The organism is Ketobacter sp. (assembly GCF_003671495.1).
Classification (GTDB): Bacteria; Pseudomonadota; Gammaproteobacteria; order Pseudomonadales; family Ketobacteraceae; genus Ketobacter.
The window spans coordinates 57,672-115,342 of record NZ_RCHN01000019.1 but is presented as its reverse complement, the minus strand read 5'-3'; the positions used below and the strand labels follow the sequence as shown (position 1 = coordinate 115,342).

The window sequence follows — 57,671 nt, the reverse complement described above, 5'->3', positions numbered from 1 at the left end:
GATCTATGGGCCACCAGCCCGCTTCGTCAATTTCTTCGTCTTCGAGGACGATGTCGCCACCGGCATACTCGGCATAGAAGCCAATCATCAATGAATGGGGGAACGGCCAGGGCTGACTCCCCATGTATTCCAGATTACGAACCCTTACCCCTACCTCTTCCTGAATCTCACGATGCACCGCCATTTCCAGGGTTTCCCCGGGCTCAACAAAACCGGCCAGAGTGGAAAACATGTTAGGCGGAAAGCTGCTGGAACGGGCCAACAGCACTTCATGACCTTTGGTCACCAGGGTGATGATGCAAGGGGAAATACGGGGATATTGCGTGTGTCCGCACTCCGGACAGAGCTTGGCTCGATCCCGGTCATGGGGCACTGTGCGTGTACCACAACGCCCACAAAACTGGTGATTACGGTCCCAGTCCAGAACCTGGCGTGCTTTGCCGGCCACCATGAACAGAAACGGGTCCACCATCATGGCCACACGACGCAGGTCATGAAGCATGTAATTGGGGGGCAGCGGCGCTTCCTCTTTCAGGTTCACAGCGAAACAATGGTTGTTTTGCAGCGACCCCAGATAATGGGGCTCCTCATGGGCGATACCCAGCAGGGAAAACTTGTCGATCTGCGGCACCATCAGCCCATACTGATCCTGAACCATCAGCAGCTTGCCCTGATAGAACGCAAACCATATATGGTCCCCCTGCAATTCTTCTGGCGCTATTACCCCGGGTACGAATTCCATCATTACCTACCGTCTAAGCTGCTTTGACCGGAAAGCCCAACTCCTGCATGCTTTCCTCTGCCACTTCCATTATCCCCTCACCAATGGGCTTGTCGTCTTCCATGCCTTCCAGGTAGTAATCCACACTGGTGATCGCATCCGCCAGCGTTTCCATCAACCCGGCGGTGGGCGTTTCGCTGCGATCTTTGATCAGTTTGTTTTCGATAAACGCTTCGCAGGCTTCCACGACGGCTGCCGCGCGACGCAACTGCAGGAAGATCAGTCCACCCCACACGGATTTCAAAGTGACCGGCACATTATTGAGGTGCATGCCATCCCAGTTGGAATCCATAAACGAGGTAATGGCGCGTTTGGCCAGGGACAACCCGGCACGGGCTTCGCCCACCACCACGCGGCGGGCGTCATCCAGCTGGGTTACCGAGATGCCGTCATTGATGGCTTCTTCGGCCTTGCTACTGTACAGGTTGCTGTCCGGTCCCCGGCGGGGTGAGAGCGTGGCGATGCTGTTCTCCACATACAACAACGCATCGGCGACCTTGTTGAATTCATCTGAGTCCGCATCGATGTCTTGGGGCGTCCAACTTCGCACGATATCGGATTTTTCCTTGAATACACCGGCCGCCTTGCTCAATCCCAGCATGATCAGCGTGTTGGACACCTTACGCATGGAGTCTGCGATCGGCTCAAAGCCTTCATCATCACCGGATGCACCACGTGCGCCCAAATCCAGGGCGTCCTTGATATGGTTGAGTTCTTCCGCCAAGGCCTCTGCCACTGAGCGGATGACCGTGCCACCAGGACCCCGCAGAATTTCACGCTCATGGCGCAGGCTGGCATCAGTCAGGCCACCGGTCTCCAGCTTGAACAGTTGGGTGACCTCCCGCAGGTGATCGCCCACCGGACCGGCCAGGGAGGCAATATACACGCACTCCTGCACAGTCGCCTTGGAAGGTTCCTTGTTAAGGGCACTTTCACCCATGTTCACCACGTTCTTGATCTGGCGGTCCACCATACCCAGCAGGGATTTGCGTGCCACATTCAGCTCCACAGCCTCCTGGGCAATGGCCTCCAGAACGGCTTCAGTGAGCCACCACAGTTTGCTGATGGGGGCATTCCCACAGAGCGCATCAATGCGGGAAACCGCCCGGGACATCATTTTGGCATTGGCGGAAACGCTCTCATTGCGCAGAATACCCAGCAACCCCACCTGATACATGTGACGCAGGCGACGTCCGGAATTTTGCAGCTGCTCCATGTCCACCTGATGACTGCCTTCTTTGGGCGGACGTGCGGGGTTTTCACCCAAATCAAAAAACACGCTCTCGGTGATCAGGGAGCGGTTCAAAAAGAAACGCACTTCGTTAATGGTGGGGATCAGCAGCACAGGCAACGCCTGCTTTTTGACCTCAACATATTCCAGGTAATGAATCAGCACCATGATGGCGTTGCTGATCGCAGCCAGCTCACGCTCATTGTTTTTATCATGGTGGGCAAGAATTTTATGACCCAGCAGCTCCAGTTCTTCGGACAGCATGGCCGCGCCAGGTAGATTGATCAGCTTGAACACCCCTTTGATCAGGGCGAACTGCTCTATGGCTGCTTTCAACCGGGATTCGTTCTCCGGTTCCTCAACGAATTGCTCCAGATTGGATTCTGCAATTGCCAGAGATTCGTCGATCTGCTCTTTGACCAGATTAAGAGAGGCAGAACCTTCAATTGTTAGCATGCTGACACCGTTCTTGTTCTATGGAAGCGGACTTCTCGTGGTTGTCTTTTGGTCAAGCCAATGAATTGCCCAACCTAACCTAAGAATGTTTATGCAGGGCGTCTTCTCATTATAGATTCTTTTTCTCGTTTTACTTCAATGAGATAACTCTTGCCCTGGCCGCAGGTTATGGAAACTCATTAGTCATTGGTTTAGGAACCAGCCATAACCCATTGTTTAACTGTATCTTTTAAATCAAAATTCGACAACTTAAACTATTGAACCACTGCACAGAACCGACATTTTGTCAGTGCTTTAACCAAATACAGTTCCCCCCGCTGGACTTGTCGATGCCCTGCAGGCGCTCCTCATGCAGTACGACTTCCTCAGGGGTGGCTGCCAAGACCTTGAGCCGAGGGCGCTCAGCCCCCAAACGGCGGATGGCGGCCCCGGTGACACCGCCCTCCTCCTCATCGCCGCTGGTCAGGCTCAGGTTGGTCTGGCCACCGGTCATGCCCAGATACACATCCGCCAGGATCTCAGCATCCAGCAATGCGCCATGAAGCTCTCGATGGGAATTGTCGATCTCGTAGCGTTTACACAGGGCATCCAGGCTGTTGCGCTGACCGGGGTGCATCTTTCTGGCCAGTAGCAGCGTATCCAGCACTGAACAGTGGTCTTCGGTTTTCCCCATTCCGGGGCCCAACAGACTGAACTCGTGATTGATGAAGCCCACGTCGAATGCCGCGTTATGGATCACCAGCTGGGCACCTTTGATGTATTCCAGGAACTCATCGGCAATATCACGGAACCGGGGTTTGTCCGCCAGGAACTCATTGGTAATACCGTGCACCTCAATGGCACCGTCATCAATTTCACGGTCCGGCTGCAGATAACGGTGAAAGTTATTGCCGGTGAGCCGACGGTTCACCATTTCCACGCACCCGATTTCGATGATCCGGTGCCCTTCTGACGGCTCCAGACCCGTGGTTTCTGTATCCAGTACGATTTGTCGCATGTTTATCTCCCTAACATTTCATCAATGGCCTGATTGGCCAATTGGTCCACGATTTCGTTTTCCCGGTGCCCACTGTGACCTTTAACCCAATGCCATTCCACATCGTGCTGCTCCCGGGCGGCGTCCAGGGCCTGCCACAGGTCCGCATTTTTGACCGGTTGTTTGCTGGCGTTCTTCCAGCCCTTTTTCTTCCAGCCGTGGATCCACTCTGTGATGCCTTTGCGGACATACTGGGAATCGGTGGTCAGGCTTACCTTGCAGGGTCGCTTCAGGCTTTGCAGCGCCATCACCGCTGCGGTCAGCTCCATACGGTTATTGGTGGTCTGGGGTTCCGCCCCTTTCAGGCTTTTTTCATGGCCTTTAAAGCGCAATAACACACCCCAGCCGCCTGGCCCAGGATTCCCCTTACAGGCGCCGTCGGTAAATATTTCTACAAAATCCATTATGACTCCGAACCGCCTCCGGGACTGAAAGGCTTGCGGGTGGAAGGTTTGGCAATACCGGTGATCGGAATGTTCACCAATGAGTCGGCAACCCGTCTGAAGCGGGGTTTTATCGGGGTCAAGGTGGAAACCTGCTTAACCGCCACCAGCACGTAGACGCCTCCCCGCTGTTGCCAGATTCGCTGGCCCAGATAAGCCAGCCAGTTAAAGAAGTTGCGGGTACGCTTGTTCGCGGTGGGCAGACCAAAGGCGGTGCTTTCGTAGCCTTCCACCTGAAAATCCAGCAGTTTGAGCCAGTCAGACAAACGGTAAGGGCTGAGAAAATTACCACTCCAGGGCATGGCAGTGGTGTGCATCAGGAAGAAGCGGGCAATGCCCCACAGACTCCAGGGATTGAAGCCGACGATGACGATGTGGCCGCCGGGGATAATGGCCCGGGACATCTCCCGCAGCGCGCGGTGGGGTGAGCTGTCGAAATCCAGGCTGTGATGGAGGATCGCCACATCAATACTTTCGGTGGCCAGGGAGAGCTCATCCAGGCGGCTGCACACGCAGCGGTACTGGTTCGATTGCTGGGGTTGCTCACTCAGGTAAAGCTTGTTGTGAATGGTGCTGGATTCCGCCAGCCACTGTGGTTCGCCTATCCCGGTCTGCACCAGGTGGTAGCCAAATATAGAAGGCAGAACGCGGCTGAGGATGTCTTTCTCCTGCTTCAGGAGCTCCTGCCCCAACTCTGTTTGAAACCAGGTGCTCAACAGTGGGTGAACAGAAGCGCCATGCACTTGTTGAAAGGGTTTAAACAGTCTGGGTAAACTCATAGTACGCGGGCTATCCCCATCAGGCTCAACACAAAACGTCCATTCAGGTTATCATATTCCATGCTGACTCTACATCCCATACCCGCTTTCACCGACAACTACATTTGGTGTATACACGACAACCAGTCCGCCTACGTAGTGGACCCTGGACAGGCTGAGCCGGTACTCGATTACCTGCAGGACCGCTCACTCACACTAAAAGGAATTCTGATCACCCACCATCACTGGGACCATGTGTCCGGCATCGAGCCCCTGCTGCAGGCCTTCAGCGGAATTCCGGTCTGGGGCCCCGCCAACGAAACCATCCCGGGCAGAACCCACGGCTTGCATCAGGGTGATGCGTTGAGCCTGAATTGGGGGCTGGAGTTTCGAGTACTGGAGGTGCCAGGCCATACTTCGGGTCATATTGCCTTCTATTCCGAACACACCCCTCTTGGGCCGCTGCTGTTCTGTGGCGACACGCTTTTTTCCTCCGGATGTGGACGCCTGTTCGAAGGCACTCCGGAACAGATGCATCACTCGCTCCAGGCGCTGGCCGCCCTGCCTGGCACCACCCAGGTGTGCTGTACCCATGAATACACCACCGCCAACCTGGCATTTGCCAAAGCCGTGGAACCCGGGAACCAGGCAATTCAGGAACGGGCCGAAACGGTGGCCCGGCTTAGAGCTCAAAATTTGCCCAGTTTACCCTCTACCATCCAACTCGAGCGCCAGGTGAATCCGTTTCTTCGGGTCAAGGAACCTGCCGTTTTGGAATCTTTACGTCAGAATTGCGGCGGACTTCCGGCCAACGAGGTGGAGAGCTTTGCTACACTTCGGCAATGGAAAGACAATTTCCAATAAATGAACCAAATTGTTCTAGGTTGATCTCATCCCTACAATGAGGCGCCCCATTGCCGGAATGCCGGTGTTTTTATCCAGGATAGAAGTGTTGAAATTGAAGTCGCTTGTCAGTCACGCTGGTTTGTATACCTTTATCTTTCTGCTGGTATCCGCCTGCAGCCTGAACGGTCCGGAACCCTCAGATGTGGTTACCTACGAGTCCAGCCCCAGCCCGGACCTGACCGATTACCCCTCTGCCGAAAATGAGGCCAGCGAAACTGACCCTGACGGCGACTACAGTGGTCCGGATTATTTCATTCCCGGTGTATTCGACGACGTGGCCGACGGCAGCGGCGCGGCTGCGGCCACCCAGGATCTGCCCACCATGTGGGACGTCTATCGAAAGCACACCCTGCTGGACCTGTCGGCCGACAATAAACGCATCAAAGAGCAACGGGATTGGTACGCCAAACACCAAGCGTATCTGGATCGGGTGACGCGACGGGCTGAGCCCTATCTTTACTACATCATTGAGGAATCCGTGAAGCGCGGCCTGCCCAGCGAGCTGGCTCTGCTGCCGGTGGTGGAAAGCGCCTACGATCCGTTTGCTTATTCCCATGGCCGCGCTGCCGGAATCTGGCAATTCATTCCAGGTACCGGTCGCGCCTTTGGTCTGAAACAAACCTGGTGGTACGAAGGCCGGCGGGACATCGTGGCCGCCACCGACGCAGCCATGAACTACCTGGAGTCCCTTAACCGGCAATTCGACGGCGACTGGATGCTGGCCTTGGCATCTTATAATTCCGGCGCCGGTACCGTGCGCAATGCCATCAAGCGTAACGAGGCTCGGGGCAAGCCCACGGATTTCTGGTCCCTGGACCTGCCCAAGGAAACCCGGGCCTATGTACCCAAACTGATCGCCATTTCCCAGTTGTATGCCCATCCGGAAAAGTACGGCATCACCCTGATCGATTACCCTTATCAGCCCTTCTTTGAAGCGATCGATATTGGTGGGCAACTGGATCTGGCCATGGCGGCGAAGATGGCCGGCATCAACATCGAAGAGCTTTACCGTTTGAATCCGGCCTTTAACCGCTGGGCCACAGACCCCGGCGGCCCGCATCGAATTCTGGTTCCTCTTGATCGGGCTGAGCTGATGCGGTCCGAGTTGGCCAAACTGCCGCCGGAGAAACGGGTGGCCTGGGGGCGCTACACCATAGAAAAAGGGGATTCCATTTTATCCATTTCCCGCAAGCACAACATCACTCCGGAATTGCTGAAACAGATCAACCACCTTTCCAGCAACACCATTCGGGCCGGCAAAACCCTGTTAATACCCCAATCCTCGGAGCCCCTGGATCACTACAGCCTCAGTGCCGAACAGCGACTCGCCACGAAACAGAATCGCAACGTGAGCGGCAAACAGAAAGTGGTGCACAAGGTTAAGAGTGGAGAAACTTTCTGGTCCATCTCCAGACGTTACGGTGTCAGCCACAGGTCACTGGCCAAATGGAACAGCATGGCCCCCACCGATACCTTGTCGGTGGGTAAAACCCTGGTGGTGTGGACCGGGCAGACCCAGCCCAATAGCGAGATGCAGAGCCAGCGGATGCGCAAGATACGCTATCGGGCGCGCTCCGGGGATTCCTACGCCGGTATCGCCAACAAGTTCAATGTTTCGCTGGGCCAATTGAAAAGTTGGAATGACATCGACATCCGCAAATACCTGCAGCCGGGCGACATGCTGACATTGTATGTAGACGTCGCCAACGCGCCCTGATGACAGCATAATCCATCAACTCTGGTTGGCGGTCAGCGCCAGCCCAACCTGTTGCGCCAGCATGGTAAAGCCCGCGTATTGCTGATCGTTCAACGGACGCCTGGAAACCGCCTGATCCCCATAGAAAATACCGATGGGCCGACGGGATACAATGATCGGCGCGACAAAGTATTCGGAATACCCCAACACCTCATCCAGATGGGCGGTATGCAGATAAGCACGACCGGCCATCATTTTTGATCCCATCCAGAACTGTTGCGACTGCCGGATCGCGTTGGAGAACGTGTTTTCCTCCAGCAGGTTGATTTTTAGGCGCTCCTTGAACTCCAGATCCACCTGGCCTTTAAAAAACTTCGGCACCAACACTTTGCGATCTTTGGCTACCAGCGCCATGACGACCCGATCCAGGCCGATGGCGTCGAGCATGCCACCCATCACCAGATTGAACATCTGGTTCACATCCACCCGCTTATCCGCAATGAGGATATTCAGCTGCTGCATAATATCCATCTGCAGCTGAACATCCTGCACCCCTACCTGAACTTGGGTTTCAGTATCCTCGCGATCCAGAACCGGCTGCGGTCGACTGCCACCGGTCAGAGCCATTTCGATCAGATCCTCAATCCCTTCGTCCTCTTCCTGGTGACGGGTCCCAGTCTGAGCCACAGCACTCGTCTCTGGGCCAGACCTGGCTTCTGCGCCGGCGTCTTGGGGTGGCGCTCCCGCCTCTGACTCGGGGGGCATGCCGGATTCCACCTGATTCAGGTTTACAGGTTTCAGGTTCACCGGCTCCTGGACCAGAGCGGGATCCGCCCGGGTATCGGAGTTCGGGATCAAATGCCGCACCTTGGCCGCACCGTAGTGGACCGCCAGATCCTGGGCCATATCGGCCATCTGCTTGGCGTCCTCCATGGCATCCTTAAAGCTGATGTCGCGGAACTTGGCGACGCTCTTAATCACTTTTTTGACCGGGTCCGAATTCCAACCCAGCATGGCCACCTGGCTCAGCTCGTCGCCCAGGATCACCGCCTGCGCCAGTTTACTCGGGTATTTTGGCTTGCTCAGCGCCTCCACCAGAATATCCCCCAGCTCCCACTGTTTGGCCAGCGCTACGGAAATCTGATCAAAGCTGAACCCCAATACCTCCAGGGCCGCATCGTTGGCGGTCATCTCATTCTCCCGCAGCAACAGGTTCAGTTTGCGACTGACCTCATCGTCCCGCGACAGCATCGATAGTTCGGCAAAGTGCAGTAATAATGTGGAAATGAAGATCTCTTCCTGATCCGGCGCTTTCGCAGACCGCAGCATGCTCCGCGCCTGCATGGCGGCATGGAATGAATTGGCGATCTGGCCCATCAGATATTCAGAGGGGTTCTGCTTGAGGATGTTGTCCAGGATCTGCATGGACAACGAAATATCGCGGATGGTGGTAAAGCCGAGCATGACAATCGCCCGGGTAATGGTTTTGATGTTCCCCCCGAGCCCCTTGTAGACCACGCTATTGGAAACCTGCAGCACCCGCGTCGTAAGGCTGGGGTCCTTCAGTATCTGCTCAGTCAGCTGTGAAACCCGGGAGTCGTCGTCCGTGGTGAGCTTGCTTAATTTTTGCACTGTTTCGGCCAGCGCCGGCATGTGCTCCTTCCCCAGGAAATCCACCCAATCATCAACGGAATTCTTTTGATCCACCAACATTCCAACTCGATTTCCAATATCACCCTATAACCTTAAGCATAGTCAGTTTAAACGGGAGTGCTTGTTTTGTTTGAAGTTATGCTTTGAACCGGTTATAAATGTTGGGTGTTCTACTCCAGCCCGAGCAAACCCATAATAAAACCAATAGGTTATCCCTTATATATGCCTGTATATTCAGACGCTTACCGAGTTTGCACTGGCGCTTTCAGCAGGTGTAAAACCCAGTCCAGCGCTCTGTTATCAGGCTGTCTGCTGCTGATGTTGCTGGCGTTGATCAGTCGTCCCAGCCTGGCGGATGTGATGGTCTCCCATGCGCTTGCCCTCTATGATGAGCCGAAATATGCAAAAAATTTCGAGCATTTTGATTACGTTAATCCAAAGGCCCCCAAGGGCGGCAAAATCACACTGCCGGCGCTGGGTTCATTTGACACGTTAAATCCCTACGTACTCAAAGGGATCAGCCCCTCGACCTTCATCTGGCTTTACGGAATTACGGAGCTGAATGAGACCCTGATGGTGGGAACGGGCTTCTATCTGGAATCCGGCGATGAGCCCCAGACCGCCTATTGCCTGGTATGCGAATGGTTGGAATACCCGCCCGATTACAGTTGGGTGATTTTTCAGATCAACCGCGCCGCCCGCTTCCACGACGGAACTCCCATTACCGCCGATGACGTGGTGCACAGCTTCCAGCTGCTGACCAGTAATGAGGCCCACCCCACCTACCTCAACAACATGATCGCCGTGGATTCGGTGGAGGCACTGTCAGACTACCGGGTACGTTTCACCTTTAAAACCACGGGTGAGCGCTCCAATCTGCTGCGGGTGGGTGAGCTGCCGGTCATGTCAAAAAAGCACTGGACCTCTCACACCTTCGGCAGATCTTCCGGAACCCCTCAGCCCTTGAGTGGTCCTTACAAAGTGAAGGACTTTGTATTGGGGAATTATTTAGTGCTGGAACGGGTGCCGGATTTCTGGGCCAAAGATCACCCTGTCTACCAGGGTATGTTCAACTACGATGAGGTGCGCTTTGACTTCTATCGGGATCGCACCGTTGCCTTTGAAGCATTCAAATCCGGTGCCGTGGATCTGTGGATGGAGAATGTATCGAAAAACTGGGCGACCGCCTACGATTTTCCTGGTATCAAAAACGGAACCATCAAAAAGGTCGAACTGCCCCACAGCATCCCCTCCGGCACCCAGGCATTTTTCCTGAACATGAGACGGGATGTATTCAAGGATGTGCGGGTCAGGCAGGCCATCTCACTCATGTTCGATTTTCAGTGGACAAACCGGAATATTTTCAGTGACGCCTACACCCGCAGCCAATCCCACTACCCCAATTCGGTAATGGGCTCCCGCGGCTTACCCTCTGCTGCGGAACTGGCCCTGTTGGAACCCTTTCGCGACCAGTTACCGGCCAAGCTGTTTACCCAGGCATTCACATTCCCGGTGTATGACTCACCGTCAGCGCTGCGCAGCAACATGCGCGTGGCCATGCAGCTACTGAAAGACGCCGGCTGGGTATATCGGGACCAACGCCTGGTACACCCCACAACCGGCAAGCCCCTCAGGTTCGAAATGCTCATCAACAGCCCGTCGTTCCAGCGGGTCCTGCTACCCTACTCCAAAAACCTGGCGAAAATCGGGATCGAAACCGACATCCGCATCGTCGATCGCGCGCAATACAAGGTGCGCCTGGATGACTTCGATTTTGATATGACCGTATTTGTCCTGCCGCAATCGGCCTCACCCGGCCAGGAGCAAAGACTCTATTTTCACAGCAGTCAGGCTGCTGTCAGGGGGTCCAAGAACCTGTCTGGAATCCAGGACCCGGTGGTGGACGCCCTGATCCGGAACATCACTTCCGCCGCCACCCAGGACGATCTGATTGCCGCGGTGCGTGCCCTGGATCGCGTGCTTTTGTGGAACTATTACACGATACCCCACTGGCACCTGAGGTATCATCGCCTTGCCTACAAGAATATTTTCAGCCAACCACCCAACCCTGCCGCGATGTCGCTGGCATTCCAGTCCTGGTGGTTGAGCGATCTGGATAAATAAAGAAACATTAAGGGAAGCTTTGTTGATGCTTGATTTGAAACACCTGTTCATCGCCGCCACCGTCTTTTTGGCCTGCTCCCACGCCACAGCAAGCAACGTGGTCACCAGCCACGGTATCGCCATGCATGGTGATATGAAATACCAGGAAGGCTTCACCCACTTCGAGTACACCAATCCGGAGGCGCCTAAAGGCGGGTCGGTCACCCTGGCGGCCTACGGCACGTTCGATTCTTTTAATCCGGATATCGTAAAAGGGGATGCAGCTGCGTTCATTACCGTTACCTATGACACGCTGATGGTATCCGCCATGGACGAACCCTTCACCGTGTATGGATTGGTAGCAGAAAAAGTGGAATACCCCGAAGACCGCTCCTGGGTGATCTTCCACTTAAACCCCAAGGCCAGATTTCACGACGGACACCCCATCACCGCGGAAGATGTGGTGTTCACCTTCAACACCCTGATTGAGCACGGGCAGCCGTTCTACCGGGCCTATTACGCTGATGTTGTGAATGTGGAGGCGCTAGATGATCAGCGGGTCAAGTTTACCGCCCGGGACAATAAAAATCGCGAGTTGCCGCTGGTCTTGGGGCAGCTCAAGGTGCTGCCCAAGCACTATTGGGAAAACCGGGATTTTTCCGCGGCCAACCTGGAGGTTCCCCTGGGTAGCGGCCCTTACAAGATAACCTCCTTCGATACCGGAAAAAGCATCACATTTGAGCGCGTGAAGGATTACTGGGCGAAAGACCTCCCTGTAATGCGTGGCAGCTACAACTTCGACACGATTAAGGTGGAATACTATCGTGACCAGACGGTGATGCTGGAGGCCTTCAAAGGGGGCTCCTATGACTATCGCGAAGAAAACCAGTCCAAGCGCTGGGCAACCGACTACCATGGCCCCAGGTTCGATAAGGGGGAGATTATCAAGCAGGAAATACCCCACCAGAACCCCACGGGCATGCAGGCGTTCGTCATGAACACCCGCAACGAGTTGTTCCAGGATTCCAGGGTGCGACACGCGCTTAATCTGGCATTCGATTTCGAATGGACCAACAAACAATTGTTCTACGGAGCCTATAACCGCACCCAGAGTTTCTTTTCCAATTCGGACCTCGCCTCTTCAGGGCTACCATCAGAGGCGGAGCTGGCCCTGCTCGAGCCCTTCCGGGAAGACCTCCCGGTTGAAGTCTTCACCCAGGAATACCAGTCCCCCACTACAGATGGCAGTGGCAACAACCGCAAAAACATTCGCAAAGCCATCAGCCTGTTGAAGGAAGCAGGCTGGTCATTCAAGGGAACCGAACTGGTGCACTCCACGACCGGCAAACCCTTCAAGTTCGAAATACTGCTCTACAATAAAGACTTCGAGCGTGTCGTATTGCCCTATATCAAAAACCTCAAGAAACTGGGCATCGAAGCCAGTGCCAGAGTGGTGGATTCAACCAACTACATACGCATTGTGCGTGACTTCGAGTTTGATATGATTATCGGCGGATTCGGTCAATCCAACTCCCCGGGCAATGAACAACGGGACTACTGGTTTTCCAAATTTGCCGATCACAAAGGCAGTCGCAATCTGATCGGAGTTAAAGACCCCGTGGTGGACATACTGATCGAAAAAATCATCAGTGCCCAAAGCCGGGCGGACCTGGTGGCGGCCTGCCGGGCACTGGACCGGGTTTTGCTCTGGAATCACTACGTTGTGCCCCAGTGGTACATCAATAAACACCGGATTGCTTATTGGGACAAGTTCGCACAGCCCGAGATCGCCCCCATCTACGGCGACGTGGGCTTTTTCAACTGGTGGCTGAAACAAGCAGAAGCAAGTGAGCAGTAAACGCCTATGCTGGCATACATAATACGACGTCTATTACTGATCATTCCCACCTTGCTGGGAATACTCACCCTAAATTTCATCATCGTGCAGGCTGCCCCCGGTGGCCCGGTGGAACAGATGATTGCCCAATTGGAGGGCATCGAAGGGGGAGCGGCGTCCCGTATTGGAAGTGGTGCCACATCCGAAGTCCGCACCAGCTCCAGCAGCAATTCCAACTATCGTGGAGCGCAGGGGCTGGATCCCGAGCTGATTGCCAAGATCGAAAAGATGTACGGTTTTGATAAACCGGCCTGGGAACGGTTTGTGGATATGGTCAAGAGTTACTTTACCCTGGATTTTGGGGAAAGTTTCTTTCGGGACAAGAGCGTGGTGGACCTGATTATCGAAAAAATGCCGGTGTCCATTTCCCTTGGTTTATGGTCCACATTGCTGGTCTACCTGATTTCCATTCCACTGGGCATCCGAAAAGCCATCAAGAATGGGGAGAGCTTTGACATCTGGACCAGTACGGTAGTGATCATCGGTAATGCTATCCCCTCTTTCCTGTTCGCCATTTTCCTGATCGTGCTGCTGGCTGGTGGGACCTACCTGAACTGGTTCCCTTTGCGGGGCCTCACCTCCCCTAATTTTGAAGAGCTCTCACTCATGGGTAAGGTTCTGGATTATTTCTGGCACCTTGCCTTACCGATTACCGCGCTGGTGATCGGTAGTTTTGCCACCTTGACCATGCTCACCAAAAACTCGTTTCTGGACGAAATTGGTAAGCAATACGTGGTGACCGCACGGGCCAAAGGCCTGACGGAAAACCAGGTTCTGTATGGCCATGTTTTCCGCAATGCGATGTTGATCATCATCGCTGGCATTCCCGGTGCCCTGGTTTCCATCTTCTTCACTGGCGCTTTCCTGATTGAGGTAATCTTCTCTCTGGACGGTCTGGGCCTGCTGGGTTTTGAATCCATCTTGTCGCGGGATTACCCGGTAATATTCGGTACGCTCTTTATCTTTACCCTCATTTCACTGATAGTGGGGTTGATCAGCGACGTCACGTACACTCTGGTTGATCCCAGAATTGACTTTGAATCCAGGGGGTGACCGTTGTTGAAATTTACCCCCATCAATGAGCGTCGTTTTCAACGTTTCAAAGCCAACAAGCGGGGCTGGTACTCACTGTGGATTTTCCTGCTGGTGTTCTTTGTCAGTCTTTTCGCGGAATTGCTGGCTAACGACAAACCCCTGCTGATCAAGTTCGATGACAAGTTCTATTACCCCATCCTCTATACCTATTCGGAAATAGAGTTCGGTGGTGATCTGCCCACCGAGGCTGATTATCGTGACGAGTTCGTGATCGATCTGATCAACGAAAAAGGTTGGATGATCTATCCCCCGGTTCGCTTCAGTTACGACACCATTAACTACGATCTCAGCACCCCGGCCCCTTCCCCGCCGGATGGCGTTAACCTCCTGGGTACCGATGATCAGGGTCGGGATGTTCTGGCACGGGTCATCTATGGCTTCCGGATTTCGGTGCTGTTCGGGTTGGTACTGACCATATTCAGTTCTGTGGTGGGCATTGCCGCGGGTGCGCTGCAAGGTTATCACGGAGGCAAAGTGGATCTGTTCGGGCAACGCTTTATCGAAATCTGGTCGTCCCTGCCCACCCTTTTCCTGCTGATTATTCTGTCCAGTATCGTCAAACCCAATTTTTGGTGGTTGCTCGGTATCATGCTCCTGTTCAGCTGGATGACCCTGGTGCCCGTGGTTCGTGCCGAGTTTTTGCGTGGCCGTAACCTGGAATACGTCAAGGCAGCCAAAGCCCTGGGGCTTGAGGATTCCAAGATCATGGTTAAACATATTCTGCCAAATGCCATGGTGGCCACCATTACCTTCATGCCATTTATCCTCACAGGATCCATCACCACCCTCACCGCGCTGGACTTTCTCGGCTTTGGTTTACCACCCGGCTCACCCTCGCTGGGAGAACTGGTATCCCAGGGCAAATCCAATCTGCAGGCCCCCTGGTTGGGCATCAGTGCTTTTTTCGTCCTCAGCATCATGCTGACCCTTCTGGTTTTCATCGGAGAGGCCTTCCGTGATGCATTTGATCCAAGGGCCAGTTGATATGAGTGAGACCCCTGCACTGAAAATTGAATCCCTTTCGATCTCGTTTCAACAAGGCTCAAAAGAAACTCATGCGATCAAAGATGTCAGCCTGGAACTGAAACAGGGGGAAATGTTTGCCCTGGTGGGCGAAAGCGGATCGGGCAAATCGGTAACGGCGATGGCCATTACTCAACTTTTGCCACGCTCGATCACCCACTATAACTCCGGGCGCATTCTGTACCAGTCGCAGGACTTGCTGAAACTGTCACAAGAACAAATGAGGACTATACGCGGCAACAAGATCGCGATGATCTTTCAAGAGCCTCTGACCGCGCTCAATCCACTGCACACCGTTCAGAAACAAATTGGCGAGATTCTGAAGATCCATCGTAATTTGACGGGCAAAGCCGCCGTTGCCCGAATTCTGGAACTGCTGACCCTGGTGGGCATCCCCGAGCCGGAGACAAAGCTAAAGTCCTATCCCCATCAACTCTCCGGGGGCCAACGGCAGCGGGTGATGATCGCCATGGCCTTAGCCAACGAACCCGACCTGCTCATCGCAGATGAGCCCACTACGGCCCTGGATGTCACCATTCAGAAGCAGGTGCTTAACCTGCTGAAAGAACTCCAACAGAAACTGAAGATGACGGTACTGTTGATTACCCATGACCTGGGCATTGTAAAACGATACGCTCACCGTGTGGGTGTGATGACCAAGGGCCAACTGGTGGAAGTGAATACCACCGAGCAACTCTTCAATGCCCCACAGCATGAATACACCAAGTCGCTATTGGCAGCAGAGCCCAGTGGCCTACCGGTCCCCCCAAATGACAGTGCCGATCCCATAATGAAAGTTCAGTCCCTGCGGGTCTGGTTCCCCATCAAGCGCGGGGTGTTCAAACATACTGTGGGTCATGTCAAAGCCGTGGACGACATCAGTTTTACCATCAAAAAAGGCCATACACTGGGCATCGTCGGCGAAAGCGGATCAGGTAAGACCACTCTGGTCCAGGCCCTGCTCAAGCTCATCGAGAGTAATGGCAGCATAGAATTCGATGGGCAGGAACTGGAATTGCTGAACTCCCAGCAGGTACGGCCTTTACGTAAAAAAATGCAGATCGTGTTTCAAGATCCATTCAGTAGCCTCTCCCCCAGAATGAGTATTGGCGAAATCGTGGCTGAAGGCCTTAACATTCATCATATCGGCAGTCAGGGTGAACGTGAGGCCAAGGTCATTAAAGCACTGGACGAAGTGGGGCTCGACCCCGAGATGCGCCACCGCTTTCCTCATGAGTTTTCCGGTGGACAACGGCAACGCATTGCTATTGCCAGGGCCCTGATCCTGGAGCCTGAACTCATTGTGCTGGATGAACCAACTTCTGCCCTGGACCGCTCGATTCAATCCCAGCTGATGGATTTACTAAGACACCTCCAACTGAAACATGGCTTTTCCTATTTATTCATCAGCCACGATCTGAAAGTCGTAAAGACCATCGCCCACGATGTACTGGTGCTGAAACAAGGTAAGGCGTTGGAGTGTGGTCCGGCCGATGCAGTCTTCAGTGCACCACAGCACGACTATACGCGGGAGCTGATCAGCTCAGCGTTTGCCCTGTAACGTGAGCGATTGCTGGTTATTCTAGAAAGGGCTCTAACCAGAACGGACGCTAAACAGGGATAATCGAAAGGCGAGTTGAAAAGCGAGTCGAGTTAAAAAATATACCAACCTTAGAAAAAAGCCCCGATCGTTCAGGACCGGGGCTTTTTATGTAGCAACCGAGGGAGTGCGCGCATTAACGCATTTCAATCTCGGCACTATCCCTGAGTGAGGCTACATAATTGTTGAAATCCTGAGAGCCAAATTGCTGTGAGGCTGACGCCTTAGCCTGAACCACCTCAGCCTCAGCCAGATCAAATTCCCCCTCCAACACCTCGGTCAAGACCACGATTTCCTGATTACCACTGGGCAGCGCCACTGTACCAAAACTCGGCTTGTCCGACGCTGGTCTGGGCAATTCAAAGGCCTTGGACAGGATTGCGCGGGAAACCTCGGTGGCGGCCTGGCGTGATACTTCCACATCCTGTGACCACTCCAGACCGAACTCTTCAGCCACAGAGGCCAATGCCTCCCCGGCCTCCAGCTTCTCGATGATCTGAGCTGCTCTTTGCTTCGCCAGCTCTCGCACCTTCTGCTCCGTTAAAGCGGTCTTCACCAGTGTTTCCACTTCCGCCAAGCTTTGATCTCGAGCTGGCTGGTATTCCGCCAAGCGCAATACAGCGACTCTATTGTTGGGTAGCTCTACCACATCACTGTTATGACCTTCCTTCAATACCGCTTCAGAAAACGCAGCGGTGATGAAATCAGGATCTGCCGCCACACCCGCTCCACCTCGTGGAGTAAAGAAGTCGGTCGTCTGGATTGGCTTGTTATAAGATTCTGAGATGAGCTGAAGGTCACCGGACTCGAACGCCTTGCGGCTGATATCATCAACGGCTTCATCCAGCTTCTCACGGGCAAGCTGACGCTTTAGTTCTTGTGCCAGTTGATCCTTGTGTGCCTCAAAAGAGGCCACTTCAGGGGTTTCAATGCCCGTCAGCTTGATGATGTGAAAACCAAACTCTGTCTTCACTATCTCGCTGATATCGCCCTCTTTTGCCAACCCGAAGAGAGCATCTTCAAACGTGGGATCGTACAGGCCCCGTCCGGCATAATCCAGGTCTCCGCCTGCACTGGCGGTCGCGATGTCGTCGGAATAGTCCTGGGCTAACGCTTCGAAGGCTTCACCGGATTGAAGTTTTTGCTGGGCTTCCTGGATTCGAGCCTTGGCTTCATCCTCGTCCCGATCATCGTTCACTTCAACCAGAATATGGGACGCGCGACGCCGCTCCTGGGCAATCAACCCCTTTTTGTATTCGTCGTAAGCGGTGAGCAAATCCGTCTCTTCTACTGTCACATCCGAGGTAAAATCTTCGAGCGCCACACTCACGTAACTGACTTTGACTTTCTCTTCGGTTCTGTATTGTGCTTTGTTCTCATTGAAATAGTTTTCGATCTCTTGTGAAGTCAGTTCAACAGCATCTTTCAGCGGTGCAGCCTGCAGCGTGGCATAGTGGATTTTACGTTTCTGGTCATTGATCTTGACGACGTATTCCAGTTCAGGCGTCGTGATAAAGGCAGTGGCACCAATCCCGGACTGGAGTTGCTCCAGTACCATGCTTTCCTGGACTGCGCTGAACAGGCCCGCCTTGCTGAAATTTGCCTGAACCAGCAACGTCTCCAGTTTATCGTTGGAGAAGCTGCCGGACTCATCCTGAAACTGTGGCAATGAGCGGACATAGGATTTCACCAGGCTACTGGACACCGCCAACCCCTCTTTCTCTGAAGCTTGACGAATCAGCTCTTTCTGGATCAGTCCTTCAACCACCCGCGGGCGCAATAAATCGTCGGTCAGGAAGGAGTCATCAATATTGCCACCCATCTGCTGCTTTAGATTACGGCGCTGATTCTCGATGCCCCGGCTCACTTCGATCTTGGAGATCTCGACACCATTCACAACGAAGGCCACATCCTGACCACTGTTGGAATTGAAGATGCCTTCTATACCGAAAAACGCGAACGGGAGAATGAAAATGATAAGCAGAAGTTTGCCCAGCCATCCTCTGAGCAAGTTACGAAACTGCTGCATGATGTGTGCTCTCCAAAAGAGGGTCCCTGAAAATGAAAAGAGAAGCGTACCATAGATGCGCTTCTCTTCAATCTTACTTTAGGCTTCAGTCACCGAATTCTGTAAACGTCGAGTCTGGCGGAGCGGACGGGGCTCGAACCCGCGACCCCCGGCGTGACAGGCCGGTATTCTAACCAACTGAACTACCGCTCCAGAACTCAGAAAATAATTAAACAATTTAGAATATTTTTTGGCCAAGCCAGGATAATTACGGGCGACCATTGTAAGGTCTATCTAATTATTGTTGTTTACTTCAGTGACGAAACGCGAACAACCATTAATGGGTATTAACCGTTGACCGCATCTTTAAGCGCCTTACCAGGCTTAAAGGTGGGGATTTTGGCAGCTGGGATTTCGATGGGCTGTCCGGTTTGTGGGTTGCGGCCACTGCGGGCAGCTCGGTCTTTAACAGCAAAGGTGCCAAAGCCAACCAGAACCACCTGATCGTTTTGCTGCAGAGCGCCGGTTACGGTATCGATGACAGCGTCCAGTGCGCGACCAGCTTGAGCTTTAGGAATGTCAGCAGAAGCTGCAATGGCGTCGATCAATTCAGATTTATTCACAAGACTCCCCTTTTAAAAGAATTATGTCTGCGGATTTGACCAAGAATCTTGGCTCTATTTAGGTGAAAAACGTTCGGCCTAAGGACCGTGGAGGCCCCGTCTTTCGCGGCGGAGCAACTTTATACCAACTGCCAAAAAGGGCTGTCAAGCGCGCCCCTCTCGCTGCAGATAAATATTTTTTTTCAAGTCATTTTTACGGGATTCTTATCTTATTTTTACGGATGAAGGATGAAATTAATAACCCGTTGCGGGCAGAAAAGCAATCCGGCCCGCATTCAAATCGGGCCGGTTTTTATGCTTAGTGAGTACTTAGTCTATCGCCGTCGTCGTCTTCATTGTCGTCACGTTTTGCCATCTCCACTGGTTCAGGTGCATCAGTTTTGGGGCAAGGTTCCGGCATTGACACCAGCGCCAACTCAAGAACTTCGTCAATCCATTTAACGCAATGGATATCCAAATCTTCCTTTATGTTGTCAGGAATTTCTTTTAAGTCCCGCTCATTTTCCTTTGGAATGATAATCGTGGTGATGCCTCCGCGATGGGCAGCCAGTAATTTCTCTTTCAGCCCACCAATCGGCAAGACCTGCCCCCGCAGAGTGATCTCACCGGTCATCGCAACATCGGACCGTACCGGGATATTAGTCAATACCGACACTAAGGCGGTACACATGCCAATACCCGCACTGGGGCCATCTTTCGGCGTCGCCCCTTCGGGTACGTGGATGTGAATATCATTGCGATCGTGAAACTCCGGGGATATCCCCAGCATGTGAGAACGGCTCCGCACCACCGTAAGAGCCGCCTGGATGGATTCCTGCATCACATCCCCAAGGGAGCCTGTGCGGATCTGGCGACCCTTTCCGGGAACCGCTGCGGCCTCGATGGTGAGGAGTTCTCCACCAACAGAGGTCCAAGCCAGACCGGTAACCTGACCGATTCTGTCTTCATCTTCTTTCTTGCCGTAATTAAACTTGCGCACACCGCTGTAGTCCTCCAGCAACTCCGGGGAGATGGTGATGGGTTCCAATGTGGCACTGAGCACGTTTTCCTTCACATGTTTGCGGCAAACCTTTGCGATCTCCCGTTCCAGTCCACGCACACCGGACTCGCGGGTGTAGTAACGGATAAGATGACGGATTGAGTCGTCACTCATGATCAACTCCTCATCCTTGAGGCCGTTCATTTTTCGTTGTTTGGGAACCAGGTATTGCTGGGCAATATTCAATTTTTCGTCTTCTGTGTAGCCTGGTATGCGAATCACTTCCATCCGGTCCAGCAACGGGGCTGGTATGTTCATGGAGTTTGATGTGCAGATGAACAAAACGTCGGACAAATCATAATCCACTTCCAGATAGTGGTCATTGAACGTATTGTTTTGCTCGGGATCCAGCACCTCCAGCAGAGCGGAGGCCGGGTCGCCCCGCATATCCACACCCATCTTGTCGATTTCATCCAGCAGGAACAGTGGATTCTTCACGCCCACTTTGGAGATTTTCTGTACCAGCTTGCCGGGCATGGAGCCGATGTAGGTGCGGCGGTGACCCCGGATTTCCGCTTCATCCCGCACACCACCCAAGGCCATCCGCACAAACTTACGGTTGGTGGCTTTGGCAATGGACTGACCCAGTGAGGTTTTACCAACCCCGGGTGGCCCCACCAAACACAACACGGGACCCCGAATCTTGTTTACCCGGGCTTGAACGGCCAGATACTCCAGAATGCGTTCCTTGACTTCGTCCAGGCCGTAGTGATCCTGATCAAGAATCTCTTTTGCCTTCTTGAGGTCGTGACGCACCTTGCTTTTCTTCTTCCACGGCAGGTTCACCATCCAATCCAGGTAACTGCGAACCACCGTCGCCTCCGCGGACATGGGAGACATCATTTTCAATTTATTCAACTCGGCGCGGGTTTTCTCCTTCGCCTCTTTCGTCATGCCGGAGGATTCGATTTTCTTTTCGAATTCTTCCAGTTCGTTACCACCCTCTTCCAGGTCACCGAGCTCCTTCTGGATCGCTTTCATCTGCTCGTTGAGGTAGTACTCGCGCTGGCTTTTCTCCATCTGCTTTTTAACGCGACCGCGAATTCGCTTCTCCACCTGCAGCAGGTCAATTTCGCCCTCCATCAGCGCCATAAGGTGATCGATGCGCTCACGAATATCGAAAATCTCAAGAATGCGCTGCTTGTCCTGAATTTTCAGCGCCAGGTGCGCGGCAATCGTATCGGACAGTCGGCCGGGTTCTTCGATGTTGCTCACCGAAGTCAGAATCTCGGATGCCACTTTCTTACTGAGTTTCACATACTGCTCAAACTGTGAAAGCAGTGAGCGGACCAGGACTTCCCCTTCCCGCTCATCAATGTGGGAAAACGGTGTCTCCTTCACTTCTGCTTTCAGGTAACCGTCTTCCAGAGATACATTTTTGGTGAATGCCCGGCTGGCCCCTTCCACCAAAACCTTTACGGTGCCGTCTGGCAGTTTGAGCAACTGCAGAATGGTGGCAACGGTTCCCACCTGATAAAGATCACTCGGTGCCGGGTCATCATCCGAAGCATTGACTTGGGCGACCAGCACTATTTGCTTGTCGCTTTCCATTGACTCCTCCAATGCCTTGATCGATTTCTCACGACCCACGAACAGAGGTATTACCATGTGGGGATACACCACCACATCGCGGAGAGCCAATAACGGGAATTGTTTTGCTTCGCTGGGAAATGCCATTGCCAGTACCTGTTGAAAGAAGGGTGTGACTAGCAGGATTCAATTATCGTGCCGCTCACTGGAATATGTTTCTACAATGGGGCCACCTGGTGAATTAATCAAGGGGCCAGCGCCTCTATTCGAATAAAAAGGGGCCGAAAGGCCCCTTTTTACAACGCATAAATGAGGTTAATCGTCTGGCACCGCTTTTGCCTGATCATTGTTTTCATAGATCATCAACGGCTCAGATTCCCCTTTGATTACTGCACCGTCTATCACGACCTTCACCAGGTTTTTCATGGAGGGCACATCGTACATGGTATCCAATAATACCGACTCGAGAATGGAACGAAGTCCGCGCGCACCGGTCTTGCGCTCCATGGCCTTTTTCGCCACCGCAACCAGGGCATCTTCACGGAAATCCAGATCAACATTATCAAGCTCGAACAACTTGCTGTACTGTTTGGTCAGCGAGTTCTTCGGTTCAGTAAGAATCTGAACCAACGCCTCTTCATCCAACTCTTCCAGTGTTGCAATCACAGGAAGACGACCCACAAACTCAGGGATCAGCCCATAACGAACCAGATCTTCCGGCTCCACCTCTTTCAAAGTTTCACCGACTGTGCGTTTGTCGTCTTTGCTTTTTACTGTTGCGGAGAACCCAATACCGCTCTTCTCAGAGCGATCACTGATCACCTTATCCAGTCCGGCAAACGCACCACCGCAGATGAACAGGATATTGGAGGTATCCACCTGAAGGAATTCCTGCTGAGGATGCTTGCGTCCGCCCTGAGGGGGTACAGAAGCCACCGTGCCCTCGATCAACTTCAACAACGCCTGCTGCACACCTTCGCCGGACACATCACGGGTGATGGACGGGTTATCGGATTTGCGTGAAATTTTATCGATTTCGTCGATGTACACAATGCCCATCTGGGCTTTCTCGACATCATAGTCACATTTCTGCAGCAGTTTCTGGATAATATTCTCTACGTCCTCACCAACATAACCGGCTTCCGTCAGTGTTGTCGCGTCAGCAATGGTGAATGGCACGTTCAGCAGGCGGGCCAGGGTTTCGGCCAACAGGGTCTTACCGCTCCCGGTAGGCCCGATCAGTAGAATATTACTCTTGCCCAACTCCACTTCAGCACTGCTGCCTTTGGCAGATTTGGCAGATCCGGATCGCAGGCGTTTGTAGTGGTTATACACCGCTACAGACAACACTTTCTTCGCCCTTGACTGACCGATGACATAGTCGTCCAGAATGGCTTTGATTTCGGAGGGTGTGGGCAGTTTGTCGGATGTGCTGTCGCTGCTTTCTTCCTGAACCTCTTCACGAATGATGTCGTTGCAGAGATCTACACACTCATCGCAGATAAAAACAGAGGGTCCGGCAATGAGCTTGCGCACTTCGTGTTGGCTTTTGCCACAAAACGAGCAGTAGAGCAGCTTTCCGCTGTCTTCGCCTTTGCCGTCTCTTTCGTCAGTCATTTACTTACCTCATCGAACCTGCATCTTTACCTATAGAAAGATGCAGCGAAAACCCCGTTTTTGCAAGTCCGGGATTCCCGCATATTTCATGTATTATTTAACATAGCAACATAAGTTATTGTTTTTATTATCATCGCTTCTCAAGAACCTGGTCAACCAGACCATATTCTTTTGCATCATAAGCGCTCATGAAGTTATCCCGATCAGTATCCTGTTCAATCTTCTCAATGGGTTGACCGGTATGACTCGCCAGGATTTCGTTAAGGCGCTTTTTCATCTGAATGATCTCGCGGGCGTGAATCTCAATATCCGAGGCCTGGCCCTGGAAGCCACCCAGGGGCTGGTGGATCATGACCCGTGAGTTTGGCAGGCAATAGCGCTTGCCGGATGCGCCGGCGGTCAGCAGCAACGACCCCATGGAACAGGCCTGCCCCACACACATGGTGGACACATCAGGTTTGATGAACTGCATTGTGTCGTAGATGGCCATACCTGCAGTGACCGAACCACCCGGAGAATTGATGTAGAAATGGATGTCCTTGTCTGGATTCTCTGACTCAAGAAACAGGAGTTGCGCCACAATCAGGTTCGCCATGTGGTCTTCCACCTGACCCACCATGAATATCACTCGCTCTTTCAACAAGCGTGAGTAGATGTCGAAGGATCGCTCCCCTCGAGCTGTCTGCTCTATAACCATGGGAACCAGTCCAGTGTTCAGGATGGGATTGCGATCTAACAGTTCTTCATAACGGTGGGACATGTCATGATCCTTACAATTTAAGACAATGGAGGTGGTCTTGTAACAAAGCGCCCAGCACACTAATTAGGTGAGGCCTTTATAAGGGATTTCAATACCTTGGCTCGCTTTTATTTACTATAGCGCCAATATGAATAGGATCACATGCTTTCGGCAAAAAAAAACGCGGCACTGTGGCCGCGTTTTTGTTTTGGCTGTTTTTTACTCAGCTTCTTCCTGAGGCTGTTTAACGGCCTCTTCGTAACTCATTTCCTGATCAGTTACCGTGGCCTGCTCCAGGATCAGGTCCACGACCTGATCTTCCAGCACCATGGCTTCGACCTGCTGCAGCATTTGCTGGTTCTCATAGTACCAGGCAACGACCTGCTCAGGGTTCTCATAGGGTTGTGCCATTTCTTCGATGGTGCTGCGCACGCGGGAGGCGTCCGCCTTGACTTCCTTCTCTTTGATCAGCTCACCCAGCACCAAAGCCAGTTTAACCGCACGGGTAGCCTGGCCTTCAAACAGCTCAGCAGGCAGCATATTCATATCGAAATTCTGACCACCGCCAAATTGCTGCATCATTTGCTGGCGCTGACGGTTGATTTCGGAATCGATCAACGCCTTCGGTACTTCGACGTCGTTGTTTTCCAGCACACCGTCCATTACCGCTTTCTTAACCCGGTTTTTCACCGCGTTTTTCAGCTCGCGTTCCATGTTTTTACGAATCTCGGAGCGGAACTCGTCCAGGCTGGCTTCTTCTTTCTGGGTGAAGTTCTTGATGAACTCCGCATCAACTTCCGGCAGAGTGCGCGCCTGAACCTGATTTACAGTGATTTTGAACTGGACGGGTTGGCCTTTCAGATCTTCAGAGTGATAGTCTTCAGGGAAGGTCACATCAATGACTTTTTCTTCGCCTTTGGACATGCCCACGATACCGTCTTCAAAGCCGGGAATCATACGCCCTGAGCCCAGCACCAGATCCTGGCCCTGCGCCGTACCACCATCGAAAGCAACACCGTCTTTGGTGCCTTCAAAATCAATATTCACCTGGTCGCCCTGCTCTGCAGCACGCTCAACGTCAGCGAAAGTAGCACGCTGTTCGCGCAGGCGCTCAATCATATTATCGATGTCGGCTTCACCGATTTCAGCAATAGGGCGAACCACTGAAATCTTATCCAGGCCCTGCACCTGCACTTCGGGATACACTTCGAAAGTAGCAACGAACTCCAGATCCTTGCCCGGCTCATCGGTGGTACGTTCAATGGACGGGTACCCGGCTGGACTCAGGGACTCTTTAGTGACCGCATCGTAGAAAGAATTGCTGACCACTTCGCCAATGACTTCTTCACGAATGGATTTACCAAAACGGCGACGAACTTCTTTCAAGGGCACTTTGCCGGGGCGAAAACCATCGATGCGAACACGCTTGGCAGCATCTTTGAGTTTTTCATCGACCGCTGTATCAATTTTTTCAGCTGGAACGCCCACGGTCAGTTTACGACCCAGTCCAGAGGTGGTTTCAACGGAAACTTGCATAGTTACGTCACCTTTCGGTTGTGTGCTCTTAAAACAAGAAACCGGCAATATCCCCAGGACATTACCGGTCTCGATTTTGGCCCCTTACGCTGAATTACAGCATTCAGGAATAATGGGGTGGACGATGGGACTTGAACCCACGACGACCGGAATCACAATCCGGGGCTCTACCAACTGAGCTACGCCCACCAGCAAACCGCTGTACAAACCCGGCTACTTTACCGGTTTTGATCGTTCAGATGAAGAGGCTGGCGCGCCCGGCAGGACTCGAACCTGCAACCGCCGGCTTAGAAGGCCGATGCTCTATCCGGTTGAGCTACGAGCGCAATAACCCGAGCACACTGCTAATCATCTGATTTTATTGATCATTCTGGTCGGGGCAGAGGGATTCGAACCCCCGACATCCTGCTCCCAAAGCAGGCGCGCTACCAGACTGCGCTATGCCCCGTTCTCCCACCACACCGGTGAAGAGGGCCGCATGATATACATCCGCCGGGGGCTCGTCAAACACTTTCATAAAATTCAATGAGATCAACCTCTTGATGCCGGATCTTTACCCCAGCACAGGTATAATGAGACAATACCGCGCCTGAGAAAGAGCCCTCGATTTGCACCTAATATTTTGCCTGGAATCTGAACGTAACCTATGACCGCGAACATCATTGATGGCACTGCCATTGCCGCCGGCCTCAAGGCTGAAATCAAACACGCTGTTGCCAAGCGCCTGCAGGATGGCAAACGGGCTCCCGGGCTGGCGGTGATTCTGGTGGGTAATGACGCTGCTTCAGCCGTTTATGTCAATAAAAAACGCCAGTCTTGCGAGGAAGTCGGCTTCCTCTCACGCTCATTTGACCTGCCTGCCGACACCACACAGGAAGCGCTCAACGATCTGGTGGCAACGCTCAACAATGACCCGGAGATTGACGGGATTCTGGTGCAACTGCCCCTCCCTTCTCATCTGGACGACAAGGCAGTCATCAACGCCATTCGCCCCGACAAGGATGTAGATGGCTTTCACCCTTATAATATGGGGCGACTGGTACAACGCATCCCCCTGCTCCGCCCATGCACACCAAAAGGCATCATGCGGCTGATTGAGTCCACCCAGGTGCCGCTTCATGGCCTGGAAGCGGTTATTGTGGGGGCATCCAATATTGTTGGCAGACCGATGACCCTTGAGCTTCTGTTGGCGGGGTGCACGGTCACCACCTGCCACCGCTTCACCAAACACCTTCAGCAACACGTGGCACGGGCCGATTTGCTGGTGGTGGCGGTGGGCAAAGCGGAATTCATCCCGGGAGACTGGATCAAGCCCGGTGCAATCGTTATAGACGTGGGCATTAACCGCTGCGACGATGGCAAACTAAGGGGTGACGTGGAATTTGGCCCCGCTCTGGAACGGGCTGCTTGGATCACCCCGGTTCCCGGTGGAGTTGGTCCACTGACGGTCGCAACCCTATTGGAAAACACGCTGATTGCCGCACAGGATCTGCACCCTTAACGCACTTTTTTCTTTCAACAAACACAAAACCACAGGACAAACCAATGGAAGCAATTCTCGTTATTCTTCACACCAGCATGGGCGACATCAAACTCGAACTGAATAAAGCAAAAGCGCCCGTTACCGTGGAAAACTTTGTGAGTTATGTGAATGATGGCCATTACAACGGCACGGTCTTCCACCGGGTGATCGATGGATTCATGATTCAGGGCGGCGGCTTTGATAAAGACATGCAACAGAAGCCCACCAAGGACCCCATCAAAAACGAAGCCAATAATGGCCTGAAAAACGATGCAGGCACCATCGCCATGGCCCGCACCCAGGACCCGCACTCTGCATCCGCGCAATTCTTTATCAATGTCAAAGACAATGATTTCCTGAACTTCTCTGGTGAAAGCATGCAGGGGTGGGGATACGCGGTATTCGGCAAGGTCGTGGACGGCATGGACGTAGTAGACCAGATCAAAGCGGTAAAAACCGGCCGTCACGGCTTCCACCAGGACGTCCCCATGGAACCTGTCATCATTGAAACCGCTGAAGTGGTATCAGAGTAAGGATGCGGACTCTACTGATTTCAGATTTACACCTTGAAGATCAGCGCCCGGACATTACCCGGGCGTTTTTCCATCTGCTGGATCGCTTCGAGGGCAAACTGGACCAGCTCTTCATACTGGGGGATTTTTTTGAAATCTGGCTAGGGGACGATGCGCTGACCGCCACCGCAACCGAGGTTGCCAAGAGGCTGCACCAGTTTTCTCAGGCAGGGGCTGCAGTGTACATCATGCACGGGAATCGAGACTTCCTGATCGGCGATCAATATGCCGAAGCCTGTGGAGCGCAATTGATCCATGAGCCCTACTTCACCGACATTGCAGGCCACCCCGCTCTGCTGATGCACGGTGACACGCTGTGCACTGATGACGTCCTGTACATGGACTTCCGCAAGATGGTGCGCAACCCCGAATGGCAGGCGGCATTTTTATCCAAACCGCTGGCTGACCGCATTGCCTTTGGAAAACAGGCCCGCTCGCAAAGCCAGGCTGACGCAAAAGACAAAAGCTATGAGATCCTGGATGTCAATCCGGAGGAAGTTGAACGGGTATGCTCCCACTATCAGGTGCCGCTGTTCATTCATGGCCACACCCATCGGCCTGCTCGGCACCAAGTGGAACTGGAAAACTCCCGCTGTGAACGCGTCGTGTTGGGTGACTGGCACACCAAAGGCTGGTATCTGCTGGCGGAGGAAAACAGACTGGACCTCAGGAGTTTTGATTTTCCCGATCAGCTCACCTGAATATGGGGCCGGGCATCCTGCCTGGCGCTATGAGGGGATTCCGCTGTGAAAACGTAATTCTTGATCCACAGACTCAATCAGCTCGCGTTCGATTTCCCGAAAGGTATTGACCCGCTCATCTATTGTGTCTGGTGAATATTCCCGGGCAAGCGCCAGATAGTCTTCGAAGTGGCGACTTTCTGATTTCAGGAGAAACTGATAGTACTTACCGATGTCCTGAGTTTCCGGATTCTCCAGCAGGCGCGGTGCCAATGCCTCGAACCGCTCGCAGGATCGAGCCTCGATAAAGGCGCCGATGATCAAGGTGTCCACCAGTTTCTGCGGCTCGGTTTGACGAATATGCTTGCGCAGCCCCATGGCATACCGGGAAGGCGAGAGATGATCATACTGCACACCGTGCTTTTCCATCAGTTCCAACACCTGCTCAAAGTGCAGTAACTCTTCTCGGGCCAGCTGTGACAGCTTGGCAAGCAAACTGCGCCGATCCACATAACGGAACAACAGATTTAAAGCCGTAGATGCTGCCTTCTTCTCGCAGTGAGCATGGTCAATGAGCAAAACAGGCAGGTTGGCCAGCGCCGCGTCAATCCATTGGGAGGGCGTTCCACATCCCAGAAACGCCCTCACTTCACTCATTTCAGCCATGTTCACCTATCTCTGGAGCAACAAAAAACGGGATTATACGTACACCATAGTGCGAAATCGATTTTTATCCTATTCTATGGCCCAATGATTTTATCGAGGGCCAGCACTCAGGTGGAAAGACAATCTCAGCCCCAGGCGCCGGGCAGTGACGTGGGTGGTAAGCTTCTGGCCGCTGCCATTATCGTATTGGGCAAGCTACCCCTGTGGTTATTGGGCACAATTGGTGACTTCCTCGGTCGGCTGGCTTGGTACGCCGCCCCCGGTGCCAGAAAGGTCACCCTGGTTAACCTGGAAATGTGCTTTCCGGACAAAAGCCCACAGGAAAGACTTGCTCTCGCCAAACAGTCCATCCGGGAAACTACACGCACCGCTCTGGAAATCGCTGCCACCTGGAGCCAGCCTGCAGACAAGCTGCTACCCCTGATCACCCACGCTGAGAACGAAAAGATCCTCGACGATGCCCTTGCCAGCCATAAAGGCATCGTGTTTATCGTGCCCCATTTTGGTAATTGGGAATTGTCCAACTTCTACATGGCGAGAAAGTGTGATTTGCTGGCCATGTATAAAGCGGTGGAATCCCCTGCCCTCGACCAGCTGATATATCGAGCCCGCTCCCAAAACACTGAGATGGTCACCGCCGATAAGCGGGGGGTGGTCGCCCTGTTCAAGGCTCTTCCGAAAGGCAAGGCGACCGGGGTACTCCCGGATCAGGAGCCAACCCTGAAAAGCGGCGTGTGGGTGCCTTTTTTCGGCGTTACCGCACTCACGCCACGCCTGGTGAGCAAGCTCACTAACGACACTGGCTCCGTGGCAATGGGCTTTGGCTGTCAACGCAATCCGGATGGTAAGACTTTCCATGTGTTCTATGAGCCGGTGGATGCGGATTTCTATTCCGATGATATCGAAGTTTCAGCCGCGGCCATGAACCGATGTGTCGAACGCATCATTTTGCGCGACCCGAAACAGTACCAATGGGAGTACAAACGCTTCAAGCGGCGCCCCGATAATCAACCACGACCATACAAATGACTGGCAGGTCGACCGGCACAACGACTGCAACATTCAATAAATCAATAACTTGCATAAAGATTCTGAATGACCGTGGCACGAATAGGTTACTGTAAACCCGTTTGAAGTTTGGTATAATTCGCGCGCTAAATTTTCGAGATCGCTCGCTCGCCTTACATTGGCGGGCACCCGCTGGCTGGCAAAACCGGCCCACCGCAATCGAAGTCACACTGTAGAGAGGTCATACCGTGCTCGAAGCTTATCGCAAACATGTAGAAGAACGCGCCGCCCAAGGCATCCCCCCCAAGCCCTTGGACGAACAACAGGCTGCAGACCTGGTGGAGTTGCTCAAAAACCCACCAGCAGGCGAAGAGGATTTCCTGGTTGAGCTGCTGACCTATCGAATTCCTGCCGGTGTTGACCAGGCTGCATACGTAAAAGCCGGATTCCTGGCTGCTGTTGCCAAGGGTGAAGCCAGCTCCCCGTTAGTGGACAAGCGCAAAGCCACTGAGCTGCTGGGTACCATGCTGGGAGGCTATAACGTTGAGCCGCTGATTGATTTGCTGGACGACGCGGAAGTGGGTGATCTGGCGGTAGCGGCCCTGTCCAAAACACTGCTGGTGTTTGATGCCTTCCACGACGTGGTGGAGAAGGCCAAGAGTAACGAAAACGCCAAGAAAGTACTGCAATCCTGGGCAGATGGTGAGTGGTTTACCAGCAAGCCTGAGTTGCCGGAAAAGATGACCATCACTGTATTCAAAGTGACGGGCGAGACCAACACCGATGATCTGTCCCCTGCCCAGGACGCATGGTCGCGCCCCGATATTCCACTCCATGCCAACGCCATGCTCAAGAATGAGCGCGACGGAATCACGCCTGAGAAGCCCGGCGAGATCGGCCCCATCAGCCAGATTGAAGCGCTGAAAGCCAAGGGCCACACGGTGGCCTATGTGGGTGATGTGGTTGGTACCGGCTCTTCCCGTAAGTCCGCCACCAACTCCGTATTGTGGTTCACTGGTGACGACATCCCCTACGTGCCCAACAAGCGTCAGGGCGGCATCTGTATCGGAAGCAAGATCGCACCTATCTTCTTCAATACCATGGAAGATGCCGGCGCCCTGCCCTTCGAAGCTGACGTCTCCAACCTGAACATGGGTGACGTGGTCGATATCTTCCCGTATGAGGGCAAGATCAAGAAGCACGGCACCGATGAAGTGATTTCTGAGTTTGAACTGAAATCCGACGTACTGTTGGACGAAGTCCGTGCCGGCGGCCGTATCAACCTGATCATCGGTCGTGGCCTTACCAATCGTGCCCGTGAAGCACTCGGCCTGGGCGCCTCCGAGCTGTTCCGCTCACCGGTGGCCGTGGCGGCCTCCAACAAAGGTTTCACCCTGGCCCAGAAAATGGTTGGCAAAGCCTGCGGCGTAGACGGCGTTCGCCCCGGCCAGTATTGCGAACCCAGAATGACCACTGTTGGCTCTCAGGACACCACTGGTCCGATGACCCGAGACGAGCTGAAAGACCTGGCCTGCCTGGGCTTTTCTGCTGACCTCACCATGCAGTCGTTCTGTCACACCGCGGCATATCCCAAGCCCGTGGACGTTGAGATGCAGCACACCCTGCCCGACTTCATCATGAACCGGGGTGGTGTCTCCCTGCGCCCTGGTGACGGTATCATTCACAGCTGGCTGAACCGAATGTTGCTGCCCGATACCGTGGGTACCGGCGGTGACTCTCACACCCGCTTCCCCATTGGTATTTCCTTCCCGGCGGGCTCCGGTCTGGTGGCCTTTGCCGCTGCCACCGGTGTTATGCCCCTGGATATGCCGGAATCGGTACTGGTGAAATTCACCGGCAAGCGTCAGCCGGGCATCACCCTGCGCGACCTGGTACACGCCATCCCGCTTTATGCCATCAAAGCAGGCCTGCTGACGGTGGAGAAAAAGGGCAAGAAAAACATCTTCTCCGGTCGAGTCCTGGAAATCGAAGGCCTGGAGGATCTGACAGTTGAACAGGCATTCGAGCTGTCCGATGCCTCTGCTGAGCGCTCTGCAGCCGGTTGTACCATTACCTTGTCTGAAGATTCTGTGTCTGAATACCTGCGCTCCAACATTACCCTGCTGAAGTGGATGATTGCCAATGGTTATGGTTCCGCCCGTACCCTGGAGCGCCGCATTCAGGGCATGGAAGAGTGGCTGGCCAACCCGAAACTGATGCGCGCGGATGCCGACGCTGAGTACACCGAAGTCATCGAGATCAACATGGATGACATTAAAGAGCCAATCCTGTGCTGCCCCAACGATCCGGACGACGCCAAGACGCTGTCGGACGTGGCGGGCGACAAGATTGACGAAGTGTTCATCGGTTCCTGCATGACCAACATCGGTCACTTCCGTGCGGCGGGTAAACTCCTGGAGAAAGTACCGGGAGGCTCACTGAGCACCCGCCTGTGGCTGGCCCCGCCCACCAAAATGGACGAGCACCAGTTGATGGAAGAAGGCTACTACAACATCTACGGCCGTGCCGGTGCCCGTACCGAGATGCCCGGTTGCTCCCTGTGCATGGGTAACCAGGCACGGGTTGCTCCCAACACAACGGTGGTATCCACCTCCACCCGAAACTTCCCCAACCGTTTGGGTCAAGGTGCCAATGTGTATCTGGGATCTGCTGAACTGGCGTCAGTGGCAGCCGTTTTGGGCAAGCTGCCGACCGCAGAAGAGTACATGGCCTACGCGAAGGATATCGACAGCATGGCAGCGGATATCTACCGCTACCTGAACTTCGATAAGATGACTGAATACCAGGAAGTCGCTGACAAAGTGAAGATCCAGGTAGCACAGGAAGCGTAAATAGAAAAAGCCCCGCATTGCGGGGCTTTTTTTTTAGCCGTTAAAACGAGTGACGAAGCCCGATACTGAAACCGGTACTGTCCACATCAAATGGCTTTGAGCTGTCGCCCAGAAAATCCAGACGGCGCTTGAATAACAACTCTGAGCTCATACTCCACCCCGGATTCAACTGATAGGTGACACCCACTGCACCATAAAAACCAAACCCATTGTCGCTGGCTGAATCAGAGCCGGCCGGTTTGAGATCGTAGAATGCTTCGTCCAATTCGATCTCCATGTTGTAGACTAAGGCCCCCAGTCGAACGTAGCCGGCAAGCTGCTCAGCGAACCAGTGCCGATACTGTATCCCCAGCAGAAAGTCCCAACTGTTTATGCTGAGTTGATACGATCCGGTATTGTCCTCAAGGGTGTCTGTCTGTGAATCAAAAATGCCCGACAGGCCGGCTTCGAGTAACAGCAAATCATTCAGGGTCCAGCGCGCCCCGATTTCTGCTGCCACCGTACCATCAAAATCCGCCCCTTCCACATCGATCCAATCATAGCCTGCACTGAAAAAGCCATGGTCAAATTGAACCCCCTGGCGGGTTTCTGCGACGGTTGAGAGCGACAGAGCCAGTAATGACGCCCCTAATAATGTTCGAAGCATCATGGTTGGAATCTCACGGTTACGGTGTCACTGGTACTGCCAATGGCATACCCGCCACTGATCCCTGCTCCCAGGTCGTTGCTGATTTCCCGGAAAATGGTGAGCGAGACCGTGCAATGGTCCAATTGGAATGTTTCTATCTCGATTTGCTGAGGCCTGATCAGACCAAAGCTGTAGGCTTCGATAATAGAACTGACGATGATCAGGCTCAGTTGATCAATGAAGTTTGTCACGGAATTAATGAAATTGGTGGCGGGAATCAACGCACCCAGATTGAGCGTGTGAGTACCGGTATCGGTGGCGCCCAGTATGGCGGACGTACCCCACTGAACACTACGATCACCCGAGTAACAGGTCTGTACGGTGGACAGTCGAATCTGCTCGGTGGTGGGTGAAGTAGCCCAGGTCAACACGATATCCTGGCTGCGATCGGTGTAGAGTTCGTTACCTATGGGCGCATCCAGCACCAGCGGGTCGGGAAAACTGACACCGGTGCTAAGCCCTACCAGTTCACCCGGACCCGGGTCCACCAACAACTCATCGACCGGATACCAACGGTCCGCTCGCGCTGCTTCCGGGTCGTGCACGATGGTGAAGGTGACACCGGCAGCAGGATCATCCGTTTGCAGTTGTGAACGATAATTGCCACTCAGGTTTTCCAGCGAGCGCAGAATGACGGCGTCGCGGTCGGATTCGGCCTCAATGATGTCACCGCCCACCAAAGGCTGCTTGCGCCCATCTTTGTAGAAGGACGCAGCGACGTTGATCACCTGGGCACCCGCGGGAAGATCCGCCTGGACGGTGGCTGAAAACCCCTCCAGTGCGACCGGTTCCCGGAGTGAATCGCTGCTCCCGCTGTAACAGGCGCTCAAGACGCACCCCAAGGTCACAACCGCGAGGATTCTTCCAAGTATTTCAGGCATTACAGACTCAATCTTTTGAATATAAATTCCGGAATGGATTTGATGACCTGCATGATTCCCCACCAGAACCAGGGCAGGTAAACCACACCTCGGTTCTTGTCGATTGACTTCACTATACCAGCAGCCACCTGATCAGGGGTAGCCCACAGGGGCCCGCCTTTCTCAAAATCCGCTGTCATGGGGGAATCTACAAAGCCGGGCTTGATCGTCGTCACCATTACGCCACGCTTGAATAAGCGATTCCGCAGGCCCTGCAGGAACAAACTCACCATGCCTTTGGCGGAACCATAAACGTAGTTGGATTGACGCCCCCGATCACCGGCCACTGATGAGATCACCGCAATGTGGCCAGACCCCGCAGTCTCAAATTCATTGGCAGCAATGGTACAGAAGGACAATACACTGGTGGCGTTGATATTGATCTCAGTTAACGCGTGGTTGAAGTCAGCCTCACAGCGCTTCTGGTCCGGCAGGGTGCCATGGGCGATGAAGATACCGTCGATGCGGCCCATGGCGGCTTTCGCCTGCTCCCAACAGGCTTGATGTTTGTCGAGTTGAGCAATATCTAGCACGTGGGTAAAAACGGTGTCGGCTCCCCGAACGGTATAGTCCTGCTTTACGCTTTCCAGCTTGTCGGCGTTACGCCCAACCAGGAACAAATTGTAGCCGCGTGTCGACCACAAACGGCATACCGACTCTGCGATGGCGGAAGTAGCGCCAATTACGATCCAGTTTTTCATGTTGATGGTTCCATAACTCGCTGCCAGAAACTTGAATTGATTCCAGGGTCCCTGAAGGATTCCAGTTGATCGGCATTGGGGTAAAAGCGTTTGAAGTGTTGGGGTTTCATATGAGCATCTTTGGCCGGATAGAGCGCCCCCCCGGCCTGTACCACCACCTCGTCCAGCTGATCAAACAGCTGCATGGTTTGCGCGCCCTTGTAGGGGAAGTCCAACGCCAGCGTCGTGCCCGGCCTGGGGAACGAGTTCAACCCGGGAGAGGGCACATCTCCGAACACTTTCAGCACCGCCAGGAACGATCCATAGTTGGCGCGACCAATGCGTCGCAACAGCTCGCAGATGGCCGCTTCACTGTGCTCCATGGGGACAATGCACTGATACTGCAAAAAGCCCTTGGGACCGTACATGCGGTTCCAATTCTGAACATGATCCAGTGGATAGAAAAATGGATCATAGTGGGTTGTCTGGGTGACCCGCTTTTCCCGTTGGCGATGATAGTACAGCCAGTTGAATGCTTTCAGAGAAATGCTGTTGACCAATGAAACGGGAGGATCCACCGGTATAGTCAAAGTATGCTGAGAAGGTGCAGGCTTGGGTTGGGTGACTCTGGCGTGATTGGCACGGGAGAAATGACCCCGCCCCAACTGGTCACCGGACGCCAGGCAATCCACCCAGGCCACCGTGTACTCAAAATCCTGCTCCGATTCCTGGGATAACGCAAAAAAGTCCGCCAGGTTCTGGTACTTGATGTTCTCAACGTTGACCGCTGAGTTGGAGACCCGCTTCAACTTGAACTCGGCCCAGGTAATGAGCCCGGTCAGACCCAAACCACCGATGGTGGCAGCGAACCACTCCGCGTTCTCAGTGGGCGAACACAATCGAACGCTACCATCGGTTCGCAGCAACTCAAATTGGGTCAGGTGCGCGCCAAAGGTGCCCTCTACGTGATGATTCTTGCCATGCACATCGTTGGCAATGGCGCCACCCACGGTGGCGAATTTTGTGCCTGGGGTAACGGCGAGAAACCACCCTTGCGGCTCCACCACGGAGAGAATTTCCGCCAATGTGACACCGGCTTCGCAACGGATGATGCCGGTCTCTCCATCGAATGCTATAAACCGGTTCATAAAACGGGTGGACAGCACCGTGCCCTCATGCAGCATGCAGCTGTCACCGTAGCTGCGAGCGTTACCTTGAGGCAGGAAGACGCCGGGCATATCCAAAGACTGAGGCCTCCAGTGCAGATCCCGGCCTTTTTGCGTTTTGTAGGGGTATCGCCCCCAGGACACGTACGGTTTCGTCATCGCTTTACACCGCCATAAACATGAATCCGGCGATCAGTGCGCCACACACCAGGCTGGCACGGTCTTTCAGGGCAAACACGATGGGGTCGTCTTCCATGTTGCCCCGGTGGGCGATAATCCAGATACGGCTCACCCAATACAACATGACCAGGCAGGCCGGCCACATTAGCACCGGGTCAGAGTACATACTTTTCACATCCGGGCTGTTGATGTAGAGCGCCAGTACCAACACGGACAGATAGCCGCTCGCCCCGCCCAGAGAGGATAGCAACTCCAGGTCTTCCACCTGATAACCGCGACCCAACGCTTTGGACGCGCTTTTGGCTTTCAATTTCATCAGCTCTGTATAACGTTTGATAATCGCGAGACTCAGGAACACAAAGATGGAAAACGACAATAGCCAGAACGACAACAGCACGCTGATGGCGGCCGCTCCGGCCACGATACGAATGGTGTAAAGGGAAGCCAGCGTCACCACATCCACCATCACCAGGCGCTTCAATTTAAAGCTGTAAGCCAGAGTCAGCACATAATACACCGCCAATACAATCTGAAATTGCGTGGGCAAAAACCAGCTCGCCACCACCGCCGTCAACAGAAGCAGAGGTGTCCCCAGAATCCCCACCAACAGGGACAGAGTACCCGCTGCGAAAGGTCGATTGCATTTGGTCGCATGCTGTCGATCGTCAAACAGGTCCAGCAAGTCATTGAGAAAGTACACACTGGAAGCACAAACTGAGAACGCGATGAAACCCAGCACACTCATTAACAGCAGCTTGGGATCCTGCATCTGGTGCGCCGTCAGTAACGGTACAAACACCAGCCCGTTCTTCACCCATTGATGCACACGAAGTGCCTTGATAAAGGTTTTGATGGACGGTGGTTTTTGCACAAAGGACGCTTCAATGGAGCACTGGCGGGAAGCAGAGGCCACCAGATTATCCGAACCAACCACAACCGCGGCCGCACTGTGACTCCAGACGTTCAGGTCAACGGAAGCATTCCCCGCATACACGAAACCACCTTCTCCGTAACGCTTGATCAGGGCCTCGCGCTTATGAGCACCAGACAGGTTGACGGATTCGTTGGTGGCCAACACGTGGTCGAACAGCTGCAGATGGTCGGCGATGGCCGTGGCATAACGCTCGTGGGATGCCGTGGCCAGCACCAGTTCCCTACCCTGTTGCTTTTGCGATTTCAGATAGTCCAGTAGATCGGCACTGTAAGGGAGAAACTGTACCGGAATCTCCACCCGCTGAGCGATTTGTTGTTTGAGGTAGGATTTACCTTTGCAAACCCAAACCAGCACCAGGAACAACAGAAAAGGATTCGCCCGCATCAGCAACATGAACGATTCCAGCAAAAGGTCTGTTTTTATCAAGGTGCCGTCCAGATCGACAACCAGAGGTTTTTTATTAGAATCAGACATGACTTCAACCTAAATCTGTTACTTCTTTCCCAGAGATGGGAACAATTCCATTCAGAGCGAGAATACCGGCGACAATCAGGCCGATAAACACGGCAAACCATAAAGTGGCAATGCGACAAATCAATGTCGCGGCAATGGCGACCGGCTCCGGCACCCCGGACGCGATCAGCAACAACCCCATGACTGCCTCAGTGGAGCCCAGACCGCCCGGTAAGAACGAGATTGCACCCACCAAAACAGCAACGCCATAGATACTCACCGCAGCCACCAGTTGCACATCCTGGCCCAAACACACTAACAAATACCAAAACCCGACCCCTTCAGCCATCCATGCCGTAATACCGATCAGAATACCGCCCAGAAGTTCCTTGTTTTTCAGCAGCACCGCAGAGGAATTCAGCAGATCCAACAGATGCTGGAGCAGCTTGGCGGGTTTGGCTGACAGGGTAGCTGACAGGGCATTCATCTTGGTCAGAATGAACGGGCTGTGCAGTAATGGCAGGCTCCCCAACACCACCATCGCGGTTAATGCGACCACCAGGCCGTATCCCTCAAACAGGAAAGCGGCAGCACTGGCCATCAATACAATGGTCAGAAGGTCCTGAAAGCGCTCGACAAAAAAAGTACTGAGCGTATGGTTAAAGGAAACATCATGTTGCTTCAGATAGAGGGATCGCACCGTCTCGCCGGCCTTACCGGGAGTGGTGGAGAGGGCAAAGCCACTCACGTAGTACGCCAGATGACGACGATGGGGGATGCGGCTGCCGGAAAGCTTGGTGAGGTACCATTCCCAACGCCAATAACGCAATCCGTAGTTCACCAACGACAGCAGCAGGATCACCAACCAGCCCACCGTACCCAGTTCCGCGATGGCGGCACCCGTTTCTTTGAAATCCCCCAGAAACATGGCGCCAAAGTAAAGACCGATCGCCGCTATCAGCGACAGAATAATCGGTTTCTGGAAACGCCCCATAAAAAAGTCCAAAAATATCAGAGTTTTAAGTTTTTTATCGCCTGATTCAATGCGGCTATGCTATCACTTTCCGAAGTCAACTTCTTGTCAGTATCGCGCTTTTCGGAGCGGTTAGAGTACTTGATATTGGAATACAAACAACTGATTTTATTGATTGTGTCCGACTGGTCCGGAAAACGCTGTTGAACCCGGAGGGAAAAGCTCATGACCCCCTCCCCGGTTTCCCGCTGGAGCCCGGCCTGGCTCAGTTTACGTTGAAATCGCAGATACAGTTTGTCCGCCAGATCCAGTTCCAACAATCGTCTCTGGCTGAGAACCATCCACAAGCCCAAACCCAACACCACCACACCACCACAAACACCCAACAGCATGGCAATACGCTGCGGCGTCACCTCGCCCAGAATCCGCTGCAGGAGCTTGTGCTGCACGCCACTGTCGAATGACACTACGTTCTTGAACCACAAATAATCCACGTAATCGATCATTAATCGTAATTCGGACATAAACGGCAGGTTGCGCAGACCCATTTTGGAGAAAGGGGAATCCAGCAGGGAAAGCTCGTCCAGGCTATCCCGCAATGAACCCATTTCAATTCGCTCCGGTGCGATCGCTGCGGTTGGGTCTACCCTCACCCAGCCCTTGCCATTGACCCAGTACTCCGCCCAGGCGTGGGCATCATATTGATGGACGAGCAGGTATTTTCCAATGGGATGAGCTTCGCCGCCCTGATAACCGCCAATCATACGGGCCGGAATGCCTGCGGCCCGCATCATAAACACAAATGCACCGGCGTAATGGGCGCAAAAGCCCTTGCGGGTGCCGAACAGGAAGTCATCCATTGAATCAGAACCCAGCTTCGGCGGCTTTAGGGTGTAGATGAAACGCTCCTCGTTGAACCAGCGCAGAATACTGGCGGTCATGCGCTCGGGATTACGGCCTGTTCTGCGGTACAGGTCTTTCGCCAATGCATAGGTGCGGGCATTTCCCAGCGGTGGCAGGGTCGTGTACACGCCCCACATATCCCGCGGCATACCCTCGGTTTCATATTGATAATCCGGGAACGTTTCCACCTGATAACTGATGGCGGAGTCCACCACATTGATGGCGTAATGCACCAGTCCGTTGGAGGTGCGGTGCTTTACCCCGGACAGCTGTGACCAGGGCATCGCGGGCAGCCAGTTGTTGCCCGTAGGCTCCAACAGCACCCGGTATCTAAGCGCCTCGCCGTTGACGTTCAGCCGATTGGGGCTGAATGGAATGCTTTGGGGGTCTCCCTGTGCGCTCCAGGTTTTGCCATCAAACCGATCAAATATCAGCGCCCGCCAATAGCGATCTCGCGGTGCAGGAATCTCACCTTCGAACTCTATGCGAAACGCCAGCTTTGCGGATTGGCTGAGATCCGCCACATCACCCGGGGTCATGCGATCACTGAGCCCGGTCCGGGCAATGGTGGATTTCATGCCCAGATCCCAAATGGGACCAATCCTGGGAAACAGAAAAAAGAAGACCAATAACAGGGGCACGGCCTGCAGCACGGTGACAAAGGCCGCCCGCATGGGACGCCACAGGGCGATGCTGGTATCCGTCATGTTGAGGGCGATCAGGGCCGCCGTAATCACCACCAGCACGACAAACACGTAGAGCGAAGTAAACAACGACGTGGAAAACAAAAATTCCGTTGCCAACACAAAGAATGACAGGATAATGATGAGGAAGGCGTCACGCCGTGTATACATTTCCAATTGCTTGAACAGGTAGGCACTGATCAACAGCGCTACCCCGGCATCCGGGCCGAAGATGGTACCATGGTAATAGACGACACCCAGAACCCCACCGCACACCATAAACAGGCGGGCCCACTTGGGCGGGAAACGCAGACGCTGGCGGAACACCTGGATGCGCCACACCAGCACAATGCCAAACACCGCCAATAACCAGGGGGGAACCCTCTGCACATGGGGCAAAACTGCCAGGGTTACGCTCACCATCAGCAGAACGAACGCCGTGCGCGGCATGGGGAAAACGGGAGGATGACGGGAATCAGCCATGGCGGTACTCAGCCAGGGCCGTCAGGCAGTTTTCTTCATGCTGCTTGCCGACCCCTGGATTGATGGTGACGCCCGGTAACTCCAGCCCATAAGGCTCATTGGTCTTGGAGAACTGCAGCACCCAGTAGCACAACCCGGACAACCGCCGCTCCACATCACCCACCGCGATCTCGTTCCAGCGAAGCCAGGCCGACTTGGCCTGATAGCCCTGAAACTGTTTGGTATACAATACGTTGCGACGGGCGAAGGCTTTCCAGTCAACGGTCTTGAGGGAGTCCGACGGATTGAATGCCCTGAGCCCGGCAAAATCGTCCTGGCCTTCCATCACCACATGACTGCCCTCCTCTCCGTCACTGCGGGAAGTGGTGTTGAGCTCGCACTCAATCGGGCGGGGATAGACCAGAGCAAACATATCCAGATCCACCCAGGTCCACGCCTGGCACAACCCGAAGGGATAAATGGAATGCAATTTGAACCGTCCCGGCCGATAGCGTCCACGCTGCTGTGTGGGCAGCAAGGTCACCAGCGCCACCTGCTGTTCCTGGATCAGGTTGTAAGCCTTGGATTGGTAACCACACCAACTGCAGAAAATGGAGTGATGTTCTTTTTTCCTGGATTTTTCCAGGTGAATGACGAATTTGGCTTCTGACCCACAAAAAGCCGGCTCTGTATGTCCGGCACTGATCACCATGCCGGACACATTGGAAAACGTCTGCAGGATGCTGACAACGAACAGACTGCCGAGGAAGAAGCTGAAATTCAGGATCATGGAGTTGTCGTAGTTGACACCGGCCACGAACAGCAGAAAGGTGGTGAGGAGATAGCCCATCCCCATCCAGGTGGGAAGAATAAAAATGCGTTTCTGGGTCAGGGTGACCCGGCTCCGGGCCGGGATTCGGCGATCCAACCAGGCATCCCACTGGCCTCTTACCAGCTTGCGCACGCTCTCCACATCAGCGCCCCGGCATCACATCAACCTGCTTCAGCACACTGTCCACCAAGCGCTGCCCCTCATGCCCGGTCACATCCTGCGAACCCGCCAGCCGATGTTCAGCCACCGCTGGCAAAATGGATTGGACGTCTTCCGGAATCACATGATCACGCCCGGCGACAAAGGCGTAGGCCTGGGCACACTGCACCAGCGCCATCCCGGCACGAGGCGACAAACCAAAACTGAAACGGTTGGACTGCCGGGTAAAGGCCAGGATGCGCTGCACATAATCCAGCAAGGCATCGGACACAAAGATCTTGGTGACCCGCTGCTGCAGCTGAGCCAATTCAGCCTGGTTGGTGACCGCCTGCAACTGGTCCATGTCGTGGCGCGGATTAAAACCTTTGAGGAGTTTGCGCTCCACCGTCGGGTCTGGGTAGCCCAGGCTGATACGCATGAGAAACCGGTCCAGTTGCGATTCCGGCAATGGATATGTGCCCATCTGGGTGATCGGATTCTGGGTTGCAATGACGAAGAAAGGCTGTGGTAGCGGGTAGGTTTTACCGTCCACCGTGATTTGCCGCTCCTCCATCGCTTCCAGTAACGCGCCCTGGGTCTTGGGAGTGGCCCGGTTGATTTCATCGGCCAGCAGCACCTGAGTGAATATGGGCCCAGGTCGGAACTCAAATTCCGTGGACGCCTGGTTGAAGATGGACGTTCCCAGGATATCCGCCGGCAACAGGTCGCTGGTGAACTGGATACGCTGATACTCCAGCCCCAGGACTTTGGCCAGCGCGTGGGATAAGGTGGTCTTGCCCATCCCGGGCAGGTCCTCCACCAACAGGTGGCCCTTTGCCAACAGGCAGGACAAAGCCAGTTTGATTTGCTCCTCTTTGCCCAGCAGAACCTTCGCCAACGCATCAATGAGGACGGATACAGATGTGGACACAAATACTCCCAAGATCGTCGTCGGAATGTGACCGACCATAGAAAAAGGCTGCTGAATGAAACCTAATTAATTACATTCTAGCAGCCTTCCGCTGGTTGGCCTGAGATCTTGTTTGCTGTTCTTCTCAAATTAGCCGGGAAAGCCCACGGGCTAAATCTGCTTTAATATCATCGATATGCTCAAGGCCGACCGCCACACGAACCAGGTTCTCTGTGATCCCGGCGCGGGCTTTGGCTTCATCAGAGAGACGGCCGTGAGTGGTGGTTGCCGGGTGGGTTATGGTGGTCTTGGCGTCTCCCAGGTTGCCAGTGATCGACAGGAAGCGGGTGTCATCAATCACTTGCCAGGCCGCTTCCCGCCCGCCTTTGACCCGGAAGGATAAAACCCCACCGAAGGCATCCTGTTGGCTGCGCGCCAGCAGGTGTTGGGGGTGACTGGGCAGGCCGGCATAAAACACCTTCTCCACCGCCGGATGCTGCTCCAGCCAATCCGCAAGACGCAGAGCGTTTGCGGAATGGGCCTGCATCCGCAAACTGAGGGTTTCCAGGCCTTTCAGGAACACCCAGGCATTGAATGGGCTCATGGAAGGGCCGGCACTGCGCAGGAAGCCAAACACTTCTTCCATCAGATCATTGCGACCGCACACAGCGCCCCCGATACAACGGCCCTGCCCATCCAGAAATTTGGTGGCAGAATGCAGCGCGATGTCCGCACCCAACGCCAGGGGGCGTTGTAAGGCTGGTGTACAGAAACAATTATCCACCACCAGAATCGCGCCGTTGCGATGAGCCAGATCCGCCAGCTTCTGGACATCGGCCACCTCGCACAATGGGTTGGATGGGGTTTCCAGGAAGAACAGCTTGGTCTGAGGTGTGATGGCTGCTTCCCACTCAGAGAAGTCCGTTAAGGACACGAACGTGGTGTTCACGCCGAAACGCTTGAAATACTTGTCAAACAGCACGTTGGTGGTGCCAAACACGCTGCGGGAACTGATGATCTCATCACCGGCCTGCAACAACGCCATGACCGTACTCAGAATCGCCGCCATGCCGGAGGCCGTCGCCACACAACGCTCTGCCCCTTCCAACGCCGCCAGGCGCTGCTCAAAGGCGCGGACAGTGGGATTGGTGAAACGCGAATAGATGTTTCCGGGTTCTTCACCCGAGAAACGTGCCGCCGCCTGTGCTGCACTTGTGAAGACATAGCTGGACGTGGTGAAGATGGGCTCGCCGTGAGCCCCCTCATCCGTATGCAGCTGCCCCGTTCGCAAGGCCAGGGTTTCCAGGTGCAAGGGCGCGTTGTCGTCGAATTGATCCATAGTCCTGACTGTCAGTTAGTTCGTGTTATGGAGGTCAATGCTCTCGTCATTGATCAGCAACTGTGCGGTTTTCTTGTTTTTGGCATCATCATTACGGCTCGCTTCCAGCTTTTGCAGATAACCGGAATTGATGTCACCGGTTATGTACTCACCATTAAACACCGAGCAATCAAATTCCTGAATTTCCGGGTTGCCCTCACGGGACGCCGCCACCAGATCCTCCAGGTCCTGATAGACAAGCCAATCAGCGCCAATGAGTTCCTGAATTTCCTTAACCGTGCGCCCGTGGGCGATGAGCTCCTTCGCCGCAGGCATATCAATGCCATACACATTGGGGTAACACACCGGCGGCGCGGCTGAGGCAAAATACACCCTTTTGGCCCCGGCATCCCGTGCCATTTCGATGATTTGGTTGCAGGTGGTGCCGCGCACGATGGAGTCATCCACCAACAGCACATTTTTGCCCTGAAACTCCAGACCGATGGCATTCAGTTTTTGGCGCACGGATTTTTTGCGCTCATTCTGGCCGGGCATAATAAACGTACGCCCGATGTAGCGGTTCTTGATGAAGCCTTCCCGGAACTTAACCCCCAGGTTATAGGCCAGTTGCAACGCGGAAGTCCGGCTGGTATCCGGGATGGGAATCACCACATCGATATCGTGATCCGGCCAGACCCGCTTGATTTTGTCTGCCAGTTTTTCGCCCATACGCAAGCGGGATTTGTACACCGAGATACCATCCATAATGGAATCCGGCCGGGCCAGATAAACGTGCTCGAATATACAGGGCCGATACTCGGGTGCGGCTGCACACTGGCGGGTAAACAGCTTGCCCTCCATATTGATGTACACCGCTTCGCCCGGGGCAATATCACGCACCAGATCGAAGCCCATGGCCTGCAGCGCGACACTCTCGGACGCAATCATGTACTCCATGCCCTGCTCGGTTTCACGCTCGCCAAAGCACACGGGACGAATGCCATTGGGATCACGGAAGCCGACGATGCCGTAGCCGGTGATCATCGCCACCACGGCGTAGGCACCTTTGCACCGCTCGTGCACCGCAGACACCGCGGCAAAGATATCCTCTTCGGTGGGAACCAGCTTACCCAAACGTTGCAGCTCGTGAGCAAAGATGTTCAGCAGCACTTCGGAATCGGAGTTGGTATTGATGTGTCTCAGATCCGTTTTGTACAGATCTTCGCCAATCTCGGCTGCATTGGTCAGGTTTCCGTTGTGGGCAAGCGTAATGCCGTACGGGCTGTTGACGTAGAACGGCTGAGCTTCAGCGGAACTGGACGAGCCTGCAGTCGGGTAACGGACGTGGCCAATTCCCATGTTACCCATTAAACGGCGCATATGGCGGGAGCGAAACACATCACGCACCATGCCGTTATCCTTTCTTAGGTAAAGCTTGTCCTGATCACAGGTCACTATACCGGCGGCGTCCTGCCCTCTATGCTGTAATACCGTCAGCGCATCATAAATGGTCTGATTTACATTGGAGCGGCCCACAATGCCGACTATTCCGCACATTCGCTTTACCTCGATACGTCGTGTGCTTGGATTTTCTATAATAGCGCAAATAGTTCTCTCTATTCAGCGCCAATATCCATGATCTTCTCCCAGATCGCCTGCCCGGTTTCAGCCGTCCATTCCTCCACCATCATGAAATGGGGAATCAGCAGGGACTGCCGCCACCAGGGGTCCATGGGCATCTGGGTCATTCTTGACAGAACCGCCAGCGCAATCACCACCAGCAGACAACCTCTGACCAAGCCGAACACACTGCCCAACGCCCGGTCGGTACCGGTGAGCCCGGTTACTTTAACGACTTCTTTAATCAAATGTTTGATCAGAGCCCCGACAATCATGGTCAGGATAAAAAGAGCAATAAAAGCCAGCGGCTGGCGGGCGGAAGGAGGGTCCACCCAATCGGAGAGCACAACGGCGAGCGGCACGCTGAACAGGCGAGCAACCACAAAAGCCGCTATCCAGGTAACCAGGGAGAGCGCTTCCAGAGTGAAACCACGGTACAGACTCAGCACCATGGAAAGGCCTATGCTGCCGAGAATGACATAATCAGCAATGGTCATCTGTAGGGGATACCTGGAACACCTGAGTGAAATCGGAAAACGCGCATTCTACCAGAGCCAATGCTAAATTCCCAATCCGGAGTGCTTATGGAATGTACTTTAAAATCAACGTCTTAACTTTGAATTTCTGTTCCAGCTCGGATTTTTGCTGCTCCAGTCGGTGGCGGCGGATTTCCGGCCCGATATAGACCTTGAACAGGGTATCCACCCGCTTGGTGTAGGCTTTGTATCCGGCAGCCACCAATTCATCACGCAAGCCGTTGGCATTGGTCTGACTGGAGAAGGCGCCCACCTGAATCACCCAGGCATCCGCCAGTGCCACCGTATTGCTGGTGGACTCCTCGATTGCCAGGTCCGTGGCGGTTTCCTGCTCCACGTATTGCTCTACCGTGGCTGGAATGGGCTCATTGGATGGCGGGTCCTGGGGGTTCTCCTGGCCATACTGTTCGCTGGAAAGCTGCTCCTGTTCACGCTTGGAAGATTCCACCGCATCAATCTGATCAAGTACCTGTTTGGCTTCCACCTCGATCGCGGTGAAGTCAGAAGACTGGATGGTCATGGCAGGTTGATCTGGGTATACGTAGTCATCCGAATGAATGCGCTCCTGCTGCCCATCGAACACCAGGGGTAAGAAAATGACCGCCAGGGAAACCAGCACGATGGCACCCACCAGGCGTTGCTTTAGACTCTGATCCAATGCAGCCAACCCTTTTTTGATTTGTCGCTGTGATTAAGCGGTGTGGGCGTATTGTATAACGTCTGCCACAGTATAAAAGGACCCAAACACCAGGATCAGATCATTTTTATCCACCCGCTGTTGGAGCTGCCTGACGGCCTCGGCGGCGCCGCCAAAGCCGCTGCCAGACAAGTGTCCACAGAGCGCCCCCATCTCCTGCAATAGGGACTGGATGGAATCGGCTTTGGCGGCCCGCTCACAGTCCAGCTCCACCGGGTACCAACGATCCACCACCGGCAGCAGCGCCAGCAACGTATCGGTGATGTCCTTGTCAGACAACATGCCAACAACGCAATGGACCTTAGCGCTATGCAAACCCTCAATAAACCCCGCCAGGGCCCTCGCCGCATGGGGGTTATGGCCGACATCCACCATCACCCTTGGCTGCTCAGCGAGGATCTGCCTGCGCCCCATGGGTTGTACCTGCTGCAATGCCTTTTTGAGTGCAGTTTCAGGCACATCGAAAGGCGCCAGGGCCATTGCCTGAATGGCCGTTGCGGCATTCTGCAGGTAAACCGAGGGGTATTCCAATGGTCCATAGTGGCTGTGCCCACCAAGGGTTTTAACATCCAATGACCAATGGCCATCGCTTTCGGTAAAGCGAAAATCAACGCCCTGGAGATGAAGCTGCATTCCGGTATCCCGCGCCTTATCCATGATTGCAGGCGGCACATCGGGCTCGCCCACCACCAAAGGACGCCCCGGGCGCCCGATCCCGATTTTCTCCAGGCCGATGGTGGCTCGGTCATTACCAAGCCAGGCTTGATGGTCCAGATCCACGCTGGTGACCACAGCGATATCAGCGTCCAGGATATTAACCGCGTCCAGCCGGCCGCCGAGCCCCACTTCCAACACCCAGGCGTCCAGCCCTGCCCGCTTGAACAGCCAGAAAGCGGCCAGGGTTGTAAACTCAAAATAGGTAAGACTGATGGCACCCCGCGCCGATTCCACCATTTCAAAGGCGTGGATCAGTTCCGCATCGGAGCATTCCTCTCCGTGGATGCAGATGCGCTCATTGAAGTGAACCAGATGCGGGGATGTGTAAACGCCGGTGCTGTAACCAGAATTTCTGAGAAAGGCATCCAGCAAAGCGACCGTAGAGCCTTTGCCGTTGGTTCCGGCAACCGTGAAAATGAAGGGCGTATTTGATAACAGGTCTAAACGATCAGCCACCGCCCGGATGCGCTCCAGCCCCATGTCTATGGATTTGAAATGGAGCCGTTCCAGGCGGCTAAGCCAATCCTTAAGCTGCATTTTGCGGGAGCAGTTTGCCCATCAGGCGGTGCAGGGTATCCCGCATTTCGTGGCGGTGTACGATCATGTCCAAGGCCCCGTGCTCCAGCAGGAATTCACTGCGCTGAAAGCCTTCCGGCAGCTTCTGGCGCACGGTCTGTTCAATAACGCGGGGACCGGCAAATCCGATCAACGCATTGGGCTCTGCGACATTGATATCGCCCAGCATGGCCAGACTGGCAGACACACCGCCGTAAACGGGGTCAGTCATGACAGAGAAAAACGGCAGTCGGTTTTCTTTCAGTTTTTCCAAGGCTGCACTGGTTTTCGCCATCTGCATGAGGGAGAACAAAGCCTCCTGCATACGGGCACCGCCGCTGGCAGAAAAACACACCAAAGGACAGCTGTGCTCAATTGCGGCATTCACCGCACGTACGAATTTTTCACCCACGATGGAGCCCATGGAACCACCCAGGAACTCAAATTCGAACGCGGCAGCCACCACCGGGAATTCATTAACCGAGCCTTTGAACACCACCAGGGCGTCCTTTTCACTGGTGCCTTTCTGGGCGCTGGCCAAGCGGTCTTTGTAACGCTTGCTGTCCTTGAACTTCAGGCGATCGAACGGTTCCAGCTCCGCGGCCAATTCCTCGCGCCCCTGCTCGTCCAGAAACAGGTCGATTCGGCGCCGGGCATTGATCCGCATATGATGGTCACACTTTGGGCAGACGTCCTGGTTCTTCTCAAGTTCCGGGCGATACAAAAACGCACCGCACTTGGCGCATTTACGCCAAAGCCCCTCCGGTACTTCAGTCTTCTTGGTGGAACCTCTTCCCACACTGGGTAGAATCTTGCCCAGCCAACTGTCACTCATAACTCCGCCATCCTGATTCGTTTATGCTTATCGTTATTGGTCCAGGCCTTGGCGCAGAGACTGGGTGAATTCGGCAACCCGGGACAACATGGTGTCGCGGTCATTCTGAAATTCGGCAATCAACTTTACCAGGGCGCTGCCCACTACCACGCCATCGGCATTCTGGCCAATGAGGCGTGCGGTTTCAGCGTCCTTGATACCAAAGCCCACAGCGATGGGCAAATCGGTTGTTTTACGAATTGTTTCCAGCTTGCTGTTCACCCCGTCGATATCCAGGTGTCCGGCACCGGTCACCCCCTTCAGAGAGACATAGTACAAGTAACCACGCCCGGTAGCAGTGATGGTGGCAATGCGCTTGTCGCTGGTGGTGGGTGCAATCAGGAAGATGGTGTCCAGGCCTGCTGCATCGAACAACTTGATCGGTTCGGCGGCGGCTTCCGGTGGCAAGTCCACAACGATCAAGCCATCCACCCCGGCCTCTGCAGCAGCCTGGGCAAACTGCTGGTAACCGAACGCTTCGATCGGGTTGAGGTAGCCCATCAATACAATCGGAGTGTGCTGATTGGTCTGACGAAATTCACGCACCATGCCGAGAACATGTTGGGTGGTGACGCCATTGGCCAAGGCTCGCTCATCCGCCAGCTGAATCACCGGGCCATCCGCCATGGGATCGGAAAACGGAATGCCCAATTCAATGATATCGGCACCCTGCTCCGCCAGGGTGTGCAATAGCGGCACCGAGGCGTCCAGTTGCGGATCACCCGCTGTGATAAACGGGATCAGGGCTTTTTTCTGTTGCTGTTTCAATTGCTGCAGGCACGCGGTGATGCGGCTCATGTTGAATAACTCCTTAGCACCGTATCAAAGGGAAATGCCATCAATCTCGGCGACGGTCAGTATGTCTTTGTCACCACGCCCGGACAGGTTAACCACGATGGTTTGATCCTTATCCATAGTGGGCGCCAGCTTGGCGGCGTAGGCCAACGCGTGACTGGATTCCAGTGCCGGCATAATGCCTTCAATTCGGGTCAGGGCGCGGAATGCATCCAGTGCTTCGGCATCGTTAGCGGCAACATAGTTTACCCGGCCACAATCCTTTAACCAGGAATGCTCAGGCCCCACCCCCGGATAATCCAGGCCGGCGGACACTGAATGGGTATGCATGATCTGACCATCACCGTCTTCCATGAGGTAGGTCCGGTTGCCATGCAGTACACCCGGCCGACCGGCACACAGCGGTGCCGCGTGCTGACCACTGGCCAGGCCCAAACCACCGGCTTCGACGCCGTACATGACCACAGACTCGTCCGCCAGGAAGGGATGGAACAGACCAATGGCATTGGAGCCACCGCCCACACACGCTACCAGAGCATCCGGTAGGCGCCCGGTGTGCTCCTGGCACTGGACCCGGGCTTCACGGCCGATGACACACTGGAAGTCCCTTACCAACATGGGATAGGGATGGGGGCCGGCCACAGTGCCAATGATGTAGAAGGTGTCATCCACATTGGTCACCCAGTCCCGCAGCGCTTCGTTCATGGCGTCTTTCAGGGTTTTGGTACCGGAGGTTACCGGATTCACCTTGGCGCCCAGCAGCTTCATCCGATACACATTGAGGGATTGGCGCTTGACGTCCTCGGCCCCCATGAACACCTCACAGTCCAGACCCAGGCGGGCCGCCACGGTAGCAGTGGCCACACCATGCTGGCCGGCGCCGGTTTCGGCAATCACCCGACGCTTGCCGGTGTACTTTGCCAGCAATGCCTGACCGATTGTGTTGTTCACCTTGTGGGCCCCAGTGTGATTGAGGTCTTCCCGCTTCAGGTAAATTTGCGCTCCACCCAACTGTCTGGACCAGCGCTCAGCGTGATAGAGGGGACTGGGACGCCCCACATAATGGGCAAGATCCCTGTCGAAAGCCGCCTGAAACTCAGGATCTTTGGACAGTTTGTGGTAGATCTCCTCCAGTTCGTCCAACGCCGCCATGAGCGTTTCGGAAACAAAGCGGCCGCCATAAGGACCGAAGTTCCCAAGTTCATCCGGCGTATTCAGAAAATCACGCTCATTCTGAGACACTGTGTACTCCTGTGATAAAAGCTTTGATCAGGGCGTGGTCTTTCACTCCCTTGGCCGCCTCAACGCCACCACTGACGTCTACGGCCCAGGGGCGGACCTGTTTCACGGCGGCCCCCACATTGGATGGGTCCAACCCGCCAGCCAGGACAATGGGTTTCTCCAGTCCAGGCGGGATGGTATTCCAGTCGAACACCTGGCCGGTGCCGCCGGGTTTGCCTGCCACGAAAGCGTCGAGAAGAATACCACGACTGCTGTGATATGTCTGACATTGCTCTACTAAATCAAGACCTTCTTGCATGCGCAGGGCCTTGATGTAGGGCCGCCCCCATTGGCGGCATTCCGCTTCCGTCTCATCGCCATGAAATTGCAGCAAATCCAACGGCAGCCGCCCCAGAACCGACTCCAGAAAAGCCTGTTCCGCATTCACGAACAAGCCAACCGTGGTCACAAATGGGGGAAGTTCCGCCAAAATGGTTTTGGCCGCGTCAATGTTGACGCAACGAGGGCTGGGCTCATAGAAAACGAAGCCCAGCGCATCGGCTCCTGCAGCGGCGGCCGCCAGCGCATCCGGCAGGTTGGTGATTCCACAAATCTTTACCCGAGTCAAAGGCCTATTCCTGAATCCTGGATGGTCAAAGCGGGCCAGTTTATCAGAAAACCCGGTGGAAGCAGATCTAAAGCAAAGGCATGAACGGCACATCGGGTTCCGGTGCCGGAATATTGAAATGGTCCGGGTACCCTACCCGCATGAAGAAGAGACCGTAGGGTGGTGCTGTGACCCCGCCCAGGGTTCGATTCCGGTGCGCCAGCACCTCCTGAATCCACGGCAGAGGCTCTTTGCCGCAGCCAATGGCCATCAATACCCCGGCGATATTGCGCACCATATGCTGCAGAAACGCATTGGCCTGAATATCCATGATAATCAGTCGGCCGCGACGAGACAGACGAATGTGATGGATGGTCCGAATGGGGGACTTGGCCTGGCAACCCTGGGCCTGAAATGAACTGAAATCATGCTCACCCACCAGGGCATCGGCGGCCTGCTGCATAAGCTCCACGTCAAGGGGGCGGTAGTTCCAGGTCAGATGCCGAATCCCTAATGCCGGGCGCACGGGATGGTTATAAATCACATAGCGATAGGCCCGGGAGGTGGCCGAAAAACGCGCATGAAAGTCAGCGGCCACCGGTTGCGCCCAGCGCACAGAGATGCTGTCAGGAAGATTGGTGTTACAGCCGAAGATCCAGCCTTTATCCGAGCGTTCGGATTCGGTATCAAAGTGTACTACCTGCCCTACCCCATGCACACCAGTGTCGGTGCGGCCCGCGCAAATAACCTGCACCGGATGATTGGCCACTTTCGACAGCGCGTTCTCAAGCTGTTCCTGCACCGTTTGGGGATCGTGTTTCTGGCGCTGCCAGCCGCAATATTGGCTTCCATCGTACTCCACACCCAACGCCACCCGCATAGCTGCCCCTTCTGATCAGCAATTCCCGTTAAAGCTCAATCACCTGAAACGAAAAGAGGGCCACTAAGGCCCTCTTCTGCAAATCTTACGAAGTTGTTCCGGCTTTATCAAGACTCCAGCCGAGTGAGCAACTCCTTCGCTTCGGTTTTCTGGTTATCGTTACCTTCGATCATGACTTCGTCCAGAATGTCTTTGGCCCCGTCGCGATCGCCCATGTCAATGTAGGCCCTGGCCAGATCCAACTTGGTGGAGGCCTCATCCGCATCGGAGAGGAAATCCAGCTCTTCGCCGGCGTCGGACATATCGTTGGCCGCTGGCGCAGTGGGAGCAGACGGCGGAGTCATGCTGGTGATGATGGTCTGGTCGTCATCCGTCGCTTCAGGTTCGAAGTCGCTGGCTGCCGATTCGAAAGTATCGTCCAGCGAAGGTGCTTCGATGTCCAGGGAAGGGCTCTCTTCTGGATTGTCTACCAGCGGAGTCGCATCCAGTTCCGGGCTATCGAGAAAATCCCCATCCAGATCCAGGTCCAACTCATCGGCTAACTGGGCCGCGGACTGGGAATCCAGCATCGGCTCCTCGTCTGCGCCAGAGTCTTCTGTATTCAGTTCCCCGCCGCCCTGCAATGCGGACGTTTCCTCAGAGAAATCCATGGTGGGAGTATCGTCCAGCTCAGTGGTAGAGCTGTCGAAATCCAAATCGAAGTCCATGGCATTATTGTCGGCCGAATCCAGAGGAGAGGATTCGCTGGGCTGTGCCGGTGCTTCGAAATCCATGGTAAGAGCATCATCGGATTCGGCACCGCTACCACTCACTTCATCCAGCGAGAAATCCGTATCGAAATCCAGAGTCGAATCATCGGCTTTCGCTTGCTCGGTTTCGGATTGCTCCGGCTGCAAGTCCGCCGTTGGGTTGGCTTCTGTCTCAAATCCGGTGTCCAGGTCGAAGTCCAGGCTGTCCGCCGGTTGCGCAGACTCAGTGTCCGTCGCCTCGTCTTCCAGATTAAGATTCAGATCGAAGTCCAAACCGGCCACTTCTTCGCTTTTCCCGGCGTCTTCCAGGGTTTCTGAACTGTCTTTTTGCTCAGAGTCAAATGAGGACTCCGCAGTGAAACTGGCACCGGTGTCTTCCAGGTCCCCCAGATCGAAATCCAGGCCGGTATCCGATTCCTGTTCCAGCTCACTCTCCAGGGAGGATTCGCCGGAGCCAGCGGGCTCCAGACTGTCAAAGTCGAAGTCGTCAGTGCTCGACTCCGCCAGCAGCGTTTCGTCGCCGGAGAAGTCATCGGTGGGCTCCATCGAGTCACCCATGGCAACGTCATCCAGGTCGCTGTCGGGCAGAACTCCCAGCTTTTCACGCATGCCCTCTGCCTTGCTCACATCCGCTGCGGAGCCTACATCCTGCAGGACTCTGTAGTGGTTCATGAACACTTCTGGCTCATTGGCCTCAGCACAGACTTCACAAAGTTTGAGTCGGATATCAGCGCGGTTGGGTTCTTTCTCCGCCGCATTCTCCAGCATCTCAATGGCCTGGGGGAATCGACCGTAGGCGATGTAGATGTCCGCCTCGCCGATCACATCGGAAGTCTGGGGAACCGTTTCCTCTTCGGCGCTGGCCTCAACGGCTTCTTCAAAGGCGTCATCTTCTTCCAGATTGACGGAGTCCAACTCCATCAGGCCGTCGTCACCTTGCGCCTCAGGCAACTCAAACTCATCCGGGATCTCTTCCTCCAGCTGGTCTGCAGCCTGCTTGCGACGAGCGGCTAACAATCCGAGCACGATCAACAGCAGGATCGCACCACCACCGGCAGCCAGATACAACGGGTTCTCCAGAATCTGGCTCATCAGGTCTTTTTGCTGAGGAACGGGTTGCGGCTGGGTTTCCGGTTTGGGCTCCGCTGGGGATTCCATCTCTACGCCGGATACCGGAGTCTGCTCCGCCGTTTCTGACCCAGGTGTTTGTGCCGCCACGTCGGATGGAGGCTCCAGAGGTTCTTCCGCGAAGTTATAATCCACCTCTTCGCCGGGTTCTTCCGGTGCTAACAGCTCCCCTTGCTCACCACCTTCAACCAAAGCGTCCTCTGGTAATTCGGGCTCGGCGGTACCGGCATCAGCCATGCCCTCAGTGCCCGGAGCCTGGCTGCCTGGCGCGGTCGCTGCGGGTTCCCCAGCAGGTGCCGCAGCGGACGTCACATCGGCTTGCTGTTGTGCGGCCTCTTGCCGGGCTGCCTCCAGTTCGCGCAATTTGGCCTGCAGCGCGGCGATCTGCTCATCTTTGAGCGTCAGTACTTTTTCAGAGGTGTCCAACTGATCTTCAAGATCGGACAACCGAAGCCGGAGGTCATCGTTCTCCAGCTTGAATTTGTCTATGTTCTCTTCCGCAACCGCCAGCTGATTGCGCAGCTCGCCACTGTCCGCGTTGCCGCCCTGCCCGCTGTTGCCTGAGCTGGTGCCGGCGGACACCAGCTTCAGCTGATCCGGTTCGCTGCGGGCTCCGGCATCCTGCTCCCGGGTCACACTGCGACCGCTCAGGTCGATTTGACGGGCTTCCGGTTCGGCAATACCGGCGCGTTCCCGCCACTGACGGTTTTGCTCAGCGGCAATGGCCATTGCATCCCGGTTGTCCAGCTGCAACACCTCATCTTCGGTGGGTGCGCGCAGAACAGCGCCCTTCTTCAACAAATTGATATTGCCGTCGATGAACGCATCGGGATTTTTGCGCTGAATGGCCAGCATGGTTTGTTGAATGCTGACACGGTCAGAAGGCTTCATACTCTTGGCGATGGACCAAAGGCTGTCGTTGGAACCGATGGTATAGTCACCGGCCTCACCACCCTGGGCGTACTCCCCACTGCTGTAGGAAGTTTGGGGAGAGGTGGTGGGCTGATAGGTAGTGGTAACCGGTTTGGCTCGGCTCGCCGGTGCGGCAGCGGCCGTACTGGGCGCAGAAACCGGAGCAGCGGGTTGTTTACTGTAGGTAGGCGGGTCCAGGAACAGAGTGTATTCCCGCAGCAAACGGCCGGCCGGCCAGTTCACTTCCACCAGGAAATTCAGAAAGGGCTCTTTGACCGGTTTGCGTGACCGTACCTTGATAATCGACTTACCCTTTTCATTGACGGTAACTTCGAACTTCAGGTCGGTAAGAAAGTGATAGCGTTCCACTTGGGCGGCTGCGAAATCTTCCTGGGCAGCCAGTGAAGGCAGAATCTCGTTGGAGGTCAGCTCCCGAACCTGTACCAGTTCGATCTCTGCATCCAGCGGTTCACTCAAAGCTGAATTGAGCTTGATTTCGCCCAAACCCAGTGCGTTGGCCAACCCGGGGATAAACACTCCCACACCAAGCATTGCAGCGGCAAGTTTACGAACCATTATCTATTCCTTCGCTATATGACCACTGGACAGCTACGCCATCCTTTCGTTTTTCTTAAATTTGTTACGTTAGGTCTAGGCGGCCTCACGGCTAGGCTGGGCAATCCCCTGATACAACCCGTATGCAACAAATACGAATCCAGCAACTTGCTGATTTACTAACTAATTAACTTGCTTAGGAGAGCCATTCAAAAATTTGATAGCTACCCCTAACAAGGATAGCTTTCAATTTGCGGTTGTCAGGCAAATTCTTGAATAATCGTGATCCAGTTACCCGATTAATCTAGAACCAGCCTGACAATATTGAGGTAAGTATCAATTATAAATAGTGTTTTATCAACTCTTCGGCGATTTGGACGCTATTGGTGGCCGCCCCCTTACGCACGTTGTCTGCCACGACCCACAGGTTGATTCCACGGGGGTGGGAAATATCTTCGCGGATCCGGCCTACAAAGGTGTCGTCCTTGTCCACGGCCTCGGTTACCGGGGTCGGGTAACCACCGGCTTTTCGGGTATCCAACACCTTGACGCCGGGAGCCTTGCTCAGCAGCTCGGTGACCTGTTCTGCCGTGATCTTGTCCCGGGTTTCAATGTGTACCGCCTCTGAGTGGCCATAAAACACCGGAATGCGCACGCAGGTGGGGTTCACCACAATGGCCTCGTCGCCGAAGATTTTCTTGGTCTCCCACACCATTTTCATTTCTTCTTTGGTGTAGCCGTTTTCCTGGAACACATCGATGTGCGGCAGGGCGTTGAAGGCGATCTGCTTGGGGTAGACTTCGGACTTCACCGGTTGACCGTTCAGCAGGTCGCGGGTCTGCACCGCCAGTTCCTCGATGGCTTCCTTACCGGTACCGGACACGGCCTGGTAGGTGGCCACGTTGATACGCTCGATGCCCACAGCGTCATAAATAGGCTTCAGCGCCACCAGCATCTGGATGGTGGAACAGTTGGGATTGGCGATGATGCCGCGGGTTTTATAGTCGGCAATTTTGTGGGGGTTGACTTCAGGCACCACCAGCGGGATGTCATCGTCATAACGGAAATGGGAGGTGTTGTCGATCACCACACACCCCGCCGCAGCCGCTTTGGGAGCATACTCTTCAGAAATGGAACCACCGGCTGAGAACAAACCGATCTGGACCTTGGAAAAGTCAAAATCCGCCAGGTTCTGGATGCGGATGTTTTTGCCTTTGAACTGAACGATCTTACCTTCGGAACGTTCGCTGGCCAGGGGGTACAGGTTACCCACGGGGAAGTTACGTTCTTCCAGCACTCGCATCATGGTTTCACCCACCGCTCCGGTGGCGCCAACGACGGCTACGTCATAAGTCTTGGTCATAATACCCTTCTTGAACCTTCTGGTTACCTGATTACGGATTAATTACTGGATTTCAAAGCACTCAGTACGGCCTCGCCCATTTGCGAGGTGCTGACTTTCCGGGTGCCTTCGGTGTAAATGTCGGCGGTGCGATAACCCTGGTCCAGCACCGT

At 54.4% G+C, this 57,671-nt stretch carries 47 protein-coding genes and 4 tRNA genes (2 of these 51 cut by a window edge); 12 read left to right on the top strand and 39 right to left on the bottom strand.

Going from position 1 to position 57,671, the window contains the following annotated elements; genetic code table 11:
- The 5 genes from nudC to D9N14_RS09630 all read right to left on the bottom strand — a co-directional run.
- Positions 1 to 742 carry the 5' portion of an NAD(+) diphosphatase gene (gene nudC, locus D9N14_RS09650; RefSeq protein ID WP_290579165.1) on the bottom strand. It extends 89 nt beyond the left edge of the window, so the window shows 742 of its 831 coding nt (coding positions 1–742); its start codon is at positions 740 to 742; its stop codon lies beyond the left edge, outside the window.
- A 13-nt stretch (positions 743 to 755) separates the two neighbouring features.
- The gene (locus D9N14_RS09645; protein ID WP_290579164.1) at positions 756 to 2,468 is read right to left on the bottom strand and encodes a hypothetical protein; all 1,713 of its coding nucleotides are present in this window, start codon (positions 2,466 to 2,468) and stop codon (positions 756 to 758) included.
- A gap of 286 nt (positions 2,469 to 2,754) precedes the next feature.
- Positions 2,755 to 3,465 carry a DNA polymerase III subunit epsilon gene (dnaQ, locus tag D9N14_RS09640; RefSeq protein ID WP_290579163.1) on the bottom strand — a complete coding sequence of 237 codons (711 nt, stop codon included), beginning with the start codon at positions 3,463 to 3,465 and terminating at the stop codon, positions 2,755 to 2,757.
- Between the two features lie 2 nt (positions 3,466 to 3,467).
- Positions 3,468 to 3,911: a ribonuclease HI gene (rnhA, locus tag D9N14_RS09635; RefSeq protein WP_317622604.1), complete on the bottom strand. Its 444-nt coding sequence runs from the start codon at positions 3,909 to 3,911 to the stop codon at positions 3,468 to 3,470.
- Positions 3,908 to 4,726: a class I SAM-dependent methyltransferase gene (locus D9N14_RS09630; RefSeq protein ID WP_290579161.1), complete on the bottom strand. Its 819-nt coding sequence runs from the start codon at positions 4,724 to 4,726 to the stop codon at positions 3,908 to 3,910. The genes rnhA and D9N14_RS09630 overlap by 4 nt, the downstream gene beginning before the upstream one ends.
- A gap of 60 nt (positions 4,727 to 4,786) precedes the next feature.
- Between D9N14_RS09630 and gloB the strand changes: the two genes are divergently transcribed.
- Positions 4,787 to 5,569, top strand: a complete 783-nt coding sequence (gene gloB / locus D9N14_RS09625; protein ID WP_290579160.1) for a hydroxyacylglutathione hydrolase — start codon at positions 4,787 to 4,789, stop codon at positions 5,567 to 5,569.
- Positions 5,570 to 5,654: 85 nt separating this feature from the next.
- Positions 5,655 to 7,328, top strand: a complete 1,674-nt coding sequence (locus D9N14_RS09620) for a LysM peptidoglycan-binding domain-containing protein (protein WP_290579159.1) — start codon at positions 5,655 to 5,657, stop codon at positions 7,326 to 7,328.
- A gap of 15 nt (positions 7,329 to 7,343) precedes the next feature.
- Here the strand turns inward: D9N14_RS09620 and D9N14_RS09615 are convergent, their stop codons facing one another.
- On the bottom strand, positions 7,344 to 9,020 hold the full coding sequence (locus D9N14_RS09615) for an HDOD domain-containing protein (protein ID WP_290579158.1): 1,677 nt from the start codon (positions 9,018 to 9,020) through the stop codon (positions 7,344 to 7,346).
- Between the two features lie 258 nt (positions 9,021 to 9,278).
- Between D9N14_RS09615 and D9N14_RS09610 the strand changes: the two genes are divergently transcribed.
- The 5 genes from D9N14_RS09610 to D9N14_RS09590 are packed head-to-tail and all read left to right on the top strand — an operon-like array spanning position 9,279 to position 16,639.
- Positions 9,279 to 11,084, top strand: coding sequence for an extracellular solute-binding protein (locus tag D9N14_RS09610; protein ID WP_290579157.1), 1,806 nt, complete (start codon positions 9,279 to 9,281; stop codon positions 11,082 to 11,084).
- 25 nt (positions 11,085 to 11,109) lie between these two features.
- Entirely contained in the window at positions 11,110 to 12,921 is a 1,812-nt protein-coding gene (locus D9N14_RS09605) for an extracellular solute-binding protein (RefSeq protein WP_290579156.1), read from the top strand.
- A gap of 6 nt (positions 12,922 to 12,927) precedes the next feature.
- On the top strand, positions 12,928 to 14,013 hold the full coding sequence (locus tag D9N14_RS09600; protein ID WP_290579155.1) for a microcin C ABC transporter permease YejB: 1,086 nt from the start codon (positions 12,928 to 12,930) through the stop codon (positions 14,011 to 14,013).
- Between the two features lie 6 nt (positions 14,014 to 14,019).
- Positions 14,020 to 15,039, top strand: a complete 1,020-nt coding sequence (locus tag D9N14_RS09595) for an ABC transporter permease (RefSeq protein WP_290579237.1) — start codon at positions 14,020 to 14,022, stop codon at positions 15,037 to 15,039.
- Position 15,040: 1 nt separating this feature from the next.
- The gene (locus tag D9N14_RS09590; RefSeq protein ID WP_290579154.1) at positions 15,041 to 16,639 is read left to right on the top strand and encodes an ABC transporter ATP-binding protein; all 1,599 of its coding nucleotides are present in this window, start codon (positions 15,041 to 15,043) and stop codon (positions 16,637 to 16,639) included.
- Between the two features lie 175 nt (positions 16,640 to 16,814).
- Here D9N14_RS09590 and D9N14_RS09585 read toward each other — a convergent pair whose 3' ends face one another.
- The 10 genes from D9N14_RS09585 to D9N14_RS09540 form a co-directional block, all read right to left on the bottom strand.
- Entirely contained in the window at positions 16,815 to 18,707 is a 1,893-nt protein-coding gene (locus D9N14_RS09585) for a SurA N-terminal domain-containing protein (RefSeq protein WP_290579153.1), read from the bottom strand.
- A 115-nt stretch (positions 18,708 to 18,822) separates the two neighbouring features.
- A tRNA-Asp gene (locus tag D9N14_RS09580) sits at positions 18,823 to 18,899 on the bottom strand.
- Positions 18,900 to 19,033: 134 nt separating this feature from the next.
- Positions 19,034 to 19,309 (bottom strand): HU family DNA-binding protein, encoded by a 276-nt coding sequence (locus tag D9N14_RS09575; protein ID WP_290579152.1) that lies wholly within the window; start codon positions 19,307 to 19,309, stop codon positions 19,034 to 19,036.
- Positions 19,310 to 19,607: 298 nt separating this feature from the next.
- Positions 19,608 to 22,025, bottom strand: a complete 2,418-nt coding sequence (lon, locus tag D9N14_RS09570; RefSeq protein WP_290579151.1) for an endopeptidase La — start codon at positions 22,023 to 22,025, stop codon at positions 19,608 to 19,610.
- 168 nt (positions 22,026 to 22,193) lie between these two features.
- A complete protein-coding gene (gene clpX, locus D9N14_RS09565; RefSeq protein WP_290579150.1) occupies positions 22,194 to 23,495 on the bottom strand; it encodes an ATP-dependent Clp protease ATP-binding subunit ClpX in 1,302 nt (433 codons plus the stop codon).
- 130 nt (positions 23,496 to 23,625) lie between these two features.
- Entirely contained in the window at positions 23,626 to 24,255 is a 630-nt protein-coding gene (gene clpP, locus D9N14_RS09560) for an ATP-dependent Clp endopeptidase proteolytic subunit ClpP (RefSeq protein WP_290579149.1), read from the bottom strand.
- Between the two features lie 198 nt (positions 24,256 to 24,453).
- Positions 24,454 to 25,770 (bottom strand): trigger factor, encoded by a 1,317-nt coding sequence (gene tig / locus D9N14_RS09555; protein WP_290579148.1) that lies wholly within the window; start codon positions 25,768 to 25,770, stop codon positions 24,454 to 24,456.
- Positions 25,771 to 25,883: 113 nt separating this feature from the next.
- Positions 25,884 to 25,959: transfer RNA gene (locus D9N14_RS09550), tRNA-His, on the bottom strand.
- A gap of 60 nt (positions 25,960 to 26,019) precedes the next feature.
- Positions 26,020 to 26,096 (bottom strand) — tRNA-Arg (locus tag D9N14_RS09545).
- A gap of 45 nt (positions 26,097 to 26,141) precedes the next feature.
- A tRNA-Pro gene (locus D9N14_RS09540) sits at positions 26,142 to 26,218 on the bottom strand.
- A gap of 198 nt (positions 26,219 to 26,416) precedes the next feature.
- Here D9N14_RS09540 and folD point away from each other — a divergent pair.
- Genes folD through D9N14_RS09525 form a run of 3 tightly spaced genes read left to right on the top strand, consistent with a single transcriptional unit; the run spans position 26,417 to position 28,565 of the window.
- Positions 26,417 to 27,271, top strand: a complete 855-nt coding sequence (gene folD / locus D9N14_RS09535; RefSeq protein WP_290579147.1) for a bifunctional methylenetetrahydrofolate dehydrogenase/methenyltetrahydrofolate cyclohydrolase FolD — start codon at positions 26,417 to 26,419, stop codon at positions 27,269 to 27,271.
- 44 nt (positions 27,272 to 27,315) lie between these two features.
- Positions 27,316 to 27,825 carry a peptidylprolyl isomerase gene (locus tag D9N14_RS09530; RefSeq protein WP_290579146.1) on the top strand — a complete coding sequence of 170 codons (510 nt, stop codon included), beginning with the start codon at positions 27,316 to 27,318 and terminating at the stop codon, positions 27,823 to 27,825.
- 2 nt (positions 27,826 to 27,827) lie between these two features.
- On the top strand, positions 27,828 to 28,565 hold the full coding sequence (locus D9N14_RS09525) for a UDP-2,3-diacylglucosamine diphosphatase (RefSeq protein WP_290579145.1): 738 nt from the start codon (positions 27,828 to 27,830) through the stop codon (positions 28,563 to 28,565).
- 27 nt (positions 28,566 to 28,592) lie between these two features.
- Here D9N14_RS09525 and D9N14_RS09520 read toward each other — a convergent pair whose 3' ends face one another.
- Positions 28,593 to 29,210: a tRNA-(ms[2]io[6]A)-hydroxylase gene (locus D9N14_RS09520; protein WP_290579144.1), complete on the bottom strand. Its 618-nt coding sequence runs from the start codon at positions 29,208 to 29,210 to the stop codon at positions 28,593 to 28,595.
- A 111-nt stretch (positions 29,211 to 29,321) separates the two neighbouring features.
- On the opposite strand from D9N14_RS09520, the gene D9N14_RS09515 reads away from it, so the two are divergent.
- Complete coding sequence (locus D9N14_RS09515; RefSeq protein WP_290579143.1) at positions 29,322 to 30,239, top strand: lysophospholipid acyltransferase family protein; 918 nt, start codon at positions 29,322 to 29,324, stop codon at positions 30,237 to 30,239.
- A gap of 227 nt (positions 30,240 to 30,466) precedes the next feature.
- On the top strand, positions 30,467 to 33,070 hold the full coding sequence (gene acnB / locus D9N14_RS09510; RefSeq protein WP_290579142.1) for a bifunctional aconitate hydratase 2/2-methylisocitrate dehydratase: 2,604 nt from the start codon (positions 30,467 to 30,469) through the stop codon (positions 33,068 to 33,070).
- A 40-nt stretch (positions 33,071 to 33,110) separates the two neighbouring features.
- Here acnB and D9N14_RS09505 read toward each other — a convergent pair whose 3' ends face one another.
- The 22 genes from D9N14_RS09505 to leuB all read right to left on the bottom strand — a co-directional run.
- Entirely contained in the window at positions 33,111 to 33,719 is a 609-nt protein-coding gene (locus D9N14_RS09505) for an outer membrane protein (RefSeq protein WP_290579141.1), read from the bottom strand.
- On the bottom strand, positions 33,716 to 34,588 hold the full coding sequence (locus tag D9N14_RS09500; protein WP_290579140.1) for a hypothetical protein: 873 nt from the start codon (positions 34,586 to 34,588) through the stop codon (positions 33,716 to 33,718). Before D9N14_RS09500 ends, D9N14_RS09505 begins: the two co-directional genes overlap by 4 nt.
- Positions 34,589 to 34,638: 50 nt before the next feature.
- The gene (locus D9N14_RS09495) at positions 34,639 to 35,379 is read right to left on the bottom strand and encodes an SDR family oxidoreductase (RefSeq protein ID WP_290579139.1); all 741 of its coding nucleotides are present in this window, start codon (positions 35,377 to 35,379) and stop codon (positions 34,639 to 34,641) included.
- Entirely contained in the window at positions 35,376 to 36,683 is a 1,308-nt protein-coding gene (locus tag D9N14_RS09490; RefSeq protein ID WP_290579138.1) for an FAD-dependent oxidoreductase, read from the bottom strand. The genes D9N14_RS09495 and D9N14_RS09490 overlap by 4 nt, the downstream gene beginning before the upstream one ends.
- Positions 36,684 to 36,687: 4 nt before the next feature.
- Positions 36,688 to 38,112: a UbiA family prenyltransferase gene (locus tag D9N14_RS09485; protein ID WP_290579137.1), complete on the bottom strand. Its 1,425-nt coding sequence runs from the start codon at positions 38,110 to 38,112 to the stop codon at positions 36,688 to 36,690.
- Positions 38,113 to 38,116: 4 nt separating this feature from the next.
- Complete coding sequence (locus tag D9N14_RS09480) at positions 38,117 to 39,085, bottom strand: YbhN family protein (protein ID WP_290579136.1); 969 nt, start codon at positions 39,083 to 39,085, stop codon at positions 38,117 to 38,119.
- A gap of 17 nt (positions 39,086 to 39,102) precedes the next feature.
- Positions 39,103 to 41,133, bottom strand: a complete 2,031-nt coding sequence (locus D9N14_RS09475; RefSeq protein WP_290579135.1) for a transglutaminaseTgpA domain-containing protein — start codon at positions 41,131 to 41,133, stop codon at positions 39,103 to 39,105.
- Positions 41,126 to 42,076 carry a DUF58 domain-containing protein gene (locus D9N14_RS09470; RefSeq protein ID WP_290579134.1) on the bottom strand — a complete coding sequence of 317 codons (951 nt, stop codon included), beginning with the start codon at positions 42,074 to 42,076 and terminating at the stop codon, positions 41,126 to 41,128. The genes D9N14_RS09475 and D9N14_RS09470 overlap by 8 nt, the downstream gene beginning before the upstream one ends.
- A 10-nt stretch (positions 42,077 to 42,086) precedes the next feature.
- Positions 42,087 to 43,013, bottom strand: a complete 927-nt coding sequence (locus tag D9N14_RS09465) for an AAA family ATPase (protein WP_290579133.1) — start codon at positions 43,011 to 43,013, stop codon at positions 42,087 to 42,089.
- A 124-nt stretch (positions 43,014 to 43,137) separates the two neighbouring features.
- Complete coding sequence (locus D9N14_RS09460) at positions 43,138 to 44,331, bottom strand: O-succinylhomoserine sulfhydrylase (RefSeq protein WP_290579132.1); 1,194 nt, start codon at positions 44,329 to 44,331, stop codon at positions 43,138 to 43,140.
- A gap of 15 nt (positions 44,332 to 44,346) precedes the next feature.
- Entirely contained in the window at positions 44,347 to 45,867 is a 1,521-nt protein-coding gene (gene purF / locus D9N14_RS09455) for an amidophosphoribosyltransferase (protein WP_290579131.1), read from the bottom strand.
- 59 nt (positions 45,868 to 45,926) lie between these two features.
- On the bottom strand, positions 45,927 to 46,427 hold the full coding sequence (locus D9N14_RS09450) for a CvpA family protein (protein ID WP_290579130.1): 501 nt from the start codon (positions 46,425 to 46,427) through the stop codon (positions 45,927 to 45,929).
- 85 nt (positions 46,428 to 46,512) lie between these two features.
- A complete protein-coding gene (locus tag D9N14_RS09445) occupies positions 46,513 to 47,124 on the bottom strand; it encodes an SPOR domain-containing protein (RefSeq protein WP_290579129.1) in 612 nt (203 codons plus the stop codon).
- A gap of 33 nt (positions 47,125 to 47,157) precedes the next feature.
- Positions 47,158 to 48,417: a bifunctional tetrahydrofolate synthase/dihydrofolate synthase gene (gene folC / locus D9N14_RS09440; RefSeq protein ID WP_290579128.1), complete on the bottom strand. Its 1,260-nt coding sequence runs from the start codon at positions 48,415 to 48,417 to the stop codon at positions 47,158 to 47,160.
- A complete protein-coding gene (accD, locus tag D9N14_RS09435; RefSeq protein WP_290579127.1) occupies positions 48,407 to 49,270 on the bottom strand; it encodes an acetyl-CoA carboxylase, carboxyltransferase subunit beta in 864 nt (287 codons plus the stop codon). Before accD ends, folC begins: the two co-directional genes overlap by 11 nt.
- A gap of 33 nt (positions 49,271 to 49,303) precedes the next feature.
- Positions 49,304 to 50,107, bottom strand: coding sequence for a tryptophan synthase subunit alpha (gene trpA, locus D9N14_RS09430; RefSeq protein WP_290579126.1), 804 nt, complete (start codon positions 50,105 to 50,107; stop codon positions 49,304 to 49,306).
- A gap of 24 nt (positions 50,108 to 50,131) precedes the next feature.
- Entirely contained in the window at positions 50,132 to 51,346 is a 1,215-nt protein-coding gene (trpB, locus tag D9N14_RS09425; RefSeq protein ID WP_290579125.1) for a tryptophan synthase subunit beta, read from the bottom strand.
- Complete coding sequence (locus D9N14_RS09420; protein ID WP_290579124.1) at positions 51,333 to 51,953, bottom strand: phosphoribosylanthranilate isomerase; 621 nt, start codon at positions 51,951 to 51,953, stop codon at positions 51,333 to 51,335. The genes trpB and D9N14_RS09420 overlap by 14 nt, the downstream gene beginning before the upstream one ends.
- A 67-nt stretch (positions 51,954 to 52,020) precedes the next feature.
- Positions 52,021 to 52,812 (bottom strand): tRNA pseudouridine(38-40) synthase TruA, encoded by a 792-nt coding sequence (gene truA / locus D9N14_RS09415; protein WP_290579123.1) that lies wholly within the window; start codon positions 52,810 to 52,812, stop codon positions 52,021 to 52,023.
- A 107-nt stretch (positions 52,813 to 52,919) separates the two neighbouring features.
- Positions 52,920 to 56,177 (bottom strand): FimV/HubP family polar landmark protein, encoded by a 3,258-nt coding sequence (locus D9N14_RS09410; RefSeq protein WP_290579122.1) that lies wholly within the window; start codon positions 56,175 to 56,177, stop codon positions 52,920 to 52,922.
- 319 nt (positions 56,178 to 56,496) lie between these two features.
- Complete coding sequence (locus tag D9N14_RS09405) at positions 56,497 to 57,519, bottom strand: aspartate-semialdehyde dehydrogenase (RefSeq protein ID WP_290579121.1); 1,023 nt, start codon at positions 57,517 to 57,519, stop codon at positions 56,497 to 56,499.
- A 38-nt stretch (positions 57,520 to 57,557) separates the two neighbouring features.
- On the bottom strand, positions 57,558 to 57,671 hold the 3' portion of the coding sequence (gene leuB / locus D9N14_RS09400; protein ID WP_290579120.1) for a 3-isopropylmalate dehydrogenase. 972 nt of this gene lie beyond the right edge of the window; 114 of the gene's 1,086 nt are visible here — the last part of the coding sequence; its start codon lies off the right edge, out of view; its stop codon occupies positions 57,558 to 57,560.

Excerpts from the sequence above, each read along its gene's own strand:
- D9N14_RS09645 (WP_290579164.1), bottom strand. The coding sequence starts at position 2,468 with ATGCTAACAATTGAAGGTTCTGCCTCTCTTAATCTGGTCAAAGAGCAG.
- dnaQ (WP_290579163.1), bottom strand. The coding sequence starts at position 3,465 with ATGCGACAAATCGTACTGGATACAGAAACCACGGGTCTGGAGCCGTCA.
- D9N14_RS09630 (WP_290579161.1), bottom strand. The coding sequence starts at position 4,726 with ATGAGTTTACCCAGACTGTTTAAACCCTTTCAACAAGTGCATGGCGCT.
- gloB (WP_290579160.1), top strand. The coding sequence starts at position 4,787 with ATGCTGACTCTACATCCCATACCCGCTTTCACCGACAACTACATTTGG.
- D9N14_RS09615 (WP_290579158.1), bottom strand. The coding sequence starts at position 9,020 with ATGTTGGTGGATCAAAAGAATTCCGTTGATGATTGGGTGGATTTCCTG.
- D9N14_RS09610 (WP_290579157.1), top strand. The coding sequence starts at position 9,279 with ATGTTGCTGGCGTTGATCAGTCGTCCCAGCCTGGCGGATGTGATGGTC.
- D9N14_RS09605 (WP_290579156.1), top strand. The coding sequence starts at position 11,110 with ATGCTTGATTTGAAACACCTGTTCATCGCCGCCACCGTCTTTTTGGCC.
- D9N14_RS09600 (WP_290579155.1), top strand. The coding sequence starts at position 12,928 with ATGCTGGCATACATAATACGACGTCTATTACTGATCATTCCCACCTTG.
- D9N14_RS09590 (WP_290579154.1), top strand. The coding sequence starts at position 15,041 with ATGAGTGAGACCCCTGCACTGAAAATTGAATCCCTTTCGATCTCGTTT.
- D9N14_RS09585 (WP_290579153.1), bottom strand. The coding sequence starts at position 18,707 with ATGCAGCAGTTTCGTAACTTGCTCAGAGGATGGCTGGGCAAACTTCTG.
- lon (WP_290579151.1), bottom strand. The coding sequence starts at position 22,025 with ATGGCATTTCCCAGCGAAGCAAAACAATTCCCGTTATTGGCTCTCCGC.
- clpX (WP_290579150.1), bottom strand. The coding sequence starts at position 23,495 with ATGACTGACGAAAGAGACGGCAAAGGCGAAGACAGCGGAAAGCTGCTC.
- clpP (WP_290579149.1), bottom strand. The coding sequence starts at position 24,255 with ATGTCCCACCGTTATGAAGAACTGTTAGATCGCAATCCCATCCTGAAC.
- tig (WP_290579148.1), bottom strand. The coding sequence starts at position 25,770 with ATGCAAGTTTCCGTTGAAACCACCTCTGGACTGGGTCGTAAACTGACC.
- folD (WP_290579147.1), top strand. The coding sequence starts at position 26,417 with ATGACCGCGAACATCATTGATGGCACTGCCATTGCCGCCGGCCTCAAG.
- D9N14_RS09530 (WP_290579146.1), top strand. The coding sequence starts at position 27,316 with ATGGAAGCAATTCTCGTTATTCTTCACACCAGCATGGGCGACATCAAA.
- D9N14_RS09525 (WP_290579145.1), top strand. The coding sequence starts at position 27,828 with ATGCGGACTCTACTGATTTCAGATTTACACCTTGAAGATCAGCGCCCG.
- D9N14_RS09520 (WP_290579144.1), bottom strand. The coding sequence starts at position 29,210 with ATGGCTGAAATGAGTGAAGTGAGGGCGTTTCTGGGATGTGGAACGCCC.
- D9N14_RS09505 (WP_290579141.1), bottom strand. The coding sequence starts at position 33,719 with ATGATGCTTCGAACATTATTAGGGGCGTCATTACTGGCTCTGTCGCTC.
- D9N14_RS09495 (WP_290579139.1), bottom strand. The coding sequence starts at position 35,379 with ATGAAAAACTGGATCGTAATTGGCGCTACTTCCGCCATCGCAGAGTCG.
- D9N14_RS09490 (WP_290579138.1), bottom strand. The coding sequence starts at position 36,683 with ATGACGAAACCGTACGTGTCCTGGGGGCGATACCCCTACAAAACGCAA.
- D9N14_RS09485 (WP_290579137.1), bottom strand. The coding sequence starts at position 38,112 with ATGTCTGATTCTAATAAAAAACCTCTGGTTGTCGATCTGGACGGCACC.
- D9N14_RS09480 (WP_290579136.1), bottom strand. The coding sequence starts at position 39,085 with ATGGGGCGTTTCCAGAAACCGATTATTCTGTCGCTGATAGCGGCGATC.
- D9N14_RS09475 (WP_290579135.1), bottom strand. The coding sequence starts at position 41,133 with ATGGCTGATTCCCGTCATCCTCCCGTTTTCCCCATGCCGCGCACGGCG.
- D9N14_RS09460 (WP_290579132.1), bottom strand. The coding sequence starts at position 44,331 with ATGGATCAATTCGACGACAACGCGCCCTTGCACCTGGAAACCCTGGCC.
- purF (WP_290579131.1), bottom strand. The coding sequence starts at position 45,867 with ATGTGCGGAATAGTCGGCATTGTGGGCCGCTCCAATGTAAATCAGACC.
- D9N14_RS09450 (WP_290579130.1), bottom strand. The coding sequence starts at position 46,427 with ATGACCATTGCTGATTATGTCATTCTCGGCAGCATAGGCCTTTCCATG.
- folC (WP_290579128.1), bottom strand. The coding sequence starts at position 48,417 with ATGCAGCTTAAGGATTGGCTTAGCCGCCTGGAACGGCTCCATTTCAAA.
- accD (WP_290579127.1), bottom strand. The coding sequence starts at position 49,270 with ATGAGTGACAGTTGGCTGGGCAAGATTCTACCCAGTGTGGGAAGAGGT.
- trpA (WP_290579126.1), bottom strand. The coding sequence starts at position 50,107 with ATGAGCCGCATCACCGCGTGCCTGCAGCAATTGAAACAGCAACAGAAA.
- truA (WP_290579123.1), bottom strand. The coding sequence starts at position 52,812 with ATGCGGGTGGCGTTGGGTGTGGAGTACGATGGAAGCCAATATTGCGGC.
- D9N14_RS09410 (WP_290579122.1), bottom strand. The coding sequence starts at position 56,177 with ATGGTTCGTAAACTTGCCGCTGCAATGCTTGGTGTGGGAGTGTTTATC.
- D9N14_RS09405 (WP_290579121.1), bottom strand. The coding sequence starts at position 57,519 with ATGACCAAGACTTATGACGTAGCCGTCGTTGGCGCCACCGGAGCGGTG.